The following is a 57,671-nucleotide window of genomic DNA, read 5'->3' as shown; positions in this document are numbered from 1 at the left end:
TCAGGCCACCAGGTCGAGGCGATGCTCCGTGCCGCGGAAGGTGAAGCTTTCGCCTTCGCGGAGGCCCTGGACCGCTTGGAAAACGGGAGAGCCGGGAGCGATGCCTTCGTAGCTGACGCCGTCGCAGTCGAAGGAGCCGGAGGCCACACCCACCACGAAATGATCCCCGCCGTAGGCGATGATCGCGCCGGGCCGCACGGTGTCCGTCGCGCTCACGTCGAGAGCGTCGATGGCGGCGAGGAGCCTCTTCTGGTGCGCTTCCACGCCTTCGAACAGTTCGACGAACTCGCCTTCCTCGTCGGAGTGGGAGAGGTCGTCAGGTTCAAGGGGCGAGCTCGTGTCGAGCTGAGCCGCTGAGCGCTCCGCCGCCGCGTCGTCACCGACCGCCCGGTTCTCCGAAAGTGCCTGCGCCTTGAGAGCTTCCTTGACGCGTTCCTTGGCCGCCGTGTCCATGAGTGAGCCTGCTTTCCTGTCTGGGGTCATATGTCAGCGACACTACTCTCCGCGGAAGGGCCGTTCCTGACAAGAGGCGGCTCCTCCGACGTGTTGTGCGGCTCGGCCGCACAAGGCCCTCCACCACGGCCGATAGGCTGAAGCCCATGCACCACGGAGACCTCCCCGCCCACCGCGCGAACGCTGTCCGTCCGTCGGGCGACGGGTGCGTCGTGAGGAGGCGGTCATGAGAATCTGGTCCGTGCACCCGAGTCAGCTGGATCGTGCAGGCTTGGTGGCGTGCTAACGGGAGACCCTCCTGGCCCAGGCCGTGCTGGCCGGCAGGACCAAGGGCTACCAGAACCACCCTCAGCTGGTGCGGTTCCGCGCGACGGCGGAGCCACTGGCCGCTGTCGGCGCCTATCTGAGTGCCGTCCAGGCCGAGGCGACCGCGCGCGGCTACCGCTTCGATGCCGGGCGGATCCTCCTGCCCGGCGAGCCCGACGGCGGCCTCCCCGTCACCAGCGGACAGCTCGCCTACGAATGGGCCCACCTCGGCGCCAAGCTGGCCCGGCGCAGCCCCGCGGATGCCGAACGATGGGCGCTGACCGATCCTCTGCCGCATCCCCTGTTCTCCATGGTCGAGGGGCCGATCGAATCCTGGGAACGCGTGGATGGGCCGGCCTCCTCGGACGCCTTCCGGACCTCAGGTGCGTGATAGCCTCATCCGCATGGAGATCGAGGTCGACAGAAGCTAGCCGCCGGGGTTCCGGTGGCCATCGCCCCAGCTGAGAACACGTTCCCGGACCGCCGTCCGGTCTGAGCCGTTCTCGTCGTGGTCTGCGCCGCTCCCGCGGACACCAGCGCACCTTCCGGGTGCCGGTCGTCCGATCCGTGGAACTCCGTCCTCGCCGCCGACGCCGCCCTTCGCGGCGCACGCGGCCTGTCCCCTCCCCTGACGGCACCATCCGCCTGCGCCGCTCGCCGGCGTCGCGCGTTTCCGTGTGCCCCGGACGAAAAGAGTCCTCCACATGAAATCAGCCATCACCTTGCATGACCTGTCCTTCGCCTGGCCGGACGGCACCCCGGTCCTCAGCCGCGTCAACGGCTCCTTCCCCACCGGAAGGACGGGCCTGGTGGGACGCAACGGCACCGGCAAATCCACCCTGCTGAAGCTGATCGCGGGCGTGCTGACGCCCACCGACGGGCGGATCGAACGCCCCTCCGAGGTCGCGTACCTCCCGCAGCACCTCACCCTGGACCGCGACAGGACGGTGGCGCAGTTGCTGGGGATCGCGCCGATCCTCGACGCCTTGCGAGCCATCGAGGCCGGCGACGTCGACCAGGCCCATTTCGACGCCGTCGGCGACGCGTGGGACATCGAGGCCCGGGCGGCCGAGGCTCTCCACGGCATCGGCTTCGCCGGCGACGTGCTGGAACGCCGCGTCCCGCAGCTCTCCGGAGGTGAAGCGATGCTCATCGCCGTCACCGGACTCCGACTCCGCGGCGCCGGGGTGACCCTCCTGGACGAGCCCACGAACAATTTGGACCGGCCGACCCGCGCCCGCCTGCGGGACATGGTGCTGGACTGGCCCGGCGCCCTGGTGGTCGTGAGTCATGACCTGGAGCTCCTCGAGGTCATGGAGCACACCATGGAACTGCACGCCGGAACGGTGGAGACCTTCGGCGGGCCGTACAGCGCGTGGCAGGCGCACCGGGAGCAGGAACAGGCTGCCGCAACGCAGGCGGCCCAAGCGGCTCAGCAGACCTTGAAGGCGGAGAAGCGGCAGCGCCAGGAGGCCGAGAGCAAACTCGCGCGGCGGGAACGCACCGCGAAGAAGACGCAGCGCGACGGCGGAATCCCGAAGATCCTGGCGGGGAACCGGGCGAGCAAGGCGCAGGTCTCGGCGGGCAACCTGCGCGGCACCCTGGATCAGAAGGTGGCATCCGCACAGGCGGCGGTGGACGCCGCCGATGCGCGGGTGCGGGAAGAGCAGCACGTGAGTCTGGTCCTCCCGGATCCGGAGGTTCCGCGAGGACTGCGCCTCGCCGAGCTGACGGACGGTCGAAGCGAGTTCGTCATCCAGGGTCCGGAGCGGATCGCCCTGATCGGTCCGAACGGCGCCGGGAAATCCACCCTGCTGCAGCGGCTGCTCGCGGGCTCACCCGTCGAACCGGGCAGGCCCGGGGGCAGGCTGCTCACCGATCGGGTCGGCTACCTGCCCCAGCGGCTGGACGGGCTCGACGACGAGGCAAGCGCCCTCGAGAACGTCCAGCGGGTGGCGCCTGAGACGCCGTCGGGCGCCATCCGCAATCAGCTCGCTCGCCTCTTGCTGCGCGGCTCCGCAGCGGACCACCCGGTGCGCACCCTGTCCGGCGGCGAGCGCTTCCGGGTGAGTCTGGCCATGCTGCTGCTCGCGGACCCGCCCTCACAGCTCCTGATCCTGGACGAACCGAGCAACAATCTCGACCTCTCCACCCTCGGGCACCTGGCCGAGGCACTGAAAGCGTACCGGGGCGCGGTCCTGATCGTCAGCCACGACCACGTCTTCCTGGAACGGCTGGGTCTGGACGCCGTGCTGGAGCTGGACGGGAACGGAAGCCTGAGGCGGCGTGCGAGCCTCGCGTCGTGACCTGACCCGGTTCATCCTGTGAGGCGGCTGACGAGGTGGCCGGCTCAGGCGAGCAGCTCGTCGTAGCCGGCCACCGGGACGATCCCTTCGGCGGCGGCGATCAGGCGTTCATCGGCGGTCACGAGGACATCGGCCTGCAGGGACGCCACGGCGAGATACTCTGCGGGCCCGACGTCGTCCCATCCGAGTGCGAGCGCGATCCTCCACGCGGTGGCACGGCTGACGCGATCGCCCAGTAGGCGGATCTTCAGGACGGCCAGACCGGTGAGCTGCGCACGGGCGGCCTTCTCATCCAGCACCCCTTCGCGTGCTTCCCGATAGAGTATCGACAGCACCTCGCTGCGCAGTACCGCCGGGCCCACCAGGGCCCGGCGTGCGCCGAGCGTCGGATCCTCGGCGACGATGCGGCGTGCTGTGGTCGCGTCGATCGCGAAACGGGTGTGTTCCAGGCCGGCCATGAGTTCAGTACACCCCAGCCCGCCGCGGGGGTCCAGGGCTGGGCGGCCGAAGGGTCCGCTGTCACCCGGCCGCAGTGGCTCTCCGCAGCCCCGCCGCATTCAGGACCACCACGATGAGCAGCGCCACGGCGATGCCACAGCTCATCCCGAGCCAGCCCGCGCCGTCGAACGCCACTCCCAGCAGCCAGCCGAGCAGGGACGAGCCCACGTAGTAGGCGATGTTGTACAGCGCACTGGCCTGGCCTCGGAATGAGGCCTCCGCGCGGGCGCCGACCGTGGCGACCGCCGCCGCATGGGACATGAAGTTCCCGGCGGTGAAGAGCAGCAGGCCCACGATGATCGCCGGCAGGAAGTCGAGCAGCATGAGCACCAGCCCCGCACCCATCGCGAGAATCCCGCACAGGCTGGTCAGCGCGAACCCGCGGCGCGTCAGCCACCGCCCGGCCAGCCGCGAGGAGGCGGTGCCGGCGAAATAGGCGAGGAACACCAGCGACGCGAGCGCGGCCGGCAGGGCGAAGGGCGCAGCTTCGAGCCGGAAGGCCAGGAAGTTGAAGACCGCCACGAAACTGCCGGTCACCAGGAACGCCTGCACGTACAGGACGAAGAGCGGCACGGGCCGCAGCGCCTGACGGATGCGACCCGGATCCCGAGCGTCCGCCAGGGCGCCTCCGGAAGGTGCTGGTGCTGCCCGCGGCCGGCGATCCCGGGGAGCCAGCCAGAGGAACAGCGCCGCGGCCAGAAGGCTCAGGAGGCCGACGACGAGCAGTGCCGTGCGCCAGCCGAACCACGCACCGAGCGGCCCCGCCACGAGCCGTCCCAGCGCTCCTCCGACCGTCGTGCCCGAGATGTAGACCGTGGCCGCCACTGCGGCCCGCGAGCCCGCCAGTTGCTCATACACATAGGTGACCGCGAGCACCGGGACAGCGCCGACCGCGAGCCCGGTCAGGAACCGCAGCCCGAGCAGTGCTTCCACGCCCGGAGCGGCGACCGTGGCCAGCCCGAGCACCACCGTTCCGGCCACGGCGATCCGCATGCACTGGAGCCCTCCGATCCTGTCGGCGATCGCGGCCCAGAGCAGCACGCCCACGGCGAGACCGATGGTCCCGGCCGACACGCTGAGACCGGCCGTGGATGCACTGAGTGACAGCTCGCGGGCGATCCCGGGCAGCACGCCCTGGATCGCGTACAGCTGGCCGAAGCTTGCGACGCCGACGGCCAGCAGGGCTGCCATCATCCGGCGGTACCGGCGCTGCTCCGCGAGCTCGTCCCGGGAATCCGCACCACCGGGGCCCGTGACGAGCGGTCGGGCTGAGGATGCCCCCACGACTGAGGGTTCGGAAAGAGGACGACTCACCCTGTCGACGGTACTCACGCTGTGAGGTTATGACTAATGGCATCAGGTTCTAGACTCATTCATCATGGACATGAATCCGCACCTCGTGCGCCAGCTGCTGCCTCATCTGCCGCTCCTGGTGGGGCTGGCACGCACCGGCTCGGTGACGGCCGCGGCGGAGGAGCTCGGCGTCCCTCAGCCCTCCGCCAGCCGTTCCCTGGCACGCCTGTCGGACGTCCTCGGAGTGCCGCTGCTGCATCGCGTCGGGCGCGGCGTCCGGCTCACGGAAGCCGGCGAAGTCCTGGCCGAGGCTGCCGCGACGGCGCTCGCCCGGGTGGAAGACGGCGTCGCCGGGGCCCGCGCGCAGGGCAGCCAGGAGGACGCCGTGATCTCCGTGGCGTACCAGAACGTCCTCGGTGAGACGTACGTGCCGCGGGCCATCGCACGCCTGAGAACACGCCACCCGACGGTCCGCTTCGAACTCAGCCACGGCGCCCGCGCCGCCTGCATCCGCCAGGTGCGCGGCGGGGAGGTGGATCTCGCCGTCGTCGCGGATCCGCCGCATGTGGAGGATCTGCGGACGGTCGAGTTCTTCACCGAACCCTTGGTGGCCGCCATGAGCCCCCAGCACCCGCTCGCCCATCGCGGGAGACCGGTGACGGTGGAGGATCTGAAGACCCAGGACCTCATCATCCTGCGCCGTGGCTACGGGCTGCACGACTCCGTCCACCGGATTCTCGGGACCCGCGGTGAGCTGCCGAACGCAGTCTTCGAGGTGGATGACACGCGCGACGCGCGGGGCCTCGCCGCGGCGGGGCTCGGCGTCTCCGTTCTGCCGCCCGGTCTGGGGTCCGGGCTCGAGGTCGCCGAGGTCCCCATCGATCACCCGGCAGCGCGACGGGTGATCGGCGTCGTGACGCCGCCACGGACCACGGCGCTGGTCGACGAGTTCGTCAGCGTCTTCCGCGGCTGACCCTGCCGTGCCCGGAGATTCATGGCGACTCGCCCCTGACGTGGGGCGCAGAACCGATGGACCCTGCGCCGCGTGATCGGCGGCACCGACCCATGAACCCCCGTCCTTGGCGTGAGGGCTGGTTGCGGCTGCCGTCGTGATGCCGACAGCACTCCGCCGTAACTCCTGGTTTTCTGCCGCCGAACCCGTGACCCCCGGGGTTTCAGGCACTAGTCTGACCGCACGGAGCGGAGACGACCGCTCGGATCAGGGAGGATCATGATGAAGATCAAAAAGAGTCTCGCAGCGGGCGTGGCAGCGCTCGCTCTCACCGGGCTGATGTCGGCCAGCCCCGTGGGCGCGGCCAACGCCTACAGCGGCACCACGGGCAAGGGGTGCACCGCCTACCAGTACTCTCGCGGCGGGTACGCCACCTGTGTCGGCCACATCCAGCGGATGCTCAACGGGATCAGGGCCGCGTACGGCTCCCAGTACGGGGGATACAGTCTGACGGTGGACAACAGCTTCGGCGCCAACACGGAGACCAATGTCCGCCGCTTCCAGCAGTGGACCTACCTCACCTCGGACGGCATCGTCGGCGCCAAGACCTGGAACCAGCTGTGCAGCTACGCCGGACAGGTCAATTTCTCCTACTCCGACGTCGGAGCGGCGAAGAATGCCGCCTGGCAGGCCGCCTACGATGCCGGCTGCTACGTGGAGAAGAAGTCGTCCACTCCCCCGTACTACACCACGATCTCCAAGTACTGAGCTCTCCAAGTACTGAGGCCCTTCCGTTGCGTGCTCAGTTGTTGCGGGTATTCGGTGTCCCGACCCGCAACTACTGAGCACGCAACGCGCCCCCGGCACGGCTAGAGGTCCGCCAGGACCGTGCCCGGGCTTTCGATCGCGTCCGCGACGTACCGCAGGAAACCGCCGGCCGTCCCGCCGTCGCACACCCGGTGATCGAAGACGAGCGAGAGCTCCACGACCCTTCGCACCGCGAGCGCCCCGTCGACCACCCACGGCCGGTCGATGATCCGCCCGACGCCGAGGATCGCCGCCTCGGGATGGTTGATGATCGCCGCGCTGCCGTCCACGCCGAACACCCCGTAGTTGTTGAGGGTGAAGGTGCTGCCCGAGAGGTCGGCGGGACTCGCCTTCCCTTCGCGCGCGACGCCGGTCAGCCGCTTCAGCTCCCCGTCCAGTTCGCGGGCGCTGAGCCGGTGGGCGCCCCGGATGTCCGGGACCACCAGTCCGCGCTCGGTCTGTGCCGCGAACCCCAGGTTCACGCCGTCGAAGGCGACGATCTCCTGGCCGCCGTCCTCCGCTGTCTCGATTCGGGTGTTCAACTCGGGATACTTCGCCAGCCCGGCCAGCACGAACCGCGCGATGAACGCCAGCAGGCTCGGCGCGTTCTCCGGGTCGCGCCGCTTGAGCCCGGCGCGGAGCTCGACGAGGTCGGTCGCGTCGACGTCCACCCAGACCGTCGCCTCGGGGATCTCGGTGCGGCTGCGGACCATCGCCTGGGCGATCGTGCGCCGCAACCCCCGCAGCGGGGTGCGGGTCGCGATCGGCAGGCCGGTCGAGGGGTCGGTCGACGCATCGGTGCCGGCGACGCCGGTGCCCTCGGCGGCGCCCTGGCCCACCGAGGTGACGGCCGCGGCTGCCGCGGCCGCCGCGGCACTGGCCGCCGGCGAACCGATTGACGCCTGCTCGACGTCCCGTCGCAGGATCAGCCCGTCGGGACCGGAACCGGCGAGGGTGTGCAATGCGACGCCGAGGTCCCGGGCCAGCTTGCGGACCAGTGGGGAGACGACGCGGACGGCGTCCACGGACTCGCGCTCCGCGGGAGCCGGCGACACCCGGGGAGTCTCCCCGGCTGCGGCGAGCCCTGCGGGAGCCGCGGTCTTGCGCCTGCGGGACCGGCCGCCGTCGGTCGATCCCGAGGTGCCGTAGCCGATGAGGACGTTGCCAGAGCCGGCGCGCTCCTCGGTCCGATAATCCACCGCCGTCTCGATGACCGGCTCGGCCGAAGCGCCGCCCTCGTCGATGCTGATGAGGGGCTTGCCGACGTCGAGCGTCTCGCCCTCCGCGCCGTGCAGCACGGCGACCGTCCCCGCGAACGGCGACGGCACCTCGACCACGGCCTTCGCGGTCTCCACCTCGGCGACGGGCTGGTCGATCGTGACGGTGTCCCCGACGGAGACCAGCCAGCGGACCAGCTCCGCCTCGGTCAGGCCCTCCCCCAGGTCAGGCAGCAGAAACTCGCGGCTCATCAGTCCTCCCACTGCAGTTCGTCGAGGGCGTCGAGGATGCGATCGACGCCGGGCAGGTACCAGTGCTCGAATTTGGGCGCCGGGTACGGGATGTCGAAGCCGGTGACACGACGGACGGGCGCGGCCAGCGAGTGGAAGCAGCGTTCCTGCACGCGGGCGACGATCTCGGAGGCCACGGAGGCGAAGCCCTGGGCCTCTGCCACCACCACTGCCCGGCCGGTCTTGCGGACCGAGGCGCAGATGGTCTCGTCGTCGAACGGGACGATGGTCCGCACGTCCACGACCTCCACGCTCCGCCCCTCGGTGGCCGCGGCCTCTGCCGCGGCGAGCGCGGGCGGGACGGCGGGGCCGTAGGCGATGATCGTCGCGTCGGTTCCGGGGCGCACGACGGCGGCCCGGCCCTCCTCGCGGACGCCCGTGGCACTGTCTGAGCTTGCCCCCTCGAACGCCTCGCGCAGCGCGTCCAGGTCCACGGATTCCTTGGACCAGTACAGCTTCTTGGGTTCCAGGAACACCACGGGGTCTTCGCTCGCGATGGCCTCGCGCAAGAGGAGGTACGCGTCCGCGACGGTCGACGGCGTGAAGACCTTGAGGCCCGGAGTGTGCGCGTAATACGCCTCGGACGAGTCGCAATGGTGCTCGACGCCGCCGATCCCGCCCGCGTACGGCACCCGGATGACGAGCGGCAGGGTGATGCGTCCGCGGGTGCGGTTGTGCATCTTGGCGACATGGCTCGCGATCTGCTCGAACGCCGGGTACGCGAAGGCGTCGAACTGCATCTCGATCACCGGGCGGAGGCCGTTCATGGCCATGCCGAGCGCCATGCCGACGATCCCGGATTCCGCCAGCGGCGTGTCGAAGCAGCGCTGCTCGCCGAACTCCTTCTGGAGCCCGTCGGTGATGCGGAAGACGCCGCCCAGCGTGGCCACGTCCTCTCCGAACACGACGACGCCGGGATCGGCGCGCATCGCGTCCGCCATGGCGGTGGTGAGGGCCTTGGCGAAGGTCACGGGGCTGTGTCCTTCAACAGACGGCCCGGCGGTCGCGGCCGCGCGGGCAGCTGCCGCTTCTGCGACGGTGCTCATCTCAGCGCTCCTTTCGGGTGTCGGCGGTGGCGGCGGCGTCTGTGCCGGCTGCGGCGCCCTCGGCGTCGCGTGCGAGCTCGTCCGCCAGGAAGGCGGCCTGCTCGCGCAGCTGCGGAGTGGGCTCGGTGAAGACGTAGCGGAACAGGTCCTGCGGGTCGATGTCGGGCTCCACGCTCAGCCCCTCGCGGAGCCGCTGGGCCACCTGCTCGGCGTCGTCCGCGAAGGCGGCTTCGACGTCGTCGGTGAGCTGGCCGGCTGCGCGGAGGTAGTGGCGCATGCGGTTGAGCGGGTCCTTGGCCGCCCACGCCTCGACCTCGGTCTGGTTGCGGTAGCGGGTGGCGTCGTCCGCGTTGGTGTGGGCCTGCATACGGTAGGTGTTCGCCTCGACCAGGAGCGGGCCGGAGCCGGAGCGCGCCAGGGTGACGGCGCGGTCGAGGACGGCGAGGAGCGCGACGAGGTCGTTGCCGTCGACCCGCTCCCCCGCCATGCCGTAGCCGACGGCCTTGTGGGCGAGCGACGGCGCCGCGGTCTGGTGCGCGAGCGGCACCGAGATGGCGTACTGGTTGTTCTGCACGAAGAAGACGACCGGCAGGCGGAAGACGGCGGCGAAGTTGAGGGCCTCGTGGAAGTCGCCCTCACTCGTGGCGCCGTCGCCGCACATCGCGAGGACCACGGTGTCCTCGCCGCGGAGCTTCGCCGCATGCGCGACGCCGACCGCGTGCAGCAGCTGCGTGGTGAGTGGGGTGCTCTGGATGCCGACGTGGTGGGCGTGCGGGTCGTAGCCGCCATGCCAGTCGCCACGGAAGATGGTCATGGCCTCCACCGGGTCGACGCCGCGCGTCATGACCGCGACGGCGTCACGGTAGGTGGGGAACATCCAGTCACTGTTTTGGAGGCACAACGCCGCCGCGACCTGGCATGCTTCCTGCCCGTGGCTCGACGGGTAGACGGCGAGGCGCCCCTGGCGGACGAGCGCCGAGTTCTGGTCGTTGACCCTGCGCCCGACGACGAGCCGGCGGTACGCCTCGAGGAGTTCCTCGTCCGGCGGAACGGGGTACTGGTGGCCGGGACTGGAACCGCGGCGGTCTTCGGGGAGCATCGTCCCGTCCTCGGCGAGGATCTGGATCTGGCCGTGGACCGGGAGCAGGTAGTCCTCGATGCTGATGCCGAAGTTCTGGACAGCTTCCTGGAGGCTCGTGCGGGTGGGTTGTGGCTCGTCGGTTCCCGGCGCGACGACGCCGGCCGCGGCCTGAGTGGACCGGCCGCCTCCGGGCGGGCTGACGGAAATGGTCATGATGCCTCCTTGCAGCATGGTCCTGACAGCGAAGTGTTGGGATCAGTATGGTCCGGAGGATCGTTTCGTATCCACGAATCGGCGGAATCCTGGAAATGTGGATTCGAAAGTGAGTATCTTGTAGACGGAACATCAAATATGAGCTGGATCACAGGAGGTCCCGTGGACGAAGTGGACCGCGCCATTCTCGCGCTGCTCACCGAGGATGCCCGCCAATCGGTGACGACGATCGCGGAAAAGGTGCACGTCTCCCGGGCGCACGCCTACAACCGCATCGCGAAGCTGCAGGACCAGGGCATCATCACGGGCTTCACCACCAAGATCGACCCGCTCAAGGCAGGCCTCCGCTCGAGCGCCTACGTGACGCTCAAGGTCCGCCAGCATTCGTGGCGCGAGCTACGGGCCAAGCTCAGCGACATCCCCGAAGTCCACCATGTGGCACTGGTCGGTGGGGACTTCGACGTGATCCTGCTGGTTCGGGCGGTGGACAACGCGGACCTGAGGCGGGTGGTGTTCGACCAACTGCAGAACATGCCGGAGGTGCTGGATACGCAGACGTTTTTGGTGTTTGAGGATGTTGAGGTGCGGTGAGGGTGCTGGAGCTTCGGTCCACCGCCGCTCATTTGGATTGACCCTCTCAGGTCAGCATCCATACCCGCTTCAACGGCAAGCGCGTCTGGATGTCTTCCGGCAGGCGATCGTAGACACGCAGGACAGCCTCAACGATGTCTTCCGCCGTCCATGCACGGAGCCTGAATTGCTGCCCGTAGACCGTCGCCTTCGCTGCGCTGGAGAGCCCACCCCATGCGACGATGAGGCCCTGATCAGCCCCCTGGGAGTGGAGAACGCCAAGGAGGTCCCGAATCACCGGGTCTCCGATCTGCCCTCCGGACTTGACTTGCACAATGATCCTCGGCGAATCCATCCCGAGCGGCCCCTTGCCCGCCACGATATCGATGCCTCGATCGGGCCCAGGAGGCGCCATCTGGCAGGTGAAGCCATCCACCTCCAGGACTGCCTTGATGAGTCCGGTGAGATCATGCCCGACGAACGTTTCTTCAATCCGTGCGCTGATGCGGTCCCGCGCCACTTCGAGAATGTCGACCTCGTCGCCTTCGGACTGCTCCAGCACTTCTTCAGGGTTCACATGGGCCAGCACGATGGCGCTGCGATTGCCGCTTGACCCGCCCGAGACGAATGCAACCAGACCCGGATCGTCCTGGCCGCTAAGCAGACGAGAGAGCCTCTCTACTGCGTGGCCGCGGGTCGGTGAGAAGACGGATAAGGCGCTTCCGAGGGTATAAAGCAGGTCCTGTTTTACCTTGGAGCGTGAGACATCGGTGTGGATCCAGTCCACGCCCACAACGTGGCGCTTCTCCGGGTCAGTCTCATGCGTCAGATACCGATATCCGCTCGTCACCCGGCCAATTGCGAGCTTCTGTGTGGTTTTAAGTGGCATCACCATGATGTCGCCCGGCTTGATCCGGTCACGGATGGCCCAGACTTGCCCCACCGAGTTCGCCACGGCGCCGGGCGTCCTGTCTGAGTAGATCTCAGCCAAGAGCTCACCCAGCTGTTCGCGTGATGTCACCGAAGTGAGGTCCGGAACCTCGCCCCATCCTCCGCCCGAACACTGATTCGCGATGGCCCAATCGTCGCGCTCGCCATATCGACCGGATCGAATCACCCAAGCGTTTGTCACTGTTACTCCTGTTTCATCGCACAGTTACTCAATGCGGCACCTCGCGGTTGCAGGAGTAGCCGGGGTTCGGGCTGTGGTCTCTGGATAAGCGTCCAGGTCTCCTGAGGATGGAAATTCCTACACTGTCGATCCGAAAGGCCTCGACGCGCTCAACGCTACCTTCGCAGGACCCCGATTACACCCTCGCTCGGTCATGTGCCCGATCTGTCACTTTCCCACCAGTTCCATCAGTGTGTCGAAACTGTCGACCTGCTTGTAGACGACCTCTCCCTTGCGTTGCGCGGTGAGCGCCTCGAAGAAGCGGGTCGCGCACCTGATCTTCGCGTCCTCGATGCCCTTGAGTTCCAGGCTAGACATCGTGCCCTTGGTCTCCGCCACGAAGTAGACGTGCTTGACCGAGCCTTCTTCGAAGGCGATCGCCCAGTCGGGGTTGTAATCCCCTACTGGCGTCGGAATGAAAAATCCTCTCGGTAGCTTCGCGTAGACCGAGACCTCTTTGCTCGTGTCGAGTTTCTCGACGAACTCGCGTTCGACTTTGGAATCCGTCACCACGTAGTCGTAGACGTGCTTGGTGAGCTTCTCGCCGGCCTTTCGGAAGTCCTGTGATGACTGATTCTCAGTGAAGATCGCCGTGTCGAAACGGTCCTCCAGAGCATCGTAGGTGAGGTGCTCGACGATCACGGTCGCCTTCTCCTCATTGATCAATCGTGCGGTCTCGGTGATGAACTGCTCCGGGTTGAGCCGGAACTTCCCAAAGGTGTCCGGACGGATGCCCCGCAGAATCGCGGACACTGTCCGCCGAGTGAGCTGGGTCTTCTCCGTGATTTCGCCCAGCAGGTCGTACTTCACCGAGGAGGTGGCCGTGATCTGTTCGGTTTCCCGTGCGTGGCTAGCGACCTTGAACGCCTTACCGGTCTTCAGCTGTTCCGCGTCGAGCCCGGCGAGCTGATTGCCGTGTTCCACGACGTACTGGAGGCCGGTCACGTTGAGCTTCGAGTCCAGGGCCGCGATGGCCTTGGCGATCAATTCGTTCGAATCGAATTCCACCTGGTAGACGGCCCGGTGGTTGATCCGGCCCCAGAGCTCCTTGAACTCGCGCTTGGCGAAGTTCGCCTCATTGAGCGGGATCTTCTTCATGGCACGATCGTCGCCGCCGATCATGGACACGTCGAGATAGAGTGCGTCGACCAGGGGCCACACAAAGTCGATGACGGACGCCAGGATCGGCGAACTGGGAACTGCGAGTATGCCGTTCTCCTTAGCTTCTTTGTAGGCCTCCGAGATGGTGTCGTCGTCGTTGATGTAGTCGTTCTTCACGAGGTACTTGTACAGGGCGGTAGCGACTTCCTTCTCCAGCTGCGACTCGCCGTCGGGCGTCTTGATCGTCTTGCCGGTGAAGAACTCGATCGACGCCTTGCGCGGACGCGAGGCCAGGGACTTGGAGATCTCCTCCTGGAGGCCTTTCACGAAGTCGGTGTAGGACTCGTCGGTGACGACGGTCAGCTCGTTGATCTCGTGGACGGTGATCGGGTTATCCCTCCGCTCACCGTGTTGATCAACCGCGAGACGTAGACCTCGGCCGATCTCCTGACGGCGGGAGACGGTGTTGTCGGACTTCTTGAGCATGCCCATGACGAACACGTTCGGGTTGTCCCAGCCCTCGCGCAGTGCAGAGTGAGAGAAGATGAACCGGACGGGCTCGGCGAAGGAGAGTAGCCGTTCCTTGTTCTTGAGGATCAGGTCGTAGGCATCGATGTCCGTGGACTGACCCTTGTCATCCCCTCGGCCCGAGACGTTGCCGTCGATCTGCCGCTTGGACTTCTTGTCGATCGAGAAGTACCCCTTGTGGACGGCGTCCACCTCGTCGCGCTGGAGGTACTTCATGTACTCGGCAGTGGCTTCATCGAGTTCGAGTTCGCCGAGGATCTCGGCGCGAATGGCTTCGTACTCTTCCTCGAAGGTCCGCGCGTAATCACCGAGGGTGTCGCCATGGGTGTCCTCTCGGCTGTAGTCGCGGTACTTCACGACCTCGTCGATGAAGAAGAGCGAGAGCACCTTGATGCCCTGTGAGAAGAGTTCACGTTCCTTGGCGATGTGTGCCCGGATGACCTCCCGGATTTGGATGCGACGCTTCGAGTCCTCGGTAACGTCCCGGTCAGCGAGCTGGCCGGCGGTGACAATGTCGCCGTTGGAAAGTTCCAGGATGTCGCGGGTGGCATCGATGTTCGTGATGAACAATGCCTGGCCCTCAGGCTTGTAGGCCTCGACTCCGCCGGAGAGATCGTGCAGATTAGTGCCCTTCTCTACGATCCTGGTCATCCGCTTGATTGGTCCGCTCTTGGTCTGGACTTCCAGCTCCACACGTGCGGTCGGGGCGGCGCCCTTCTTCAAGATGATGCTGTCGAGGTACAGGTAGGTCGAGGACCCAGCCAGTCCCTTTACGGTGATCCCGCGGACGGCGATCTTCTTCACGAGCTTCGCGTTGTAGGCGTCCAGAGCATCGAGGCGGTGAACTTTGGTGTGTTCGACTTTGTGGGTCGCTGAGTAGCGCAGTACTGCGAGTGCGTTGAACTCGGCGAGAGCCTTGAGCGACTTGTCTGCACTGATCTTCTGCGGTTCATCGATCACGACAATCGGACGGTTGGCCTTGATAACGTCGATCGGGCGCCGTGACTGGAAGTCGTCCAGCACATCGTAGATGCGCCGCTGGTCCTTGCCCGTGGCATTGAAAGCCTGGATGTTGATGATCATCACTTGGACTCCGGCATCGGAGCTAAAACGTTCCAGCTCATGCAGTTGCTTGGAGTCATAGATGAACGAGCGCGGTTTGGTCCCGTAGAGCGACTGGAAATGGTCCGCGGTGACGTCGAAGGTCTTCTTCACGCCTTCACGGATCGCTACAGAGGGCACGACGATGATGAACTTCGACCACCCGTACCGCTTGTTCAGCTCCATGAGTGTCTTGATGTAGACATAGGTCTTTCCGGTACCGGTTTCCATCTCCACGTCAAGATTCGGAGCACCGGGAGCAGCCTTCGAGTCCTTCAATTCCGAGGACAACGGAAGGTTCCGTGAGCTCTGGACCCGGTGCACGTTCTCCAGCAACTGGGCGCGCGACAGCTCGATCGGTGCATTTGCCAGGCCGGAATCGTCGAAGATCCGGTGCTGACCCGCACTCAGTACGCCGGGGTCGATCCGGTAAGAGGTACCGTCCCGGCGTGGCTGGCCGGCGAAGACGTCGACCACGGAGTCGACGGCGTCGGTCTGGTACTCCTGAACCTTGAACTGGAGTTTCAAATCAGATGGTCCTTACCTCTGTGCTGGGAGAGATCTCCTTGAAGATCTGTTCCGCGTTGATCCGCGCCGCGTCCGACTCGAACGCATCGTCACGGAAGACAGCACGCAGCGGCTCACGCTCGGCCAGAGCCCTGACTACGGACGAGGTCACAGTCTCTGCGAAGCAGGCGAGCAGTGCGTCGTCATCTACGGCGAAGACTTCGCGCCCCTCGATCTCCTCACGCACGATCGGAACCGTGAGCTCAAGGCCCCAGTCGAGCAGAACCTCGAAGAGGAGGTCCTCACCGTTTCGGTCTGGCTTGATACTCGATTCGAGCGAGTCGAGGGTCCTCTGATTGGTGACTTCCGGCGCGCGGAGGACATCCGAGAAGTTCGTGGCATCGATCGCAGTCATTCGATACCCGAGATCGGACGGACTGCCCGCAGGAAGCTGTTCAGAAATTTCAGCAGCGACGTTGCGGAGACGCATTGTGCTCATGCCCACGATCGAATCGAAATCGGGCTCCGGCGTCCGCAGAGGTTCATGAACCTGAACGGCTATGAACTGACGGTTTCCTCCATCAGCCGCGTTCTGAGCGATAACGGCATGGGCTGTGGTTCCGCTTCCCGAGAAGAAATCCAGAATGATGTCGCCATCAGACGAGTTCGTAGCGAGCTGAAGGATCCGCTGGATAAGCTGAACCGGCTTGACCGAGTTCAAGACGTTTTCAGTATGTTCAAAGGGCACATACTTCAGCAGAGTCTTCTTCGCGTCTTGGGTATGGCCCACCTCAGAATACGGCCAGAAGGTCTGCGGTGTACGACCTTCAGTCATCTCGGCCAAGAACCTCTTTAGTCGAGGCATATTGCCGCCATCCTGACCCCACCAAATGCGACCTTCTGCGTCTAGAGACCTAAACTTGTCTTCTGAAATTCCCCAGTAGCGTCCCTTCGGAGGACCTTCAATAATACGGCCAGAAGGTGTGGCAACAGGGTAGATTCCAGCACTATAATAGTTTCGCGCCGTCAAGTTATCCGACTGCCAAGGACCTCGAGGGTCATTGTCAGGATTCTTGTACCGCGCATCCATTTCAGTAGTTCGAGGAAGCTTATTTGGATTCCACCTATTTTTGTCCCGCGCATAACAAATGATGTAGTCATGGTCCTCGGAGAACCACTGAGCCGAGTTCTTTGGAGAATAGACCTTCTGCCAGATGATCTGCGCCACGAAGTTCTCCGCACCAAACACCTCGTCGCAGATCTTCCGCAGATTATCGATTTCGTGATCATCAATCGAGATGAAGATTGCGCCATCGTCCTTGAGCAGGTTCCGGGCAAGCTTCAGTCGCGGATACATCATCGACAACCAGTCGGAATGGAACCGGCCGTTCGTATCTGAGTTCGTGACCAGGCGAACTCCGGCGTCATCCTTCAATCCGGAACGCGTCAGGAAGCCTTCCACCGTCTCCGCAAAATCATCGTCATAGATGAAGTCTCCACCAGTGTTGTAGGGCGGGTCGATGTAGATCAGCTTGACCTCGCCCAGATACGACTCCTGAAGCAACTTCAGTGCATCGAGGTTATCGCCCTCGATGAAGAGATTCTTCGTCGTGTCGAAATCAACTGATTTCGCACGCACCGGGCGCAGAGTCTTCGCGATCGGAGCGTTCGCCGCGAAGGCGGCCGCACGTTTGCCGGGCCAGTCGATCTGGTAGCGCTCCTGTGGCCCCTCAACAATGTGATCGCTCAGTTCCTGACGCAGAAGATCGAAGTCGATCAATGGGACCACGTTCCCGTCGGCGTCATATGCTTCAGTAACGACGTTCGGGAACAGTGCCGCAACCCGCTCGACGTTGCGGGCGGTAAGGTCGGGTGAGTGCAGTGTGTGCTTCTCCATCACGCACCGGCCCCGGTAAAGGATGCAGAACACGCCAAAACACGCCCACGCGATTTCGCGTGGGCGTTCTCGGACCGGTGTTGCGACCAATCAGATCGCCCTGACCTCGGTGAGCGGTGAAAGCTCGCGGAAAATCTGTTCTGCGTTGATCCGTGCCGCATCATGCTCGAACTCCTCGTCGAGGAAGACCATGCGTAGCGGCTCGAGAAAGCCCCCCCCCCCCCCCGAGTTTTGAGTTTTCTATTGCCAATACACATCACTAGGGCTCCCTGCTCAACGTCATAGATTTCGAATCCGTCGCGTTCTTCGCGAGTGATCGACAAGCTCAGTTCCAGGCCTGCATCGAGCATGGACTGGAAGAGCAGGTCTTCGCCCGTGCGGTCAGGTTTGATGGTGGACTCCAGTTGAATGAGGTCCAGCTGACCCAGCTCCTCGGCCGCGCGAAGGACACTTTCCTTCGACGCACTGCTTACCTTCATAGCCCTGAAGCCAATATCAGAGCTACTCCGAACCTCCCTCCCAGCACGACGAATTCTGTCTCGTGAGATTTCTGCAATTGACTCATACCCGCCTTTTGCAGCATCGGTCTGAGCGCCAGGCCTTTCATCCAACTGCACCACGATGTACCTGCGATTTCCGTGGTCGAGGGAATTCTGAGCCATAACGGCATGTGCAGTAGTTCCAGAACCAGCAAAGAAGTCCATCACGATGTCATGCCTGTCGAATTGTGTAGCCAACTGCACAATGCGTTGGATCAATCGGACTGGCTTTGGAAAGTCAAAGTATGTTGGTCCGTTCTTGTCGAACAATGCTCGAACTTCGCGAGTTCCTTCCTGCGTATGGCCAACTTCAGAATTCGGCCACCATGTCCAAGCTGATTTTCCTTCCCGCTCACTCAGGTAAGTCTTGCGCCTAGGTATTCCTTGCCCCTCCGGTCCAAACCAGAATCGCCCGGCAGCAACCTGGGCTCTATATTCCGACTCAACGTTCATCCAACAACGACCTGGAGGCGGCGAAACCATCAGCCCGGCGGGTGTTCGGATCTCATACATTTGATTTGGTCGATATCCAGGAGCTGTGAAATCAGAGGATACCCAAGGTCCACGCGGGTCATTATCCGGGTTATTAAAGGCACTCCGATCTTTTTCGCTCAGCGGCAGAGGTCGCAGAGCCTCGTCAATGTTTTGCGCGTCACGCGCATACACGACTACATATTCATGACCAGCCCCAAGCCGCTTCCGCGCTTCTGGAGAAGTACGCTTTTGCCAAACGATCTGAGCAACAAAATTTGAATCGCCGAAAACTTCATCAGCAAGGCGCCGCAGATTAGCAACCTCGTTATCATCAATAGACATGAAGATGACGCCGTCATCGGTCAGTAGGTTTCGTGCGAGCTTCAGGCGCGAGTACATCATGCTGAGCCAATCCGAGTGGAACCGGCCGTTCGACTCCGAGTTCGCCACCAGACGCTCCCCGGACTCCGACACCTGCTCGGACCTGGTAAGGTAGTCCGCCGTGGACTCCGCGAAATCGTCTGCGTAGACGAAGTCGTTGCCCGTGTTGTACGGCGGATCGATGTAGATCAGTTTGACCTTGCCCAGGTACGACTCCTGAAGCAACTTCAGCGCGTCGAGGTTATCGCCCTCGATGAAGAGGTTCTTGGTCGTGTCGAAGTCGACCGACTCCTCACGCACCGGCCGCAAAGTCTTGGCAATCGGAGCGTTCGCAGCAAAAGCAGCCGCACGCTTACCAGGCCAGTCCAGCTGGTAGCGCTCCTGCGGCCCCTCAACGATGTGATCGCTCAGTTCCTGACGCAGAAGATCGAAGTCGACCGAACGCTGGATGCCACCTTCAGCATCAGTGGTTTCAGTGACTATGTTCGGGAACAGTTCCGCGAGTGCGTCGATATTGGCCGCGGTCAAGTCGCGTGATGTCATGCGGATCTTCTCCACGGTTACCTCTGCTGTTCTCGTTGGGCTTGTTTAGTCTTGAGTTGACGACGGACCTCGACCTTGCGGTTGAGCTGTACCTCGGTGCGAAGCTTACGCTCCAAGGTCGCGATCTCGCGGTCCAGCCGGCGGATCGCTTCGAGTCTCTCAGCAACCTCTGATGGAGTTTCTCCGGCCCGTGTCTCCACTGGTGTGAGCGGCTCCAGCAACGAGGCATAGAGCATCTGGAGGTTGATCGCAGTAGGAAGCGCAATGCGCTCCTGAGCGAGCGGCATCCAGCCGGTTGAGTAGTAACTGCTCAGCTTCGGAACACCGGCACCCAGTTGCTTGTGTGCCGCGGCCATGCGGATGACACCATTGCCGCTGCCCAGCTCGGCAGTGGGCCTGGTGACCTCGAAGACGAGCGGGCGTGGAATGGCCTTGTCGATGGCGGTCAGGACACTGTCGGAGAGTTCGCCGTCCTTCGTATCGATCCGAAAGACGCCAATCTCCACGAGGTCGTCCACGCCGGGGACGTTGACGGTGTCCACGCTGAGTTTGTGGGTCCAGGTGATCTTGGCGACCTCGGAGACGAACTTCTCCTTGGTCCCGGTGGGAACGGTGCCCTGGGCGTAGAAGCGTTCCTTGGGGATCCGGGTTCCGACGGCGGCGTTCGCCGGCCATGCGAAGAGCACATCAGTCATGGGCTACAGCCTGGGCGGGGTCGAGGACTGCGATGAAGGCGATGAGTTCGAAATCGTAGAGCCCGGCGATGGTGTTCTTCAGCGCGGTGGTCATGCCGGGAGTGAAGAGGCTGTCGATGTCGCGTTCGTCGTTGAGCTCGATCATGGAGCTGATCGCGTCGGTGAGCAGCTGTGAGTAGACGCCCATCTCGGCGCCTTCGGCGGTGGCGGCKTTGAACGCCGCCACCGCCTCGGGAACTGGTTCGTCGAAAGGTCGGCATCCGGCACGGAGCAGGTCGAGCAGGTGCTTGGCCTCCGTGTGGTCGGCCACGACCTCTCCGTGCTGATCGACGTAGATCAGGTAGTAGGGGTGCAAGCGGTTGCCCCGGGCATCGTCCTTGCCCCTAAGCTGGTCGGCGTCGGCCTGGATGTTGCGCAGCGCGAAGATGACACCAGGTTCCAGTCCCAGATCCGGGTTCGCGGGTACGACGGCGTGCAATCCCTTGGGTGTACCGGCAAGGTCTCCTACCTGACGGGTGTAGCCGAGCAGGTCCATACGGAAGTCGTTGAGCCCGAGGTCGGTGATGGAAACTCCGGAGCGCACGTCTTCGAGTTCGATGACGTCGTCTTGGAGCTTGCGCAACTGCTCGCGGCGATAAGTGGCCTCGGCGCTATTCGGGTCCAGGACATTGTCGTCACCGGTTCCTGCGAGGTCGGCGATTCGCATGCGGTTCTCGACGCGGTCCTTGAGATTGATGTACTCGTCGAGGCTAATGTCTGGCCAGAAGTTGATGAGCTGGATAAGGTCGTTCTTCGAACCGATGCGATCCACGCGCCCGAAGCGTTGGATGATACGCACGGGATTCCAATGGATGTCGTAGTTGATAACAGTGTCGCAGTCCTGGAGGTTCTGACCTTCGGAGATCACATCGGTACCGATGAGAACTTCGATGTCACCGGACTGTCCTCGCATAATCTGGTCACGGTGCTTCGAGACCGGAGAGAACATAGCCATGATCTGTCCGAAGTCGTAGCCCTTGCCCAGAGTGGTCTTCGCCCCGCTCGGTCCACCGGTGATGACACCGGTGTGCAAGCCGGCAGCAGCCAGCGAGGGTCCAAGTTCGCGGTAGAGGTAGGCGGCGGTGTCCGCGAACGCGGAGAAGATGAGGATCTTCTGGTTTCCCGGGTTGATGGGGTACACGGCCTTATTGGCGACGAGTTCCTTGAGCTTACGCAACTTTGAGTCGTGATCCGGCGTGATCGCGGACATGGCGCCGATGAGTTCGCGGAGTGTTTCGCGGTCGTGCCACAGGTCGGCCTGATAGCGATCGACGTCGAGGTCTTCGAGCTCGATCTGGAGCTCACCGATCATGAGGGCCTCGAACCCACCGGACTCAGAGTCGTCCAGGTCCAGATCAAGGTCAGTGTCTGTTGACCCGGCGTTGCTGACCGTACCAGTTCCGGAGAGTTGACGGAGGCGGGTGTCTATAGTCTGTTCGATCTTAGCCAAGGTAATGCGGAAGGCGTCGACACTGGATTCCAGGCGTTTGAGCAGGTTGACCGTCATCAGCTGCTTGATTCCCTGTTCGCGGCCGGCCTGGTCGAGGTTGCCCCGGGCGTTGCCTTCAGTGGAGCGTGAGGCGTCCTCGTATTTGGCGCGGCGGGAGGGGAAGACATAGCTCAGTGGTCCGTAGACGCCAAGGTTGAGCATCTGGATCTGTTCGAAGATCTCGCTGAAGTTCGGCGCGGTCGCCAGATCGGTCAGAGGTTCCCGGATGGCCTGGGGCGACAGGCGTTTGGGAAACGCGCCAATAGTAGAGGTGTCGTAGAACGCCTCGATGTGCTTGCGGGACCTGGCGATCGTCACAGCATCGAGGAGCTCGAAGAAATCGAAATCGAGCATCGAGAGGATGCGGTCGGTCGTCCGTTCTTCGGGGTCGAGCTTGGACCAGGTGTTGAAGACGGTCTGTGCCTCCTTGAACACGCTCTCCACGCTGGATGACAGCTTCAGATCGGTGCTGAGCTGTTCCGAGTCGCCTTCGTAAGCGAGCTGAAGCTGGTTCCTCAGATCGTTGAAGCGGTTATTCACCGGAGTGGCCGAGAGCATGAGTACCTTGGTCTTCACACCGTCCTTGATGACCTGCCGCATGAGGCGCTGGTAGCGCGACTCCTTGCCCTCGGAGTAGTCCGCGTTACGGAAGTTGTGGGATTCGTCGATAACAACGAGGTCGTAGTTACCCCAGTTGATCCGGTCGAGCTGCAAGCCGCCGATGGACTGGCCCTTATTCCGGGACAGGTCCGTGTGCGCCAGGACGTCGTAGTTGAAGCGGTCCTCGTGGAATAGATTGGTGGTGTAGTTGGAGTTGTATGTCGTCCAGTTCTCGGCGAGCTTCTTAGGACACAGCACAAGCACGGACTTGTTGCGCAGCTCGTAGTACTTGATCACCGCGAGGGCGGTGAAGGTCTTACCCAGGCCGACCGAGTCGGCCAGGATGCAGCCGTTGAAGGTTTCGAGCTTGTTGATGATGCCAGTGGCGGCATCACGCTGGAAGTTGTAGAGGCTCTGCCACACCTTGGTGTTCTCGTAACCGGTACGATCGTTGGGCAGCGTGTCCTCGGAGATGTCATCGAGAAACTCAGCGAAGAGGTTGTAAAGGATCAGGAAGTAGATCCGTGCCGGGGAGTTCTCCGCGTAGACGGCGGCGATGTGGTCATGAACGGCTTGGGTGACATCGGTCACGTGCCCGGGGGTATTCCAGATCTGGTCGAAGGTGTCGACGAACTGCTTCGTCTGGCTAACTTCGTCGATTTTCATCACGAAGTTCGACATCCGGTTACCCCGGTCATAGCCGAGATCCGCAGTTGTAAAGCCTTCCGGCGAAAGATAGACCGTCTGGTCGTCAATGAGAGTCATCGGCTGAATTTGTCGGCCTGTGGCGTTGGACCGGAACCGCACCTTACGGCGTACCCATTCTGCGCATTCCTTCGCGATCGCGCGCTGGGTTAGCTTGTTACGCAGGCGAACTTCGAACTCCGTGCCGTGGAGCTCGGATTCAGCATGTCCCGCGGGTATGAAGAACTCTCGACGTTCTTTGCGAATCTTGCCGCCCGCATCGGACGGCAAGAACGACGGTGACGTGAAGATGAATTCCAACTCACTGATCTGCTCGAGCTCGGCTCTGAGCGCTTCAAACGCGAAAATCGAGAAGGCGGATGCTGCGATACGGATCTTCGAGCCCGGTACGATCTCAGCCCTGAGGTCCTCACCGAGAAGGTCATTGACGTTGTCAATGGTCCGCATGCATCCCCCACGAAGTTAATCAGCCGGCTCGATTCCCGTGTTTCACGGTCCGTCACCATCTGACACTACAAGGCGCTTCCCCATTGGGCCGGAAACGACAAGACCCTGGTAGATCGTGTCTACCAGGGTGCTAAGTCGGGCTGACAGGATTTGAACCTGCGACCCCTTGACCCCCAGTCAAGTGCGCTACCAAGCTGCGCTACAGCCCGCCTTGCCTGACCGTTATCGCTGTTCGCGGCCGTTCAAGCAACGGGTTCTACCCTATACGAAAACCGGCCCAGATGCGAAATCCTCGCCGCCCTAGAGACCCCTTGTGTCGCGGCGACGGGCAGCGATCCTGTGACCCGTCGCCACACCTCAAACCACGCCCGCCACGGCGTCCGAATCCACCGGCGCAACCCTGCCGTCACCGCCCATTCATCCTGCCGCGCCAGACTCCCTGTGCGCCCACTCCCCAGGGCACGCGCCACACCACACAGCAAGGACTCCCCCTTGGATCGCCGTCGTTTCTTCACCGCTGCCGCTGCCACCACCGCGGTCGCCTCCCTCCCCCTTCTGGCCGCGGAGCCCGCCTTCGCCGACTCTACCGACGCGCAGACCAAGAAGCTGACGCGCCTCATGCTGGACGCGCTGAGCCGCGAACTGGACGACCATGCGACGGCGAGGGTCGTCCAGCCTCACCTTCAGGACGTCGGGTTCAACTGGCACCCGCCGGTGACGGCTGTAGCGAACATCGACTACATCGTGGCCTACGCATTCGGCAACCGTGCGCCGGCCGGCGGCGGTGACCCCGCCAAGGTCCTTTACGAGCCCGGGCCCGTCAACGAGGCTCTTGCGGACACCATCGCCGCCGTCCGCAAGCAGAAGACCGTCCCCGTCTTCGCCCAGTGGGAGATCGCCCGCTTCCTGGCTTCGAAGTACAACATGACCCAGGTGATCTCCATCGAGCCGGTCATCGCCAAGGACGGCACTACTACTTACCTCAGTACTGATGGCGTCGCCGCCCAGGTGATCACCCAGCGCGGCACCGGCGGCACTGGCGGCGTCGTCGGCTTCCGCGACCACATCAAGCGCTGCGTCCAGACCACGCGCGACCGCGGCATGACCGCCTTCGCCCCCGCCGGATTCGAGATGCCCGGCACCTACGACCTCCAGTCGGGCCAGCCGTGGACCCGGCGCCGCGACCTCTACCTCCTGCACGACATATACGCCCAGATGGCCGTTCTCCGCGGCAAGATGATCGCCGAGGCGTACCCGAACGGGTGATGGCGCCACAACCAACCGGCGCAGATGATCAAGTTCGCTTCGGCGCTTCCTGTGACATGAAAGGTGTCAGTCGGCGTGGCTAGACTGCGCGGCATGGGGAAATCACATGTCGTCACCGCGTTAATCTCAGCACTGACCCTCAGCCTTACGGCCTGTGGTGGAGGTCCTGCCACCAAGCCCGCCGAGGAGACCGTCGCAGCTTCGCAGACAAGCGCCTCAGCATCCAAGGCGCCGGAGGATGCCGCTCCGACTGCCACCTCGCCGGCCCCGGCCGAAAAGACAACTCCGCCTCCACCGGCCTCCAAAGTTTTCAGCACACCGGACGGCTCCATGACCTTCAAGTATCCGTCCACGTGGTCGGTACAGCCGGTGCAGGGACAGCCGAACAACTTTTCGGTGCTCGATGCCCATGACAAGGTACGCGCCACCTTCCGTGACAAACTTCCGATCCTCCCCTACATGAGCATTCCCACCGACGTCGACACGGGCTTGTCATGGCCTGTTGCCGGCATCAAAGGCCCGGGTGGACAAGAGGTGCGGCTCCTGCTTCAGGCAACGTACGGCCAGGCACCGGGAAGCCAAGCGGCGTACTTCGACCTCAAGTTCACCGGTAGCAAGGAACCCCTGGGGCGAGCCGCCGTCGAGATTCCTGCGGGAGGTTACTACGTTTCATTCGGCGGAATCTCGGCTCTGAAGACCGGCCCCGGGGTCCCGACTCGAAGCGCCCTGGTCGACGCCGCCCGTGCCTTTGCGAAGACCCCTGAATTCCAGGAGACCTCGTCCGTAATCACGTCACTTGAGATCCACCCTGAACGCATCAAACGGATCGGCTGCTTCGGAACCAAATACCGCTACGAGAAGATCACAGGCCTGAGCTGTGACGACGCCAAGGGAGTCATGGAGAGAGTCCTGCGAACCGGGACAGGCGCTGGTGCCCACAGTGTTGAAACTGCAGACTACTTGTGTTTCTACGCCAGCTACGTCGAACATCAAGAAGGACAAGCCGACGTCATCTGTCAGAACAAGAAAAACTACAACGGGATCAAATTCGAGGCCTGGCTCAAATAGCCGGGGCTCCGCCCCTCATAACCCACCAACCACCACCGCCACGGCCTCGCGATACCGCGCCCGCGCGCCGTCGTCGAGGAAGCCGCTCTGCACCATGTAGCCCTGCACCATGCCGAGCACGGCGGGCGCCACGCGACGGCCCTCGGCCTGCGCTTCGCGCTCCCCCAGCCCACGTGACTGGCGGAACCAGGCGGCGAAGTAGTCAGCGAAGTGACCGCCGATCTCACCGATGAGCTTCTCCGCCGTCTCGGCCAGCGCCGGCGAGTGGATCGCCTCGCCCCAGACCTGCACAGCGACACCGGGGAAGAAGCCATTTTCAGGCATCTGCTCGAGGAACGCCGGAATGACCTCCGCCGGCGCCGGCACCTGGTCGCGCCCCAGGTACTCCTCCAGCATGGCGACCCGCTCGCCGAGCACCTTCCGCCCGACGTCGATCGTCAGCTGCTCCTTGCTGCGGTAGTACACGTACACGGCGCCGGCGGACAGCCCCGCCTCCGCGATGATGTCCGACATCGACGTCGACGCGAACCCCTTCCGCGCCACGCACGTCAGCGCGGCCTCCAGAATCCGCTGCCGCTGCTTCTCGCGGTGCTCGTCGCTGACCTTCGGCATGCCCACTCCTCCATCGATCCACCGAAAACGAATGATCGTTCTTGACAGTCTAGCCTCCGCGAGGACAATAGAGAACGAATATTCTTTTTGTTGAAGGAAGTCACCATGAACACTCCCCAGTCCACGCCCGCCCACCGGGACACGAGCCCCGCCACCCACGCACCGCACACCCCCTGGCCGCACGCCCTCCGCGCGGCGGCTCTCGCCGCCGTCGCGGTCTGCGTCATCCTCCTCGCCTTCGCCTGGCCCAGCGTCACGGCGAAGGCGCAGCACCTGCCGATCGCGATCGTCGGGAGCGCCGAGCAGATCCAGCAACTGACCGAGAAGGCGCCGGACGGCATGCTCGACATCCGCACCGTCGCCAGCCGCGACGACGCCCTGACGCAGATCAAGAAGCGCGACGTCTACGGCGCCGTCGTCCTGCCCGCCACCGCCGGGGCGGGCGCGCCCGAGATCCTGGTCGCGAGTGCAGCGAGCCCCGTCGCGAGCTCCGCGCTGACCCAGCTCGGCGCGGGAATCCAGCGCCAGATCGACCAGCAGGCCATCACCGGACTCACGTCCGCGGTCCAGCAGATGCAGGCCGGGCTCGCTGCCGCCGCCCAGGGCAAGGCCACACCGCCCGCCGCCGGATCGACGACGCCGGCCGCCCAGAAGCCGGCCAGCGTCCCCACCGTGGTGGTCACCGACGTCGTGCCACTTTCCGCCGACGATTCCCGCGGCGCCGGCCTGGCCGTCGCGGGCCTGCCGCTCGCCATGGGCGGCATGGTCGGCGGCATCCTGATCTCGCTCCTGGTGTCGGGCGCGTGGCGTCGCCTCGCAGCGGTTGTGGCCTACGGGGTGCTCGGCGGGCTCGGCCTCGCGGGCATTCTGCAGGGCTGGTTCCACACCCTCCAGGGCGACTACGGGCTCAACGCCGCGGCGATCGGACTCAGCGTGGCGGCGACGGCGGCGATCATCACCAGCGCGTCGGCGCTGATCGGGCGCGCGGGCATCGCGGTGGGCGCCGTGCTCACGATGTTCATCGGCAATCCCCTCTCCTCCCTGACGCAGCCCAAGGAATTCCTTCCGGCGCCGTGGGGCGACGTCGGCCAGTGGTTCGTGCCCGGTTCCTCCGGCACGCTCCTGCGTGACCTCTCCTACTTCCCCGACGCATCGACAGCCTTCCCCTGGCTGGTCCTGGCCGGCTGGGCGGCGCTGGGCGTCGTCCTGATCGTGACGGGCCACTTCCGGGATCAGTCAGCCGTAGCAGAGGTGTAAACGGCACGGTCGGGGTGGGCGGCGCATCACCCACCCCGACCTGTGGATAACTTCTGTCATCTGTCGGTCATTTGACGTAGAGTGATGCTTGTCTCTGCCACCGACCGTTGGGGGTCATCCATGAAGCGTGTTGTGTCCTGGTGCGTGCTCGTTGCGCTGTCGTGCGTGGGCCTGGTTGCCTGCGGCACCGGTCCTGCTGGACCGAGCCTTTCTCCCCCACCGACGACGACGGCGACCGCGGTTCGCGAGTCCTCCTCCCCTTCACCTGTGGTGACGTCCGTCTACAAGCCGGCGACCGCGACCAGCAAGGCACAGAACGTCCCCGTGCCGGTCATGCCGGAGGCCGCGAAGAAGGAGACTCCCGAGGGAGCGAAGGCGTTCGTGGGGTACTGGGTCGCGATGCTGTCGTATGCGTATGAGACGGGGGACGTGAAGACGCTCGATACTCTGGGCGCGCCGGGGTGCCGACTTTGCCATTCGCAGCCGACGAACATCGCTTCGGAGTGGAGCAATGGGGCTTGGACTGAAGGCGGGAAACTGAGGATTCCGCATTTCGAGATCAAGGCCACGCCCTATCCCAGCCGAGTGACGTTGGTGGCACAGATCGATCAAGATGCCATTAAGGTGCACGACAGGAACGGCAAGATCACGGCAAGTCGTCCCAAAGCTACAACAGCGGTCGCCTTCGTGGTCGACTATTCGACCAAGGGATGGGGAATCACCGACTCGAAAAGGTGGGTCGGAGAATGAGCCGTCACCGTCTGCTCGCTCTACTTCTCACTGCTTGCTTTTCACTTGCCAGTATCGCCCCGACGCACGCTCAGGACGGTGGGGCGCCGTCTGTGGGTCTAGACCAGGACTCTGCTCAAGTCGGAGATGTGAGGTCCGCCGACTCGAAAACGGGTGACCTTGCCTCCGTCCACACCTCGCCCGACGCGCCCAAGTATCAGTGGCTCCTCACGCTCCCCTGCCAGATCGACAAAGCCGGCAGCCAGGACACCAAGTGCCTCGGATCGAACCGGAATGCCCAGAAGTGCCCGGCCGGCGCGGACCACAAGGAAGCCGGCTACTTGGCGCAGTACCGCTACGCACCGGTCGGGCTGTCGGACCCTGAATGGTCGCAGTGGACCAACGATGGCTCACCGACCTGCGTCTACAACCCTCGGGAAGCCCAAGCGCTGCTCAACATCCCCGGACTCGTCGCCCGGGAATTCCAGTCACGCAAGATCACCGCGGCCGAGTTCGGGGTTCAGCCGCAGCCGCACACGTTGATCGGATTCAACACCAACTTCTATTCGCACCCTGCGAAGCAGACCTTCCCGCTGACGCTCCTCGACCAGCGGATCACGCTCACGGTCTACCCCGTCACGTCCACCTACGACTACGGCGACGGAACCACGCTCGGGCCCACCGAACTCGAAGGATCAGCCCTGCCCAACTCCCAATGGGGCACCGAGACCAGAACCTCTCACGCCTACCAACGCACAGGTGACTTCACCGCCAGCGTCACCACCCGGTTCCACGGGAGCTACAGCATCAACGGCGGCCCCACCATGCCGATCCCGGGCGAAGCCACGGTCACGTCCCCAGGGGTGCGTCTGTCCGTCTGGCGTTCCAAGGTCGATTGGTACGCCGACGACTGCAACCAGAACCCCAACGGTGCCGGTTGCTGAGCCACCGACGAGTCGGAACGGGCTGGAGCAGCCAGCGCGATCCGGACCCACAGAACCGCGCCCTTCCTGGCATTCCGCTCCCCCATTGGGGCGCAATACACCAGGAAGAGCGCGGCACACCAAGAAGAGCGCAGAACCCACGGCCGGAACTGGAAATCGGTGCCCGAATGTCGTTTCGGTGCGGCAATAACCACACCGCGAAGAAATTCGGGCACCGATGTGACCCGGCCCGCCCCACCAAACGCCGACGGCGGGCCTCCCCCTCAGGGAGATCCGCCGCCGTCGTCGTACGTCAAGCGCCGTCACTCAGCCGCCGGTTCAGCGGCCAACCACAAGAACCTAACGGTTCCGGCCGCGCTTCTCGCGCACGCGCATCGAGACCTCGATCGGGGTGCCCCGGAAGTCGAAGGTCTCGCGCAGACGACGCGTGATGAAGCGGCGGTATCCGGGATCCAGGAACCCGGTGGTGAACAGCACGAACTTCGGCGGGCGGCTGCTGGCCTGCGTCGCGAAGAGGATGCGGGGCTGCTTGCCACCACGCACGGGGTGCGGGTGGGCGGCCACGAGCTCGCCGAGGAACGCGTTCAGCTTGCCGGTCGGGATACGGCGGTCCCAGTTGTCCAGCGCCAGCTCGAGAGCAGGCACCAGCTTGTCCTTGTGCCAGCCGGTCTTCGCGGAGATGTTGACGCGAGGCGCCCACTCCACGTGCGCCAGATCCTGATCGATCTCGCGCTCCAGGTAGCGGCGGCGGTCCTCATCCAGCAGGTCCCACTTGTTGAAGGCCAGTACCATGGCACGGCCGGACTCGATCGCCAGCTGCAGAATGCGCACATCCTGCTCGCTCAGCACCTCGTCCACGGCCAGCAGCACCACGGCCACCTCGGCCTTCTCCAGCGCGGCCTGGGTACGCAGCGAGGCGTAGTAATCAGAACCGTGCGCCATGTGCTGACGACGGCGGATACCGGCCGTGTCCACGAACTTCCAGGTCTCGCCGCCCAGCTCGATGTACTCATCGACCGGGTCACGCGTGGTGCCGGCCAGATTGTCGACCACCACGCGCTCGGTGCCCGCCAGCTTGTTCAGCAGCGAGGACTTGCCGACGTTCGGACGGCCGATCAGCGCGACGCGCCGCGGGCCACCCGTGCGCTCGATCGCGTCCACGGCGGAGAACTCCGGCAGGATCTTCATGGCGTGATCCAGCAGATCCGCCACGCCACGGCCGTGCAGACCGGACACCGGGTACGGCTCACCGAAACCGAGGCCCCACAGTGCGGCGGCCTCGGCCTCCTGCACGAAGTCGTCCACCTTGTTGGCCACCAGGATGACCGGCTTCTTGGCCTTGCGCAGCATCTTCATGACCAGCTCATCCGTGGCCGTGGCGCCCACGGTGGAGTCCACCACGAACAAGACAGCGTCGGAGAACTCCACGGCGATCTCGGCCTGCGCGGCCACCGAGGCGTGAATGCCCTTGGCGTCGTGCTCCCAGCCACCCGTGTCGACCACGGTGAACCGCTTGCCGTTCCACTCCGCCGGGTACATGACGCGGTCACGGGTCACGCCCGGAACGTCCTCCACCACGGCTTCGCGGCGACCCAGGATGCGGTTGACCAGCGTCGACTTGCCGACGTTCGGCCGGCCGATGATCGCCAGAACCGGAGCGGGCTTGCGCTCCACCTGCTCGAAGTCCTCGCCGAGGTGCTCCGCCAGGAGGGCGGCGTCGTCCTCGTCCAGCTCATAATCCTCCAGGCCGGCCCGCAGGCTCGCGGCCCGGGCCTCCTGCTCGGTCTCGTCCATGGCGGCGAACGTCTCATCGACGTTGTCCGGACCAGCGGGGACGTACTCCTCTTCCTGGCCGTTCAGCTTCTCGCTCATGATCTCCCTTTACGAATTCTCCAGCCGGGTCCCGGCCGGTACCACGCTGCCTTCCGGCAGCTCAAGTCCACTTCTCCGCACGACGCGTGACACTTCGTTCGCCAGCGCCTGCCTGATCTCCTCGGCCGCTCTGTCCATTGAAGCACGGCCGCTTTCCCCCGCCCCACGGCTCAGCCGCAGCGGTTCCCCGAAGCCCACGGCGAATCGCCGACCGGGCCCGGGCACATGGTCCAGATGTTCACCTTCACGCCGGGTTCCGGTGATCCCCACCGGCACGACGACGGCGTCCGAGTGCAGTGCCAGCCACGCCACCCCATTGCTGAGGCTCGCCGCCGTCCCGCTCCCCCGGGTGCCTTCCGGCAGGATGCCCACGTTCCGGCCCGCATCGAGCAGAGCCTTCGCGGTGTGCAGCGCCTGGCGCCCATGGGACCGGTCCACCGGGATCTGCCCGGCGGCCCGGAGGACACCGCCCAGGAACCCCGTGAACATCTCCTGTTTCACCAGGATGTGCATGGGCACCGGGCTGGCGCCGAACATCACCGGCCCGTCCAGATAGCTCAGATGGTTCCCAGCGAACAGCACCGGGACGTCCCTGGGGACGTTCTCCGTGCCATACACCGTGGTCCGGTACGCCACATGATCCAGGAACCAGCCCACCGGCCGCGCCCACCACATCGTGGCGGGGTGCGGAAGCCGGGGACCCGCAGGACCGGACGATGCGGCGCCCGGGAGCGCCGCGCCGTCGTCAGTCACGCTGTTCGGCGGGCACCGAGCCCAGCATGCCGTGTTCCAGCACCCGGTGCACGATGTCCAGCACCGCGTCGACCGTCTGCTTGAAGTCCAGATCGCTCGAGTCCAGCGTCACCACGCCGTCCGCGGCCCGGGTGAAGTTCACGACGGTCGAGTCTTTCGCGTCACGGGCCAGGACCTGCTGGGCCAGCTGCTCCTTGGTCTGCGACCCGCCCAGCTGCACACCACGACGGCGCAGACGCGCCTCCTCGCTGGCGGTCAGCAGGAGCCGAACCTCGGCGCGGGGAGCCACCACGGTGGTGATGTCCCGCCCCTCGACGACCATGCGGTTGCGGTGCTGCTCCATGAGTTCCCGCTGACGACGGATCAGCTCGGTCCGGGCGCCCAATGTGGTCGCGACGGCGCTCACGTGCTCCGAGATCCTCGGCTCACGGATCGCCTGCGTGACGTCCACGCCACCGACCCGCACGAACTCCTCGTCCGGGCTGGTGCTGATCTGCAGTGCCAGCGCCTCCGCCGCGTTCTCCACGGCCGCCGCGCTGCCGAGGTCGATCCCGGCGTCCAGGCAATGCCAGGTCAGCGCGCGGTACATCGCCCCCGTGTCCAGATAAGCGAGACGCAGCGCACGGGCCGCCGCCTTGCTCACGCTGGACTTGCCGGAGCCGCTGGGGCCGTCGATGGCCACCAGCAGGGACCTGCCCGGACGGACCACCACGTACTCCTCGCCGGAGCGCAACGCCGCAGCACTGGACGCGGCAGCCGCAGCCACCGTGCCCGGGTTCGGGGTTCCCTCGGTCATTGCAACACCTTCCAGCCGCGCTTGCTCAGTTCTTCCACCAGGGCATCGTGCTTGCTCGGCAGCACCGAAATCTCCACCATGCCCACATTCTGCCCGGACGAATGGTCAAGGCGCATGTCTTCCAGGTTCACGCCGATCTCACCGATTTCGGTGAGCAGACGTGCGATCTGACCCGGCCGGTCATCCACCAGCACCGTCAGCCAGGCATAGCTGCGAGCCTGCCCGCCGTGCTTGCCAGGGATCCGCGCCTGCCCGGCATTGCCCTCGCTCATCAGCTGAGCGAGATCCAGCCGTGCGCCCGGCGCCTCGGGAGCCTCCAGGGTGTTGATCAGCCGGTTCAGGTCATCGCGCACGCCGTGCAGGATCTCGACCATCGGGCCGGCGTTCGCGCCCAGGATCTGCACCCAGAGCTTGGGGTCGCTCGCCGCGATGCGGGTGGTGTCCCGCAGACCGTTGCCCGCCAGGGAGAGGGAATGCTCCCCCACCTCCTGGAGGCGGCTCGCCAGCAGAGACGACATCACCTGCGGCAGGTGCGACACCAGGGCCACGGCCTCGTCATGCTCCACCGGGGTGAATTCGTAGACGATCGCGCCCAGGTCCAGGGCCAGGGTCCGCGCCATCTCCAGAGCCTCGGACGAGGTCTCCGGCCCGGGGCAGAGCACCCACGGCATGGACGTGAACAACTCGCCACGCGCCGCGACCGGCCCGGACTTCTCCCGGCCGGCCATCGGATGCGTCCCCACGTACCGGCCGAGGTCCAGCCCGGACGTGGCTGCAGACGCCTTGAGCGCGGCCAGGATCCCGGCCTTCACGCTCGCGATGTCCACCACCACGGCGTTCGGGTAGGCGCCCAGCGCGGCCTCCACGACGGCGGCGGTCACGTCCGGCGGCGACGCGACGACGACGAGGCGCACCGCGCCGTCGTCGTGCCCCTGCGCGGCCAGCTCAGCGAGAGGAAGCCCCGCGCCGATGTCGACGGCCACGGCCTGGTTGGTGGGCGACGGGTCCGAGAGGTACACCTCCACGCCCCGCCCCCGCAGGCCCAGTCCGATGCTCGCGCCGAGCAGGCCGGTGCCCAGGATGACGACGGGGCCGGTCAGCTGACCGGGCCCGTGCATGCCGAAGGCGGACATGCCTTACAGCCCCACCGCGGCCATCAGGTGGCCGAGTTCCTGCTTGCCCAGGCGGCGGATGCTGCCCTGCTTCTGGTCGCCCAGGCCGATGGGACCGACCTTCAGGCGCACCAGGCGCAGCACGGGGAAGCCGACGGCGTCGAACAGGCGGCGCACGATGCGGTTCTTGCCCGAGTGCAGCACGACCTCGATCAGCACCTTGCCCGGGGTCGAGTCCACGAGACGGAACGAGTCCACGCGGGTCACGCCGTCCTCCAGCTCGATGCCTTCCAGCATCTGCTTGCCGATGCCGTGCGGGAACGGGCCCCGCACCTGGACCAGGTAGGTCTTCGGCACTTCGTAGGACGGGTGGGTCAGGCGGTTGGCCAGCTCACCGTCGTTGGTCAGGAGCAGCAGACCCTCGGTCTCGGCGTCCAGACGGCCGACGTGGAAGAGGCGCTCGCCACGGACCAGGCTCGGCTTGATGTAGTCGCTGATGCAGCGACGGCCTTCGGGGTCGGTCATCGTGGAGACGACGCCCTTGGGCTTGTTGAACGCGTAGTAGACCATGGAGTCGTTCAGCTGCAGACGGATGCCGTCCACGTGGATGACCACGGTCTCCGGGTCGACGCGCAGGCCCAGCTCGGTGACGATCTGCTCGTCCACCTCGACGCGGCCTTCCAGGATCATCTCCTCGCAGACGCGACGGCTGGCCACGCCGGCCTGGGCCATCAGCTTCTGCAGGCGCACGCCTTCTTCGCTGTGCAGCTGGTGGTCCGGGACATCGCGACGGGGTGCGCGGCGCGGGGACTTGACCGGGCCCTTGTACTCGCCGAAACGCTCGGAACCGAACGCGGCGCTCGACGCCGGGCGAGCGGGTGCCGCTCCCGGCTTGCGGCCTGCACCCTTCCGGGTGCCGCCGACGGTACCGGCGCCACCGCGGCCGGTGCCGGCCTTGGGCTTGCCGTTCTTGGTGAAGCCCGGCTTGTTGGAATTGGGGCGGTTCGGCTTACGCGCGCCGTCCTTGGTGAAGGCGTCGCGATCCTGGCCGGGGCGGTCGCCGCGGAAGTCCCGGCTGTCGCGGGAGTCCCGGGAATCGCGGCTGGGGCGGAAATCGCCGGAGCGGGAGTCCCGGCTGTCGCGGCTGGGGCGCGCGTCCCGGCCCTGCCACTCGCCACGGCCGGAACCCTGGCCGCGGCGGTCATCGCGGCCGAAGCCGCCGGAGGAGGAGGGGCGTCCCGCGCCCTGACCACGGCTGCCGCTGGAGCTGCCGCCCTGGCCGTAACCGCCCGAGCGGCGTCCGCCGTCGTCGCTGCGGCCGCCCTGCTGGGCGTCCCGTCCGTACTTGCTGAAGCCCGAAGAGGCTTGGCGGCGGCTGCCGCCCTGGTTACGGGCGTCGCCGCCCCGGTGTGAACCCTGTCGTCCCGACTGTGTCATTACCTGGCCTTAAGTTGTGGTGTTTCATGGTGCTGCACTCGACCCGTCGTGCCGGTGGACCGGTTCCGGGGAGCGCCTGGCAGCCTCATGGCATGCCGAAAAGAGGGCCGTCGAAACAGTGATCTGAACACACTGTTTCGACGGAAAACCACTGTTTCAGCGGATTCAGCGGACCGGGCCCGCATCCACGGGTCATGCGGCACGAGCCCGAGCCGTCGCCCACGCAGAGTGAATCCGTCGCTTCACCTCGACCGGGTCGTCCAGATCCTTCCAGTCCAGGCGGACGAAGATCCAGCCCTGTTCCATCAGCCGTCGTTCACGGATGCGTTCGTCGAGGATCGCTTCGTCCGTCGGCACGTTCCCGAAGTACTTCACCCGGCCGTCGAATTCCAGCGCGACCTTCAGATCCGGCCAGGCGAAATCCAGGCGGCGAAGCCCGCGGTCCGTCATGACCGCGAACTGCGACACCGGCATCGAGACGTTCTCCGACCACAGGAGGAACCTCGTCCGGGTCTCCCCCATCGACTCGCTCAGCGGGTCACCCAGTTCCAGTGCCCTGCGCAGGTTGACTACCCCGCGGTGACCGGTCATGTTGCGCTCGTAGTCCTCCAGGACGGCCCGGTCCGCTCCCAGACGCAGCACCTGATCCATGACGACCAGCGAACCTTCGAGGTCCAGGATGCGGCAGCAATCGACGGCGGTGCGTTCCAGCGTGGTCCCCTCAGTCGCCCCGAAGTCATGGACTTCGCCCGGAAGCACCGGAAGATGATGGATCACGGTCGACGGACCGAGGCGCAGGGGCGATGTCCTCGTTCTGCAGGTGACGTGGACGTACTCGTCGGCGTGCCACAGCTGACAACAGTGCAGGCGCGCCGCCGAAGTGTGGCTGTACACGAAGGCCCGGCCCCGGCGTCGCGCATGGACTTTCTGATGAGCCCGCAACCGCAGCTCGGCGCGCCCTGATCGTGGAAGGCCGACGGCATGATCCCGCCGGGCGTAAGCGCCCCTCTGGATGCGAAGGAGAAAGCCCGATTCTACGAGCCGACGGCGTTGGGCATGCCGGATACCCAGTAGATCGAGTTCGGCCGACGTCCAGAGGACTTCATCGGGATCCAAGCGAAGATGAGGTGACTTCATACCTGTCACGGTGCACCCGACGCCCCGACCCAGCGGTCCACCGGTACCCGTATGTGGACCATCTGCCTCAGGGAGGGTGTGGGTGAGCGAGGCTTCGCCGAAACAGTGAGTTTGCGCCGAAACAGTGGTCAAAACACGCTGTTTCAGCGCAAACTCACTGTTTCAGTGGGCAAGGGGCGGGCCAACTTGTCCGTGCTGCCAGGCTGGGAGGGCGAATACCGACAGCCCCGCCCCACTACCTCCCCGGGTAGAACGCCGTCGACTCGTCCAGGCCCGGGAGGTAGGGCGAGATGGCGGGCAGCTCGGACAGGTCCTTCACACCGAGCCGTTCGAGGAAGTACGCCGTGGTCCGGTACTGGATGGCGCCGGACTCGGGATCGGTCCCGCAGTCCTCCACCAGGCCACGCTGGACCAGTGTCTTCATCACCGAATCCACGTTGACCCCACGGATCGCCGAGACCCGTGCCCGGGATACGGGCTGGCGGTACGCCACGACGGCCAGGGTCTCGAGCGCCGCCTGGGTCAGCCGGGCGGTCTGCCCGTCCATCACGAAGCGCTGCACGGCCTCGGCATGCACGGGCCGGGAGTAGATCCGCCAGCCGCCGGCCAGGTTCCGCAACTCGAAGCCGCGCACGCGGGAACCGAAGGCCGCGCCGTCGTAGTCCGCACGGAGCGCGTGAAGACCGGCTTCGACCTCGTCCTCGGGCACCTCCAGGGCGGAGGCGAGCTGGACCGCGCTCACCGGCTCGTCCACCACCATGAGGACCGCCTCCAGCGCGGACAGCAGTCCGTCGTCAACGCTCATCAGAAACACCTTCCTCCGCCTGCGGCGCCTCCGCCGGTTCATCGAAATCCGAGCCGGCGGAGAGCAGCACCGTGCCGTCGTCCTCCCGCTCGTGCGCCGTCCACCGGACGGTCAGCTCCCCCAGGGCTTCCAGCTGCTCGAACGCCACGGCCCGGTCGCGGAACAGCTCCAGCAAGGCCAGGAACCGGGCGATCACCACCTGGGCGTTCAGCGCGTCCGCCACGAGGGACCGGAAACTGAGCTGATGCTCCGCCTGCAAACGGAGAGCGAGGAGCTCGGCCTGCTCCCGGACGCTCACGGGCGCGCTGTGCAGATGCTCGACGCCCACCTGCGGCACCGTCTCGTCCTTGGGCGCGAGCACCTTGGCGGCGAGCTGGGCGAAGTCGTCCGGCCCGTGCTTCCACACGAGCTCCGGCAGCAGCGCGGCGAAGTGCGGCTCGAGACTGACCAGCCGCGGGAAGCGCAGCGCCTCCTGGGTGAGTTCCTCCCCCAGCTGCGTCGCGACCTCCTTGAAGGCCTTGTACTGCAGCAACCGGGCGAAGAGCAGGTCCCTGGCCTCCAGCGCGGCGAGGTCCTCCTCGGGATCGAGCTCACCGGCGGGCAGGAGCCGGGCGGCCTTGATGTCCAGGAGGGTCGCGGCGATGACCAGGAACTCGCTCGCCTCGTCCAGGGCCCAGTCCTCGCCCTGCTCCTGGAGCGCGCGGATGTACGCGATGAACTCGTCCGTGACGGTGGCCAGCGCCACCTCGGTCACGTCCATCTCCCGCTTGGAGATCAGGCTGAGCAGCAGATCGAACGGGCCGGAGAAGTTCTCCAGGCGGACCTGGAACCCCTGGGGCGCGGCGGGATCCGCGTGCCCCGCCGGCTGCTCAGTGAGGTCTTCCGCCCCGGGATCCACGACGACGGCGGCCCCGCCGGCGCCGTCCGCGGTCACCGGAAGGCCCGGCCCGGCGTCGTCGTGCATGGGTCCGCTCGCCTGGTCAGCGGGCATGACGCTGCTTACGGAGCACCGCCGCGCTCGATGAGTTCCTTGGCCAGCTGGCGGTACGCCTCGGCGCCCGGATGGTTGCTGGCGTACTGCGTGATCGGTTCCGCGGCCACCGTGGCGTCCGCGAACTTGATGGTGCGCTTGATGACTGTTTCGAAGACCTTGTCCCCGAACGCCTCGACCAGACGGGTGATGACCTCGCGGCTGTGGAGGGTGCGGGCGTCGTACATGGTGGCGAGCACGCCGTCCACCTGCAGACGCGGGTTGAGGCGGTCCTGGACCTTCTCGATGGTCTCCACGAGGAGGGCCACGGCGCGGAGCGCGAAGAACTCGCAGATCAAGGGGATGATGACGCCGTGTGCCGCGGTCAGCGCGTTGACCGTGAGGAGCCCGAGGGACGGCTGGCAGTCGATGAGGACCACGTCGTAGTCGTCCTCGACCTTGCGCAGGGCGCTGGCCAGGACCTGCTCGCGGGCGACCTCGTTGACGAGCTGCACCTCGGCGGCGGAGAGGTCGATGTTGGCGGGCAGCAGGTCCACGCCCTCCACGCCGGTGGAGTGGATCGCGTCCCGGATGTCCACCTTGCGGTCCATCAGCACGTTGTAGACCGTGAGGTCCAGCTCGTGCGGGTTGGCGCCGAAGCCGGCGGAGAGGGCGCCCTGTGGATCGAAGTCCACCAACAGGACGCGGCGCCCGTATTCGGCGAGCGCCGCGGCCAGGTTGATGGTGGAGGTGGTCTTCCCGACCCCGCCCTTCTGGTTCACCATGGCGATGACGCGGGCGGGACCGTGCGATTGCAGGGGCGCGGGGGTGGGGAACTCCCGCCAGGGGCGGCCGGTGGGGCCGAGCCTGACGTCTTCCTCGGTGGTACCCAGCGCGGTCGTACCCTGTTCGCTGCTCACGTGATGATCCACTCTTCCTGCATCGCGATGACTCTTGCCTGACCTCCACCCTAGCGGCTACGACACGCTGGCTGGGGATCTTGACAAAGTCACCCCCGTGAGCCTTGACCCTCAAGTAGAGGGTCAAGGTTAGACCGTGGCAGGGACCGTTCCCGCACCTCCGGAAGGAGCGGCGGCCACGGCGGCGCCGTGCCCGTCGGCGAGCATGGAGGACTCGTCGAACGGCCGTTCCCCGGAGAGCACGGAACGCACCTGCACCGTGTCGATCTCCTTCACCCAGGTACCGATCAGGACGGTGGCCACGGCGTTGCCCGTGAAGTTCGTCAGGGCCCGCGCCTCCGACATGAAGCGGTCGATGCCCACGATCACGCCCACACCGCCCAGCAGCTCCGGCCGGTGCGCCTGAAGGCCCGCGGCCAGCGTGGCCAGGCCCGCGCCGGTGACACCGGCGGCGCCCTTGGACGCGATGATCATGAAGACCAGCAGCGACACCTGCTCCCCCAGGTTCAGCGGCATGTTCATGGCGTTCGCCACGAAGAGCGAGGCCATGGTCAGGTAGATCGCCGTGCCGTCCAGATTGAAGGAGTAGCCCGTGGGAACGGTCACGCCCACCACCGGCTTGGAAACGCCCAGGTGCTCCATCTTGGCGATGAGCCGCGGCAGGGCGGCCTCGGAGGAGGACGTGGAGAAGATCAGGAGGTACTCACGGGCGAGGTACCGCATGAGGCTGAAGATGTTGACGCCGGACACCACGCGCAGCAAGCTGCCGAGGATCACGACGATGAACAGGGCGCACGTGATGTAGAAGGCCACCATGAGCGTCAGCATGCTGACGATCGCTTTGACACCGGTGGCTCCCACCACGGCGGCGATGGCGCCGAACGCCCCCACCGGGGCCAGCCACATGATCATGACCAGGATGCGGAACACGAGCTTCTGAGCGTGACCGATCGCGTTGAGGATCGGCGTCCCCTGGGCGCCCATCTTCTGGACGGCGAAACCGACCAGGATGGCGACGAGCAGGGTGGGAAGCACGGGGATGTCCCCCGGGATGATCCCGAGCAGGAAGTCCACGGTGCTGTCCGTGGCCGCCTTCTTGCTGGGGTCGTACGGGGTGAGCTTGAGCCCCTCGCCCGGGTGGATCAGATTGCCCACCACCAGGCCGATGGCCAGGGCGAACGTGGACATGATCACGAAGTAGAGGAGGGCCAGACCGCCCACCTTGCCCACCGTGGCCGCCTTGGCGATGGAGCCGATGCCGAGCACGATGGTGCAGAAGATGACCGGGGCGATCATCATCTTGATGAGCTTGATGAAACCGTCGCCCAGAGGCTTCAGGGACTTCCCCACCTCGGGGAAGAAGATGCCCACCAGCGCTCCGAGCACCACCGCGACGATGACGGCGATGTAGAGGTAGTGGGATGATTCAAGACGTTTGCCGCGCGCGGGCGCCGCCATTGGCGCCTGATGCTGCAAGGACATTCGTTGCTCCTTGGGAGTCGTTCGCGCGGCCTGACTGACCGCACCTCGTGGGACCATGGTGGACGGGGGCGTGACTCAGGTCACTCTTGCGGTCATATTGGTCGCGGGGACCAGGCAGGAGAACAGGCAACGGCGCCGACCGGCGCGAACCGACCTCTGAGGAGACAGGAACCGTGAAGGACCTGATGGGCCGCTGGAGCATCGCCCGCCGCCTCTTCGTGGCGAACCTGCTGCTCGTGCTCACCGCGTCGATCGGCGCGAGCGCCTTCGCCGCCGTCGACATCCGCACGCGCAGCTACGACGACGCCGGCCAGCGCACACAGAGCGTCGCCGCCACCGTGGCGGCCAGCCCGCTCGTGGCACGCGCCGCCGCCTCCCCCGACCCCTCAAGCACCCTCCAGCCGTATGCGGAGGAGGTGATGCGGCACGGCCACGTGGACTTCCTGACGATCATGGGCCCGGACCGCACGCGCTGGACTCACGCGAATCCGGCGGAGATCGGCAAGAAGTACCTGGGCACGGTGGAACCGGCGCTCCGGGGCCAGGACTTCACCGAGACGTACACCGGCACCCTGGGCGCCTCGGTCCGGACGATCGTGCCGGTGAAGGACACCTCCGGCAAGGTGGTCGCACTCGTGGCGGCGGGCGTCACCGTGCAGAACGTGGACGCCGGCATCACGTGGCGGCTGCTGGCGATCCTCGGACTCTCGGCCGCGCTCGTCACGGGAGGTGCCCTGGTGGCCTGGCTGCTGGGCCGGTATCTCCGCAGGGTCACACACGGCTGGGGTCCGGAGCAGCTCGCTCAGCTCTTCGCCTACTACGAATCCGTGCTGCACTCGGTCCGTGAGGGCGTGGTGCTCGTGGACACCCGGGGCCGGGTGGTGATGTACAACGACCAGGCCGCCGAGCTTCTGGGCCTCGACTCCCCCGGAGCCACGAACACGGCCGCATCCGCGGGCGCCCGCACGTCGACCGCGCCCACCGTGGCCGAGCTGCCCCTGGAACCGAGCCTGCGGGACCTCTTCACCTCCGGCCGCGAAGCGCGGGACGAGGTCCACCTGGCGGGGCCCCGCCTCCTGGTGGTCAATCAGCAGGCCGCCGTGGAGCAGGACTCCGGCGCACGGTCCAGACCTCGGCGCCTGGGCACCGTGGCCACCCTGCGGGACCGGACCGAGATCGAATCCCTCGGCTCGGAGCTGGCCACCACCCGCACGCTCTCCGACGCGCTCCGCGCCCAGACTCACGAACACGCCAACCGCCTCCACCTCATGGTCTCCCTCATGGAACTCGGCCGGACACCCGAGGCGCTCGAACTGGCCACTCGCGATCTCGAACTCGGCCAGCGCCTGGCGGATGACCTGCTGGGGTCCGTGGATGAGCCGGTCCTGGCCGCCCTGGTGATGGGCAAGTCCGCCGAAGCCCACGAACGGGGAGTGCTCTTGGAACTGCTGGGCGGCTCCTCGCCGGCGGTCCTGGACATCCCGGTGCAGGATCTGGTCACCATCCTCGGCAATCTGCTGGACAACGCCATCGACGCCGCGGCCGCCGCGGAACCGCCCCGCCTGGTCCGGCTGGAGGTCACCGCGGGAGACGGCTCCGTGACGTTCGCGGTGCAGGATTCCGGCGCCGGGCTCGGCGAAGGCCAGCTCGAGCGCGCCTTCGAATTCGGGTACTCCACCAAGGCGAGCCGGCACGGCCGCGGGGTGGGTCTGGCGCTCGTTCGGCAGACCGTCCGCAGGCTGGATGGGACACTGGACGTGGTGGCCGGCCGCGCGCCGTCGTCCGTTTCCGCGCCACCGGACGTGGCCGACCTGCCTGGCGCCCGCTTCGTCGTGACCCTGCCGCTGCAGGGCGGACCGGCCGCATCCACAGAAGAAGGAGAGTCATGAAACCCATCCGGGTCCTCGTCGTGGAGGACGAGGCGATCGCCCGGGAGGCGCACGCCGCCTATCTGGACCGTCTGGAGGGCTTCGAACACGCCGGAAGCGCCGCCGGAGGCCAGGAGGCTCTCAAGGCACTCATCCAGGCCCACGAAAGGGACGAGGCGGTGGATCTGGTGCTCCTGGACATGAATCTGCCGGATCTGCACGGATTGGACGTCGCCCGCCGGATGCGCAGCGCGGGCCTGCTGACGGACATCATCGCGATCACCGCCGTCCGGGAACTCGCCGTGGTCCGCGGCGCCATCGCGACGGGCGTGGTTCAGTACCTGATCAAGCCCTTCACCTACGCCACCTTCGCGGAGAAACTCGAGAATTACCGGGCCTTCCGTCAGACCCTGGGGGCCTCCGACGCCGGACCGGAGAACTCTCCTCCCTCACCGGTCGACCAGAGCGCGGTGGATCAGGCCTTCGCCACCCTGCGCACCCCGGTGGAACTCCCCCTGCCCAAGGGAATCTCGACGACGACGCTCGCGGCCGTCCGCGAACTGGTCACCACGGCGCCGCACCCGCTGTCCGCCGCCGAGCTGGCCGAACAGGCCCGGCTCTCGCGCGTGACGGCGCGCCGCTACCTCGAATACCTGGTGGGGACCGGGGTGCTGCGCAGCGCACCGAGGTACGGCACCCCCGGCAGGCCGGAGAACGAGTACCGCAGCGTGTGAGACGGCCGAACCCCACCGGCGGCACGGCACAGAAGGCACAGCGCAGACACAGGAATGACGGAGAGCATGATGAACGTGCGGAACTCACGGGAGCAGCGAGACGGCGGCAGCCGGAGGGCCTTCCTTCTGCTCGCGGTCGGAGGACCCGTCGCGGCTCTTCTGGGCGCCTGCGGCACGAGCGCCCAGGCGGCGTCCCGCGCCACTCCGGCGCCTCCCGGACAGTCCAATCTGGTCATCATCGGGGACTCGCTCAGCACCGGGTTCGGCACCTCGCCCGAGCAGGCCTGGCCCACCCTCCTGACCCAGCGGCTCGCCGCGGCGAAGCACGGCATGGTCCTGGTCAACGGCGCCCAGAACGGCAGTGGCTACATCACCACCGGATCCGACGGGGACACCTTCGGGACCGAGGTGCAACGCTACGTCAACGCCTGGACCCGGACGGTGCTGTTCTTCGGATCGGACAACGATCTGGGCCAGGACCCCGGGCAGCTCAAGCAGGCGGCCCTGGCCGCCCTCCAGGACGTGAGGCTCCGGGCCCCGCACGCCCGGCGGATCGTGGTCGGGCCTCCGGCGTACTCCGCGGATCCCGACCAGGACCTCCTCGCCATCCGCGACGCCCTCAAGGCGGCCGCCGCGGCATCATCGGCCGAGTTCGTGGATCCGATCGCCCTGGACTGGATGGCCACGCAGGCGGACGCCCTCCTGGGACCCGACGGCGAACACCCCAGCCCCGCGGGTCATGTGCACCTGGCGGATCTGATGGGCACCGTCCTGGGCCTGCCCGCCGCGGGAGCGTCGACGACGCCTGCGGCCCCCTCGCCGACCGCGACCTGAGCACTCTTGTATACATAACTGCGAATTTCGCCCGAAACCTCTCTCCTCAAAGGCCATTGTGTATACACTGAGCCCATGCGAGCACGTGACCGGGCCTACGAAGCCCTCCGGGAGGACATCGTCTCCTGGCGTCTCGCCCCCGGCACGGTCCTCGCCGAAGTGGAACAGGCGGAACGCCTCGGCGTGAGCCGCACTCCCGTGAGGGAAGCCCTCTCCCGCCTCACCGCCGAGGGGCTCGCCGTCGCCGAGCGGCGGCGCGGCGTCGTCGTGGCCGAACTCTCCGTGGCCGACCTGGACCAGTTGTTCGAACTCCGGGAAACCCTGGAAAGCCGCGCCGCGGCACTCGCCGCGAGCCGCGGCGACCGCGAGCGCTTCGCCCGCCTCCACGAACTGTTCCGCGCAGCGACGGATCAGCTGGGCAGCCCCACCGAGGTGGAGGGCTACTACCGGCTGGTCGGAGAGCTCGACGGCGCCCTGGACGCGGAATGCGGCAACGCTTACCTGGCGCTGTCCCTCCGGCAGCTCCGCCCCCACCTTCAGCGCCTGCGCCGCCTGGCCCATGACAACCCCGCCCGGCTGCGGGATTCCGCTCGGGAACACGCCGAGATCGCCGGTGCCATCGCCGCCGGGAACCCGGGCCTGGCCGCCGCAGCCACCACCATGCACCTGCATGCCAGCCTGGACCACCTTCATCACAGCCAACGCGGCCGCGGCATCCTGTCGCCCGCCGGCACCCCTCAGGACCCCAACCCACAGGAAAGCGAGTCACGGTGAAAACCCACAACGTCCGCGTCCACCGCAGCGAAGAGAACCTGGCCCGTCCGGACCAGCTGGCGCACAAGATCGCTCGGGTGGCCACCGATCCCGTCGCCGTCGACCCCGAGGTCACGGACATGATCATCAACCGGATCATCGACAACGCGTCCGTGGCCGTCGCCTCGCTCAACCGCGCCCCCATCGTGGCGGCGCGGGCGCAGGCACTCACCCATGCCCCCTCCACGGGCGGCTCCGGTTCCACGGTCTTCGGCATCCAGGACCGGGTCTCCCCCGAGTGGGCGGCCTGGGCGAATGGCGTGGCGGTGCGCGAGCTCGACTATCACGACACCTTCCTCGCCGCCGACTACTCCCACCCCGGTGACAACATCCCGCCCCTGCTGGCCGTCGCCCAGCACGTCGGCTCCTCCGGCGCGGACCTGATCCGCGGCATCGCCACCGGCTACGAGATCCAGGTGGACCTCGTCAAGGCCATCTGCCTCCACGCGCACAAGATCGACCACGTGGCACATCTGGGTCCGTCCGCGGCCGCGGGCCTCGGCACCCTGCTCGGGCTCGACACCGAGACCGTCTTCCAGGCCGTCGGCCAGGCGCTGCACACCACCACCGCCACCCGGCAGTCCCGCAAGGGCGAGATCTCCACTTGGAAGGCCCACGCCCCGGCGTTCGCCGGCAAGATGGCCGTGGAGTCCGTGGACCGCGCCATGCGCGGGCAGACCTCTCCCGTCCCGATCTATGAGGGCGAGGACGGCGTGATCGCGTGGATGCTGGATGGCCCGGACGCCTCCTACGACGTGCCCCTCCCCGAGCCGGGCGAGGCCAAGCGCGCGATCCTGGACACCTACACCAAGGAGCACTCCGCGGAGTACCAGGCGCAGGCCTGGATCGACCTGGCCCGCAAGCTGCACAGTGAGCACCCGGAGCTCACGGACCCGGCGAACGTCGCGAGCATCGTCATTCACACGAGCCACCACACGCACTACGTGATCGGCTCGGGTGCCAATGACCCACAGAAGTACAGCCCGACGGCGAGCCGCGAGACCCTGGACCACTCGATCCCGTACATCTTCACCGTCGCGTTGCAGGATGGCCGCTGGCACCATGTGGACTCCTACGCGCCCGAGCGTGCCACCCGCCCGGACACCGTGGAGCTGTGGCACAAGGTGACCACCGAGGAGGACCCCGAGTGGACGCGCCGCTACCACTCGCTCGACATCGCAGAGAAGGCCTTCGGCGGCCGCGTGGTCATCACCCTGACGGACGGCCGGGTGATCGAGGACGAGATCGCCGTCGCGGACGCACACCCGCTGGGCGCCCGGCCGTTCGCCCGGGAGCAGTACATCGCCAAGTTCCGCACCCTCGCCGAGGGTCTCGTGGAGCCTGCGGAGATCGAACGGTTCCTGGACACGGTGCAGCGCCTTCCGGAACTGGGCGCCGGGGAACTGGACCAGCTGAACATCCAGGCTGCCCCCGGCGTGATCGACCTGGCCGCCGCGCCGAAGGGCCTCTTCTGATGCTGTACTCCACCCGCACCCCGGAGCAGAAGCGCCGCGAGCTGAGGGAACTGCTGGCCTCCGGGCGCACCGTGCAGTTCCCGGGAGCGTTCAACCCTCTGTCCGCCCGCCTGATCGAGGAGAAGGGCTTCGACGGCGTCTACATCTCCGGAGCGGTCCTGGCCAACGACCTGGGGCTGCCGGACATCGGGCTCACCACGCTGACGGAAGTCGCGACGCGTGCCGGGCAGATCGCCCGCATGACGGATCTGCCCGCGCTCGTCGATGCGGACACCGGCTTCGGCGAGCCCATGAATGTGGCCCGCACCGTGCAGGAACTGGAGAACGCCGGGCTGGCGGGCTGCCACATCGAGGACCAGGTCAACCCCAAACGCTGCGGTCATCTGGACGGCAAGGCGGTGGTGGACGTGGAGACGGCGACGCGCCGGATCCAGGCGGCCGCCCAGGCCCGCCGCGACCCAGGATTCCTCCTCATGGCCCGCACCGACATCCGGGCCGCGGACGGCCTGGAAGCGGCACAGGAGCGGGCCCGCGCGCTCGTGGCTGCGGGAGCGGACGCGGTCTTCCCCGAGGCGATGAAAACCCTGGAGGAGTTCGCCGCCATCCGGGAGGCCGTGGACGTGCCGATCCTGGCCAATATGACCGAGTTCGGGCAGAGTGAGCTGTTCACACTGGAGGAACTCTCCTCCGTGGGAGTGAACATGGTCATCTATCCCGTGACCCTGCTGCGCAGCGCCCTGGGCGCGGCCGAGCGGGTCCTGGAGACCATCAAGGCGGACGGCAGCCAGCAGGCGGCCGTGCCGGACATGCTGACCCGCGCTCGCCTGTATGAGCTGGTGGACTATCCGGCCTACAACAGCTTCGACACCGGAGTCTTCAACTTCCAGGTCCCCGGCACCCCGCGTTGACTCACCGGGCTGTCACGGCGCTCGAAGCGAATTCACAGGAAACAGTCCCAGAATCACACCGAAGGCTTCATTGGACGAAGGAGTCACCATGAGCACCACACCCCAAGAGACCGACATCAAAAAGGGCCTGGCCGGCGTGGTGGTGGATTACACCGCCATCTCCAAGGTCAACCCGGACAGCAACTCCCTGCTGTACCGGGGGTATCCCGTGCATGAGCTGGCCGCGGCCAAGAGCTTCGAGGAGGTCGCCTACCTGCTCTGGAACGGCGAGCTCCCCACTCCGGAGGAGCTGGAGGCGTTCCAGGCGCGCGAGCGTGCCGGACGGGCGCTGGACCCCGTCCTGAAGACGGTGATCGACGCGCTTCCGCTGAGCGCACACCCCATGGACGTCTGCCGCACGGCGGCCTCCGTCCTGGGCGCGCGTCACCCGCAGGCCGAGGATTCCAGTCCGGAGGCCAACCAGTCCAAGGCGATCGATCTGTGGGCCGCCATGCCCGCCGTGGTGGCCTACGACCAGCGACGCCGGCACGGCCAGGACGCCGTGGAACCCCGGGATGATCTCGGGTACTCGGCGAACTTCCTCTGGATGGCCTTTGGCGAGGAGGCCGCCCCGGCCGTCGTGGACGCGTTCAACGTCTCGATGATCCTGTACGCGGAGCACTCCTTCAACGCCTCCACGTTCACGGCCCGGGTCATCACCTCCACGCTCGCGGATCTGCACTCCGCGGTCACGGGCGCCATCGGAGCACTCAAAGGTCCGCTGCACGGCGGCGCCAATGAGGCGGTCATGCACACCTTCGAAGAGCTGGGCATCGATCCTTCCGAGTCCGCCGAGGACGCCGCCTCCCGGGCGAAGGCCTGGATGGAGGACGCGCTCGCCGCGAAGAAGAAGGTCATGGGCTTCGGTCACCGCGTCTACAAGCACGGCGACTCCCGCGTCCCGACCATGAAGGCCGCCCTCGACGCCATGATCGAACACTACGGACGCCCGGAACTCCTGGGGCTGTACAACGGGCTCGAACAGGCGATGGACGAGGCGAAGGGCATCAAGCCGAACCTCGACTACCCGGCCGGCCCCACCTATCACCTGATGGGCTTCGACACTCCGACGTTCACGCCGCTCTTCGTCGCCAGCCGGATCGTCGGCTGGACGGCACACGTCATGGAGCAGGCCGGGGCGAACTCCCTGATCCGCCCCCTGAGCGCCTACAACGGTGTGGACGAGCGTCACCTGAGCTGACACTCCGGATGCGACGACGACGGCGCGCGGCCACGTTCCCGGTGGCCGCGCGCCGTCGTCGTTCAGGCGGTCGTCTTTCAGGCCGTCGGTGACTTCGGGCGGCGCGGCGTCTCAGGCGCTGTGGAAGTCCTCGTCGGCCTCCACACGACTCTCGGGCCCGCCCTGTGGTCCACCAAGGGTCCACTCGACCCCGGCGACCGCGTGGTTGTCCTCGGCCAGGGTGACCGTGACGTCAAAGGCCTGCGGCGATCCCACGGACACGGCATGGGCGGCGCGGCTCAGAGCCTCCTCGAGCCAGTGCCCGGCGTCAGGCCACATACGCCCGAACGGAAGCGCGTCGAGGCCGTGCCATTCAGGGGCGATCTCCTCGCTGCCCGACACCTCGCCCTCCCAGCGGTCCGCCGCGTAGACCACGGAATTCATGTCCCACCGGGGCTGCGCGGGGAAGACGAACCGGACCCTGCCGAGCTTGTGAAGGGCCTCCTGCGGGACCACGACGTCCACTTCCTCCCAGACCTCCCGTTGCAACGCCTCCTCGGGGGTCTCCCCCGCTTCGACGTGGCCACCGATGGCCACCACTTTGCCCTGGCCGAAGCCCCTTCGCTTGAGACCGAGCAGGACGTCCCAGAGCGCGGGATCCCCTTCGAGCCCGGAGGCGCCTGATGGGCGCAGCAGGAAACACAGGACGACGGAGGCGGCACTCATAGTGCTCATGCTATCGGGGCCCGAGCACGCACCGGACCGGCGTGGGGGCCCGGTGGGAGCGGCTCGACACTCCGACCAGTGCGGCATGTTGGACATTTGACCTTCGAGTGGTGATACTGATCCGGACGCATCCATCACTCGAACGCACCGCCTCACCTCCCCGGCCCTTCCCGCCGGGTCGAAGAATGTTCCCGCATCGGCCGGCGACAGGCCTTTCTTTTTGCGTGCCGATTTCCCGGAAAAATCCCTTGAAAACAGGCTCAGAACTTTCTTCGAAAGAATATTTATATGCCCTTGACGAGCGACATGAGCCACTTCTAGGCTCAATTCTGCACCTTCCAATATCAGGTGTTATTCAATCGATATTCGCTTCGTCCAAAGGAGAGCAAGTGAGCATTCTACTGACGTCCGCACCCATGGTTGAGACCGAGCCCGGCCTCGTGATGCCGGCGGTGCTGAAGGAACTCGAGTTCGAGACCGGCGGGGCGCTGGTCACCCCGGCGAAGATGAACGGTGACACCGTGACTCTCTCGTCGTCCTGCTCGTCCGGCCGCCCCACGTCCCCGAAGCAGTCCTAGTCCGGAAGAAGAATCACCGTGAGCACCACCTACGTCGTGGCCGAAGGCGTCCGGCAAGCCGATTTCGAGGATTCCTTCGTCCTGGTCTGCGGAAGTTCGATCGTCCGCTTCCGCAGGAATCAGGAATCGGCCCGGGACCTGTTCCGGTTTCTCAGCACGCCGCGCACCCTCGACGAGGTGGCAGCAGGCGTTCCAGGCCTCGGAGGCCTGGAACGCCTGCTGGGCTCACTTCGTTCAGCCGGGGTCGTGACCGCTTTCCGCGGCCCGCAAGAACGCCTGGCCGGGCTGCCGGACTTCAACCCCCTGACCGATCGGCCGGCGCTCCGGCTCGACATCCCCGAGGCCTGGGAGGACCAGGCGCGGCGAGTGCTGGGCACCTTCACCGCCGTCGACGTCGAAAGCCGCGATTCAGACCGTCGCGATCTCCCCGTCCTGATCGTCCGACCCTCCGTCCAGGAGGCGATCGACCTCTGCCGTGAGGCCTGGGCCCGCGGAGAGTGCCATGTCCCGGTGGTGCCGTTCGACGGCGGAAAGCTGATCGTCGGCCCCGCCGTCCTGCCCGGGACGAGCGCTTGCTTCGAATGCCTGGTCATCCGGCGGGCCGCCACCACCGACTGGCCGGACGAGTACCTGCGGTTCCAGCAGACCGTTCCCGCCGGAGCCTTCGAGCCCCACGATCTGGCGCTCGGCGTCCACCTCGCCGCGAGGCTCGCCGTCGCCGCCTTCTACCGGGACGCGCACGACCTCATCGGATCGTGCAGCGTCGTCAATCCTGCGTCCTTGACCAGCTACAACTCAAGAGTTTGGAGTGTGCCACGGTGCCCCTCGTGTTCAAAGACCGGGAGATCGTCAACCAGCTATCCCTGGCTCGACCCAGCCTCCTCCGCGACGGACTCGCCGGCCCTGACGTAGGGCTCATCCCGGGAATCAGGACGCTCAGGGTAGGGCCGGGATCGGTGAGCCTTCCGGCGCTCATCGACCGCTCCCCCGCACTGCCCGGCCTTCTCGAAGCGTGTCTGCCCGAGCAGGCCTCCTGTGGCTTCGGCATCGGGGCGGATCAGCTGTACGGCTCGGCCGGTGGTGAGTTCATCGAGCGCTACTCCGCGGGATACCTGCCGGATCATTTCGGCGAACCGAGCGGCTCACTGATCCCAGCCACGGCCTTCATGCCCTTCACCGAGGAGCAGTACGCCCGCCCCGGGTTCACCTACACCCACCCGGACAGCGTGGAGCACCTCCCGTACGTCACGGTTCACCGGGCCCTCGACCATTCGGCCGCCGCCGTGCCGGCCGATCTGGTCTATCTGAATCCGGGAGAACGGACCAGATGGTGTTCGATCACCTCCAACGGACTCGGCGCCGGGCGCAGTTTCGCCATGGCGGCCCGGGCCGCGGTGTTCGAGCTGGTCGAACGCGACAGCTTCATGCGCGCCTGGTACAGCAAGACATCCGGGGCCACACTGCGGATCCCCGAGACGATCCCCCGGCATTTCCCGCCCGAACTCAGAGGCACCTGCCGGCAGCTGGCGCTCCACGGCGTGACCGTCACGCTGGTCAGACTCGACGGCCCCGGCGGCATCCCGGTGATCCTCTCCTGTGCCCGCTCGGATCGTGTGGGTCTGGCCGTGGGCTGCTCGGCGAAGGCCGACGTCCGGGCGGCGATGACCGCGGCATTCATCGAGTCCCTGCACACCTACAACTGGGGGCTCGCCGAGGGGGCCACGGCACCTCCCTCCGAGGAGGTCGAGTCCCTCAAGGACCACATCGCCTTCCACGCCGCCCCCGGGCACCGCGCTTTGAACCTCTTCCTGGACTCCGGACCCGAGGTGGAGGAAACGGAGTTCGTCCACGGCGGGACCCACACCTTACCCGGCACGCTGCTCGCGCTGGAGGATGCCGGCTGGCAGGTCTACCTCAAGGATGTCCGCTCACCCGACGTCGCCTCCCACGGCTGGCACGTGATCCGCGCGCTGAGTCCTCAGGCCGCGACCCTCGACGTCGACGAACCGCACCTCCGCCAGCACCCCGGCGCGGTTCACACCACTCCACACCCGTTCCCCTGACCCCGGGAGATTCCTTCATGCCTCAGCAATGGGCCTTCAGCACCCCGGCGTACGACGATCCAGCGGAAACCTTCCATGTCGCCTCCAAGCTCAGTCTCTGGACGAGCGACTCCGCCACCGGGATGTACGCCACCGAACTCAGCACCGACCCTGAGGCGCTGAGCGCGCTGGGCCGTCCGCATCCGCCGTACCTGTCCTCCGAGCGTCTGGAACTCGACGCCGCCGCGCAGGTGACGCCCCTGACCTCAGCGCTCCGGAGCAGACGGTCCCGGGCACGGTTCGATCCACTCCCCGTGGGATTCGCAGCCTTCAGCCGGATCCTCCGCGAATCGGCCTGCATCACGGCGGAGCACGGGCGCGGGGCGCCGTCAGCCGGGGCGCTGTATCCCGTCGATGTCTACGTGGCCGTCACCGCAGTGGACGGTGTCACCCCCGGGGTCTACGCGCTGGATCCCCACGGTGCGGTGCTGCACCGCCTGCCAGTCCAGCAGAACCCGCGGGACATTCTGCGGGAGTGCCTGGTCTTCCAGAACCTCGCCGAGGATTCAGCCTTCCACGTGTTCTTCGTCGGCAGCTTCATGCGCCAGCGGATCAAGTATGGACAGCGGGCCTACCGTTTCGCGCTGATCGAAGCCGGCCACCTGGCCCAGGCCATGATGCTGTGTGCCGAGGAGTGCGACATCGGTTCCTGCGCCGTCGGAGGGTTCATCGACCAGATCGTCGACGAACTGCTCTGTCTCGACGGCGTCGAGCAGTCCGTGATCTACTCCGTGGCCTTCGGAAACGTCGCTGAGGAACCGGGAGTCCCGGCATGACGGCGATCGTGTCCTGGGAGGACGTGTCCAAGAACTACCCGGGGAAGGCGGCACTGTCGGGCTTCAGCCTGAGCCTGGGGCCGGGCGTCCATTGCCTTCTGGGTTCCAACGGCGCCGGTAAGTCGACCGCGCTGAACATCCTGACCGGGGTCAGACAACCCACCTCCGGCACGGCGACCGTCCTCGGACGGCCCGTCGTCCGCGGAGGTCCACAGGCGAGCCTGCTGAGTTGCGTGCCCCAGGCGGTGACCTTCCCGCCCACCCTCAAGGTCCGTGAGGTGCTGAGGTTCATCTCCGTGCACTACCCGGATCCCTTGGACTTCGCCGCGGTGCAGGACGCGCTGTCGCTCCAGGGAATCCTGGACAAACAATGCGGCGGCCTGTCCGGCGGCCAACTCAGGCGGCTCGGCATCGCCGGAGCCATCATCTGCAACGCCCCGGTCCTCATCATGGACGAACCGCTCGCAGGCCTGGACATCGAAGGCCGCGCCCAGGTCCGAAGCATCATCCTCGAACAGAGGAGCCTCGGCCGCTGCATCATCATGGCCTCCCACGACTACGCCGAGATCGAAGCCACCGCGGACACCGTCACGCTCGTCAAAGACGGCCGGAACATCCTGAGCGAGGACATCGAGTCCGTCAGGCAGAGGCTGGGACTGTACCAGCTGAGCTTCTCCGCCGACGCCCCGCTGCCGCAAGCGGTCCGTGCCCTCGGCGTCGTCGAACCGATGGGAGCAGGCCGGTACCGCCTGGTGACCGAGGACCCCGACACGGCCAGCAGGCTCCTCCTGGACATTCTGGACGACCCGAAACTGAACGTGCTCCAGTCCTCACTCGAGGACGCCGTGAGCGTCATCCTGAGCGAGGAGAAGGCATGAGATTCGTCGCCGAGTACGTCCGCATCCAAGTCCTGGAACTCCTCCGTCTTCCCTCGTTCTTCCTGCCCCTCATCGCGCTGCCCGCGGCGTTCTACCTCATGATCGGGGTGCGAGCGGATCTCCCCGCGGCACAGATCCTGTTCAGCTATCTGGCCTTCGCGATGCTCGGCACCATGATGTTCCAATTCGGCGTCGGCGTCGCGGCCACCCGCAACGACCCGTGGAACCTGTACCTGCTGAGCCTCCCGGTGTCCTCGAGGGTGCGCGTGGCCTCCCAGCTGATCGCCGGGTTGTTCTTCGCCGTGCTCTTCTCCCTGCCACTCCTGCTGATCGGCGTGATCAACGGCGCGGTCTTCACCGTGGCGCCCGGACGGTTCCTGTTCGGGATCGGCGCCCTGATCATCGGAGGCCTGGTCCATGGCGCACTCGGACTCGCCCTCGGCTACTGGCTCCCCGCCCGCGGAGCCGTCCCGATCACGAACCTGATCTACTTCCCCCTGGCCTTCATCGGCGGCCTCTTCGGCACCTGGGATCTGGGAGCCCTGCAGCCCCTGCACACCTTCAGCCCCACGGGCGCCTGGGCGGACCTGATCAACTCCGCACTGCTCGGCGAATCCAACAGGCAGGCGCTGGCGATCCTTGGAGGTTACTTGCTGATCTGCGGGTTCGTGGCGGTCTGGGGATACCGGCGGGTGGAACAGACTCAGTACCGGTGAGCGACGCCGGGGAGAAGGAGACCCAGAGTCCATCCGGTTTCGCACTGGGTCTCCTTCCCCGGTCGATGACGAACGTGCCGGGCCTCAGAGACACGCGATCCACCAGGACGCCATACCGGGAAAGGCCGGCGCCCCGGACAAGGTTCACCATGGGTCCGCCATAGGTCCGCCATGGAATCGTGCCCCCACGAGCGCCTTCGCGAGGGCTCGCGATTCCGGCCTACGGCCTCGGCGCACCTCGTGCTTAGGCGGGGAACCTCAGTCGGGGAACGACCGAGAGAGCTTTCCTTATGAGGCAATACGAAACATGACTATTGACATGACTCATGTTGTCACTAAATCTTGGAGGGCTCGGTCGGAACAGGCGCCGCCACGGAAAACGGCGCCGCCGACAATCCCCCCAGGAAAGGTCTCCCCCATGGCTCCTCGCAAGAAATCCACCCTCGCTGCCGGGATCATGGCGTGCGCGCTCGGGTTCGGCATCCTCCAATTGGCTGCGGCGCCGTCACAGGCCGTCTCCTCACCCGGCGCGGGGCCGGAATACAGCCAGGCCGACGAGGCGCTGGGCCGCCATCTCGGCGTCTCCACCGCGCGTGCACATCAGATTTTCGACCACGAGCGCAGCCTCAGCGCCACCGCGCGGGAACTGCAGAAGAGCCTCTCCCCGGCGCAGACCGCAGGCGCCTGGATCGACGGGGACGCGCTCGTCGTCGGCGTCACCAGCGATGCCGCTGCGCAGCGTGTCCGCGACGCAGGCGCCCGGCCGCGCAAAGTCACCAGGAGCCAGGCCGCTCTGGATTCCCTGAAGACGAAGATCACGGGCCTGTCCAGGACTGCTCCCGGTTTCGTGAGCTGGGGAGACGATGTCAAGAACAACACGGTGAGCGTCTCCGTGGCCGCTGGAAGCTCCGATCCCGGCACCAGGGCGGCCGTCGCCCAGGCCAGGAAGCTCGGCGCTGCGGTCTCCGAAACCGGTGGCGTCCCGAAGGCCACGGCCTCGATGGCGGGCGGGGAGGAATACTCGTTCCTCGAAAACGGTGAAGCCTACGTCTGTTCCGTCGGCTTCACCGCACGGGACGGTTCGGGCCGCAATGCCATGGTCTCCGCCGGCCACTGCGTGGTCAACAACAGCGACTTCACCTTCAAGGGCTCGGCCCTGGGAACCGTGATCGGCGCCACGTTCCCCGGTAACGACTACTCGGCGTTCCGGCTGGATTCCTCGGTGACTCCGTCGGCGTCGGTCAGCACCTGGAACGGGTCAACGGTCGCCGTGAGCGGATCTCAGGAGAGCGCCGTAGGCGCCCAGGTGTGCAAGAGCGGGCGGACCACCGGCTGGACCTGCGGCAGCATCAGCGCCAAGAATCAGACCGTGCGGTACGACGACGGCAGCGTCATCAATGGCCTGGTCCAGCACAGTGCCTGCGTCGAAGGCGGGGACTCCGGTGGCTCCAACGTCTCCGGAAGCCAGGCTCAGGGCGTGACCAGTGGCGCCTCGACCTACTCGAACGGCAGCTGTGGCTCCAAGGTGGGCCAGCCCACGGTCTCCTGGTACCAGCCGGTGAACCCGATCCTGTCGGCCTACGGCCTGTCTCTCCTGACCCGCTGATTCCGTGATCCGCCGACGCGGCGCCCGGAGCCACTCCTCCGGGCGCCGCACGCGACGGCGTACGCCCGGCCTGGCGTACGCCGTCGCGTTGTGCCTGGGCCGACCGACCAATTCGGCGCCATTCGGTGAATCCGACGGCCTCGCTCGGACGATCGTCGGAGGACGCTTCCTGCACTGCGGACTCGTGGCGGCCTGGGCCACCGGAAGGTGGACCGGACGCGGTGCACCGGTGGGGGCACCAATGCACCAGGTGTTCTGGCTGGTCAGGGGCACTGTTCGACTGTGGATGTGACATGGCTCGTCCCTACTCTTCAGGGGCAGGGTTCGACCATACGAATCATGGTGACCGTGCAGCAGGACGACCAGCCTCTCGCTGGTGGCCGCCGCACCACGGTGATCCCCAGTCCAAGGTCTCCTCATAGGGGACCGGCTACCGCGCACTCTCAGGAGCATCCATGTTTGGACGTCGCCACCGCGATAAGACCACAGCACCGCCCGTTCGCCCTGTCGGTGATCCCGATCGGCCGAACGGGGCTACGGTCGCGACCGCCCCGGACGCGCCACGAAGTCCCGGACACGAGCGGCTGGCGCACCTGTGGTCTGATGGTCTGGGCACTGCAGGATCCAGGGCACTGCAAGTTCTTCTTGTCATCGCCCTCGCGGGATGCGTCATCTATGCGCTCATGACGTTGTCGCTGATCGTGCTGCCGCTACTGCTAGGCCTGATTCTCACCTGTGCCTTGTGGCCTCTGGTGGCCTGGCTGCGCCGGGCTGTCAATCCGATGGTGGCTGCGTGGGTCGTGCTGCTGGGCGCTTTCGTCGTCTTCGGCGGCCTCCTGTCCGGCATCATCGCCTCGGTTGCCGCGCAGTGGCCCACCCTTTCGAACAAGGCCCGCGAAGGCGTCACGCAAGTGCAGAGTTGGGTTCAGCACCTGCCCTTCTCCATCAATCAGGACCAGGCCAACTCCTGGATATCCCAGGCTGAAAAATTCGCCACGAGCGCCCAAGCCGGTGAAGGCGCCATTTCCGGAATCTCCGCGGCAGGCGAGTTCTTCGCCGGCGTCGGAATCCTGCTGGTCGTCCTGTTCTTCTTCCTCAAGGACGGAGACCGGATCTGGGCCTTCTTCCTGTCCTGGGTTCCCGAACGTCACCGTCCCACCTGGGAGCGTGCCGGCATCCGTGCCCAGCAGACCTTCGGCGGATACGCACGCGGCACCACCATCATCGCCGCCGTCGACGCCGTCGCCGTCGGCCTGGTCATGCTCATCGCCGGAGTCCCTCTGGCCTTCCCCCTGGCCATCCTCGTGTTCATCGGCGCGTACATTCCAATGGTCGGCGCGACCATCGCTGGAGTCCTCTCCGTGCTGGTGACCCTGGTCAGCGCAGGCATCTGGCAGGCCGTCGCCGTCGCGATCGCCACGGTCCTCGTCCAAGAACTCGAAGGGCACCTCCTGCAGCCCGTCGTGATGGGCAACGCCCTCCAGCTCCACGGCCTGGTCATCCTGCTCTCCCTGACCGGCGGTTCCGTCCTGGGCGGCATCGTCGGCGCCCTCATCGCCGTCCCTCTGGTCGCGGCGACCTGGGCCACTATCAAAGTCGCCACCGGACGAGAATCACCGATGGACGACGCCAGGATCCGCAAACGCCACAACAAAGCCCGCCGCAAGGCCAGAAGACGCCTCAAGGCGGTCCGTTCCTCTGCGGCACACTGACAGCGGCGGTGGCGCGGGAACCGGTGCCTCTTCCCACGCCCCCACGCCAAGCACAACGATGACAAGCCACCGCCTGTTGAGGCGGTATGAACGTGGGGCACCAGCGAAGGCCCCACGAAGCTGTGGAGGTTCAGTCTCCGCAGTCATTGAGATGGGGGGATCCGTGAAGGAGCGGGTCCATCACGGTTCCCCTCATCTCCCTGAACACGACCAGATGGGATGCCATGCTTCTGACTCAACTCCAGTACTTCGTCGCTCTCGCGCGCGAAGAGCACTTCGGCCGGGCGGCCGCGGCGTGTTTCGTCTCGCCGTCCAC

Annotated in this window: 49 protein-coding genes, 1 tRNA gene and 1 pseudogene; 26 read left to right on the top strand and 25 right to left on the bottom strand. The window is 66.2% G+C overall.

Annotated elements, in window-relative coordinates; translation table 11 throughout:
* Positions 1–483 (bottom strand): hypothetical protein, encoded by a 483-nt coding sequence (locus AB4Y75_RS15840; protein ID WP_441436839.1) that lies wholly within the window; start codon positions 481–483, stop codon positions 1–3.
* Positions 484–679: 196 nt separating this feature from the next.
* Here AB4Y75_RS15840 and AB4Y75_RS15835 point away from each other — a divergent pair.
* Positions 680–1,150 (top strand): annotated as a pseudogene (locus tag AB4Y75_RS15835) (pyrimidine dimer DNA glycosylase/endonuclease V).
* A gap of 313 nt (positions 1,151–1,463) precedes the next feature.
* Positions 1,464–3,065, top strand: coding sequence for an ABC-F family ATP-binding cassette domain-containing protein (locus AB4Y75_RS15830; RefSeq protein ID WP_441436838.1), 1,602 nt, complete (start codon positions 1,464–1,466; stop codon positions 3,063–3,065).
* 44 nt (positions 3,066–3,109) lie between these two features.
* Here the strand turns inward: AB4Y75_RS15830 and AB4Y75_RS15825 are convergent, their stop codons facing one another.
* Both AB4Y75_RS15825 and AB4Y75_RS15820 read right to left on the bottom strand, forming a co-directional pair.
* Positions 3,110–3,523, bottom strand: a complete 414-nt coding sequence (locus tag AB4Y75_RS15825) for a type II toxin-antitoxin system VapC family toxin (RefSeq protein ID WP_441436837.1) — start codon at positions 3,521–3,523, stop codon at positions 3,110–3,112.
* Positions 3,524–3,584: 61 nt separating this feature from the next.
* A complete protein-coding gene (locus AB4Y75_RS15820) occupies positions 3,585–4,895 on the bottom strand; it encodes an MFS transporter (protein WP_441436836.1) in 1,311 nt (436 codons plus the stop codon).
* A 46-nt stretch (positions 4,896–4,941) separates the two neighbouring features.
* On the opposite strand from AB4Y75_RS15820, the gene AB4Y75_RS15815 reads away from it, so the two are divergent.
* Both AB4Y75_RS15815 and AB4Y75_RS15810 read left to right on the top strand, forming a co-directional pair.
* Positions 4,942–5,829 (top strand): LysR family transcriptional regulator, encoded by an 888-nt coding sequence (locus AB4Y75_RS15815; protein WP_441436835.1) that lies wholly within the window; start codon positions 4,942–4,944, stop codon positions 5,827–5,829.
* Positions 5,830–6,087: 258 nt separating this feature from the next.
* A complete protein-coding gene (locus AB4Y75_RS15810) occupies positions 6,088–6,576 on the top strand; it encodes a peptidoglycan-binding domain-containing protein (protein ID WP_441436834.1) in 489 nt (162 codons plus the stop codon).
* A gap of 101 nt (positions 6,577–6,677) precedes the next feature.
* On the opposite strand, the gene AB4Y75_RS15805 is transcribed toward AB4Y75_RS15810, so the two are convergent.
* From AB4Y75_RS15805 to pdhA, 3 genes are read right to left on the bottom strand one after another with little or no spacing between them, the layout of a single operon-like run.
* Positions 6,678–8,084: a dihydrolipoamide acetyltransferase family protein gene (locus tag AB4Y75_RS15805; RefSeq protein WP_441436833.1), complete on the bottom strand. Its 1,407-nt coding sequence runs from the start codon at positions 8,082–8,084 to the stop codon at positions 6,678–6,680.
* The gene (locus tag AB4Y75_RS15800; protein WP_441436832.1) at positions 8,084–9,169 is read right to left on the bottom strand and encodes an alpha-ketoacid dehydrogenase subunit beta; all 1,086 of its coding nucleotides are present in this window, start codon (positions 9,167–9,169) and stop codon (positions 8,084–8,086) included. The genes AB4Y75_RS15805 and AB4Y75_RS15800 overlap by 1 nt, the downstream gene beginning before the upstream one ends.
* 1 nt (position 9,170) lies before the next feature.
* Positions 9,171–10,463: a pyruvate dehydrogenase (acetyl-transferring) E1 component subunit alpha gene (pdhA, locus tag AB4Y75_RS15795; RefSeq protein ID WP_441436831.1), complete on the bottom strand. Its 1,293-nt coding sequence runs from the start codon at positions 10,461–10,463 to the stop codon at positions 9,171–9,173.
* Positions 10,464–10,601: 138 nt separating this feature from the next.
* Between pdhA and AB4Y75_RS15790 the strand changes: the two genes are divergently transcribed.
* Entirely contained in the window at positions 10,602–11,054 is a 453-nt protein-coding gene (locus tag AB4Y75_RS15790) for an Lrp/AsnC family transcriptional regulator (RefSeq protein ID WP_144628799.1), read from the top strand.
* 46 nt (positions 11,055–11,100) lie between these two features.
* On the opposite strand, the gene AB4Y75_RS15785 is transcribed toward AB4Y75_RS15790, so the two are convergent.
* The 7 genes from AB4Y75_RS15785 to AB4Y75_RS15755 all read right to left on the bottom strand — a co-directional run bounded on the left by AB4Y75_RS15785 (position 11,101) and on the right by AB4Y75_RS15755 (position 23,459).
* Positions 11,101–12,165 carry a restriction endonuclease gene (locus AB4Y75_RS15785; RefSeq protein WP_441436830.1) on the bottom strand — a complete coding sequence of 355 codons (1,065 nt, stop codon included), beginning with the start codon at positions 12,163–12,165 and terminating at the stop codon, positions 11,101–11,103.
* A gap of 207 nt (positions 12,166–12,372) precedes the next feature.
* Entirely contained in the window at positions 12,373–15,462 is a 3,090-nt protein-coding gene (locus AB4Y75_RS15780) for a type III restriction-modification system endonuclease (RefSeq protein WP_441436829.1), read from the bottom strand.
* 1 nt (position 15,463) lies between these two features.
* The gene (locus AB4Y75_RS15775) at positions 15,464–17,338 is read right to left on the bottom strand and encodes a site-specific DNA-methyltransferase (protein ID WP_441436828.1); all 1,875 of its coding nucleotides are present in this window, start codon (positions 17,336–17,338) and stop codon (positions 15,464–15,466) included.
* The gene (locus AB4Y75_RS15770; RefSeq protein WP_441436827.1) at positions 17,338–19,290 is read right to left on the bottom strand and encodes a site-specific DNA-methyltransferase; all 1,953 of its coding nucleotides are present in this window, start codon (positions 19,288–19,290) and stop codon (positions 17,338–17,340) included. Before AB4Y75_RS15770 ends, AB4Y75_RS15775 begins: the two co-directional genes overlap by 1 nt.
* A 2-nt stretch (positions 19,291–19,292) precedes the next feature.
* Entirely contained in the window at positions 19,293–19,970 is a 678-nt protein-coding gene (locus tag AB4Y75_RS15765) for a DUF4391 domain-containing protein (protein WP_441436826.1), read from the bottom strand.
* A complete protein-coding gene (locus AB4Y75_RS15760; RefSeq protein ID WP_441436825.1) occupies positions 19,963–23,250 on the bottom strand; it encodes a helicase-related protein in 3,288 nt (1,095 codons plus the stop codon). The genes AB4Y75_RS15765 and AB4Y75_RS15760 overlap by 8 nt, the downstream gene beginning before the upstream one ends.
* 135 nt (positions 23,251–23,385) lie before the next feature.
* Positions 23,386–23,459, bottom strand: a tRNA-Pro gene (locus tag AB4Y75_RS15755).
* 283 nt (positions 23,460–23,742) lie between these two features.
* Here AB4Y75_RS15755 and AB4Y75_RS15750 point away from each other — a divergent pair.
* Together AB4Y75_RS15750 and AB4Y75_RS15745 are read left to right on the top strand one after the other, a co-directional pair.
* On the top strand, positions 23,743–24,516 hold the full coding sequence (locus AB4Y75_RS15750; protein ID WP_441436824.1) for a hypothetical protein: 774 nt from the start codon (positions 23,743–23,745) through the stop codon (positions 24,514–24,516).
* A gap of 93 nt (positions 24,517–24,609) precedes the next feature.
* Positions 24,610–25,584 (top strand): hypothetical protein, encoded by a 975-nt coding sequence (locus AB4Y75_RS15745; protein ID WP_441436823.1) that lies wholly within the window; start codon positions 24,610–24,612, stop codon positions 25,582–25,584.
* A 15-nt stretch (positions 25,585–25,599) separates the two neighbouring features.
* Here the strand turns inward: AB4Y75_RS15745 and AB4Y75_RS15740 are convergent, their stop codons facing one another.
* Positions 25,600–26,196, bottom strand: coding sequence for a TetR/AcrR family transcriptional regulator (locus AB4Y75_RS15740; protein ID WP_441436822.1), 597 nt, complete (start codon positions 26,194–26,196; stop codon positions 25,600–25,602).
* 105 nt (positions 26,197–26,301) lie between these two features.
* Between AB4Y75_RS15740 and AB4Y75_RS15735 the strand changes: the two genes are divergently transcribed.
* The 3 genes from AB4Y75_RS15735 to AB4Y75_RS15725 all read left to right on the top strand — a co-directional run bounded on the left by AB4Y75_RS15735 (position 26,302) and on the right by AB4Y75_RS15725 (position 29,126).
* Positions 26,302–27,453: an ABC transporter permease gene (locus AB4Y75_RS15735; RefSeq protein WP_441436821.1), complete on the top strand. Its 1,152-nt coding sequence runs from the start codon at positions 26,302–26,304 to the stop codon at positions 27,451–27,453.
* Positions 27,454–27,573: 120 nt separating this feature from the next.
* Complete coding sequence (locus AB4Y75_RS15730; RefSeq protein WP_441436820.1) at positions 27,574–28,203, top strand: DUF6318 family protein; 630 nt, start codon at positions 27,574–27,576, stop codon at positions 28,201–28,203.
* Positions 28,204–28,331: 128 nt separating this feature from the next.
* Positions 28,332–29,126, top strand: coding sequence for a hypothetical protein (locus tag AB4Y75_RS15725; RefSeq protein ID WP_441436819.1), 795 nt, complete (start codon positions 28,332–28,334; stop codon positions 29,124–29,126).
* A 339-nt stretch (positions 29,127–29,465) separates the two neighbouring features.
* Here the strand turns inward: AB4Y75_RS15725 and der are convergent, their stop codons facing one another.
* The 10 genes from der to AB4Y75_RS15675 all read right to left on the bottom strand — a co-directional run bounded on the left by der (position 29,466) and on the right by AB4Y75_RS15675 (position 40,410).
* On the bottom strand, positions 29,466–30,998 hold the full coding sequence (gene der, locus AB4Y75_RS15720; protein WP_441436818.1) for a ribosome biogenesis GTPase Der: 1,533 nt from the start codon (positions 30,996–30,998) through the stop codon (positions 29,466–29,468).
* 9 nt (positions 30,999–31,007) lie between these two features.
* On the bottom strand, positions 31,008–31,673 hold the full coding sequence (locus AB4Y75_RS15715) for a lysophospholipid acyltransferase family protein (RefSeq protein WP_441436931.1): 666 nt from the start codon (positions 31,671–31,673) through the stop codon (positions 31,008–31,010).
* Between the two features lie 70 nt (positions 31,674–31,743).
* Entirely contained in the window at positions 31,744–32,547 is an 804-nt protein-coding gene (cmk, locus tag AB4Y75_RS15710) for a (d)CMP kinase (protein WP_441436817.1), read from the bottom strand.
* Positions 32,544–33,680 carry a prephenate dehydrogenase gene (locus AB4Y75_RS15705; protein ID WP_441436816.1) on the bottom strand — a complete coding sequence of 379 codons (1,137 nt, stop codon included), beginning with the start codon at positions 33,678–33,680 and terminating at the stop codon, positions 32,544–32,546. The genes cmk and AB4Y75_RS15705 overlap by 4 nt, the downstream gene beginning before the upstream one ends.
* Before the next feature lie 3 nt (positions 33,681–33,683).
* Positions 33,684–35,096: a pseudouridine synthase gene (locus AB4Y75_RS15700; RefSeq protein WP_441436815.1), complete on the bottom strand. Its 1,413-nt coding sequence runs from the start codon at positions 35,094–35,096 to the stop codon at positions 33,684–33,686.
* Positions 35,097–35,288: 192 nt separating this feature from the next.
* Complete coding sequence (locus AB4Y75_RS15695; protein ID WP_441436814.1) at positions 35,289–35,855, bottom strand: hypothetical protein; 567 nt, start codon at positions 35,853–35,855, stop codon at positions 35,289–35,291.
* A gap of 613 nt (positions 35,856–36,468) precedes the next feature.
* Complete coding sequence (gene scpB / locus AB4Y75_RS15690) at positions 36,469–37,038, bottom strand: SMC-Scp complex subunit ScpB (protein ID WP_441436813.1); 570 nt, start codon at positions 37,036–37,038, stop codon at positions 36,469–36,471.
* A complete protein-coding gene (locus tag AB4Y75_RS15685; protein ID WP_441436812.1) occupies positions 37,028–38,029 on the bottom strand; it encodes a segregation and condensation protein A in 1,002 nt (333 codons plus the stop codon). Before AB4Y75_RS15685 ends, scpB begins: the two co-directional genes overlap by 11 nt.
* 8 nt (positions 38,030–38,037) lie before the next feature.
* Positions 38,038–38,928 carry a ParA family protein gene (locus tag AB4Y75_RS15680; protein WP_066215773.1) on the bottom strand — a complete coding sequence of 297 codons (891 nt, stop codon included), beginning with the start codon at positions 38,926–38,928 and terminating at the stop codon, positions 38,038–38,040.
* 129 nt (positions 38,929–39,057) lie between these two features.
* The gene (locus AB4Y75_RS15675; protein ID WP_441436811.1) at positions 39,058–40,410 is read right to left on the bottom strand and encodes a cation:dicarboxylate symporter family transporter; all 1,353 of its coding nucleotides are present in this window, start codon (positions 40,408–40,410) and stop codon (positions 39,058–39,060) included.
* 182 nt (positions 40,411–40,592) lie between these two features.
* Between AB4Y75_RS15675 and AB4Y75_RS15670 the strand changes: the two genes are divergently transcribed.
* The 7 genes from AB4Y75_RS15670 (at position 40,593) to AB4Y75_RS15640 (ending at position 48,282) form a co-directional block, all read left to right on the top strand.
* Complete coding sequence (locus AB4Y75_RS15670) at positions 40,593–42,299, top strand: sensor histidine kinase (protein WP_441436930.1); 1,707 nt, start codon at positions 40,593–40,595, stop codon at positions 42,297–42,299.
* A complete protein-coding gene (locus AB4Y75_RS15665; RefSeq protein WP_441436810.1) occupies positions 42,296–43,012 on the top strand; it encodes a response regulator in 717 nt (238 codons plus the stop codon). The genes AB4Y75_RS15670 and AB4Y75_RS15665 overlap by 4 nt, the downstream gene beginning before the upstream one ends.
* 66 nt (positions 43,013–43,078) lie before the next feature.
* Positions 43,079–43,846, top strand: a complete 768-nt coding sequence (locus tag AB4Y75_RS15660) for an SGNH/GDSL hydrolase family protein (protein ID WP_441436809.1) — start codon at positions 43,079–43,081, stop codon at positions 43,844–43,846.
* Positions 43,847–43,921: 75 nt separating this feature from the next.
* The gene (locus tag AB4Y75_RS15655) at positions 43,922–44,620 is read left to right on the top strand and encodes a GntR family transcriptional regulator (protein ID WP_441436808.1); all 699 of its coding nucleotides are present in this window, start codon (positions 43,922–43,924) and stop codon (positions 44,618–44,620) included.
* The gene (locus tag AB4Y75_RS15650) at positions 44,617–46,134 is read left to right on the top strand and encodes an MmgE/PrpD family protein (RefSeq protein ID WP_441436807.1); all 1,518 of its coding nucleotides are present in this window, start codon (positions 44,617–44,619) and stop codon (positions 46,132–46,134) included. Before AB4Y75_RS15655 ends, AB4Y75_RS15650 begins: the two co-directional genes overlap by 4 nt.
* Positions 46,134–47,042, top strand: a complete 909-nt coding sequence (prpB, locus tag AB4Y75_RS15645; protein ID WP_441436806.1) for a methylisocitrate lyase — start codon at positions 46,134–46,136, stop codon at positions 47,040–47,042. Before AB4Y75_RS15650 ends, prpB begins: the two co-directional genes overlap by 1 nt.
* A gap of 88 nt (positions 47,043–47,130) precedes the next feature.
* On the top strand, positions 47,131–48,282 hold the full coding sequence (locus tag AB4Y75_RS15640; RefSeq protein ID WP_441436805.1) for a bifunctional 2-methylcitrate synthase/citrate synthase: 1,152 nt from the start codon (positions 47,131–47,133) through the stop codon (positions 48,280–48,282).
* 111 nt (positions 48,283–48,393) lie between these two features.
* On the opposite strand, the gene AB4Y75_RS15635 is transcribed toward AB4Y75_RS15640, so the two are convergent.
* On the bottom strand, positions 48,394–48,987 hold the full coding sequence (locus AB4Y75_RS15635) for an 8-oxo-dGTP diphosphatase (protein ID WP_441436804.1): 594 nt from the start codon (positions 48,985–48,987) through the stop codon (positions 48,394–48,396).
* 389 nt (positions 48,988–49,376) lie between these two features.
* Here AB4Y75_RS15635 and AB4Y75_RS15630 point away from each other — a divergent pair, with 389 nt between their 5' ends.
* From AB4Y75_RS15630 to AB4Y75_RS15590, 9 genes are all read left to right on the top strand, one after another.
* Positions 49,377–49,565, top strand: coding sequence for a hypothetical protein (locus AB4Y75_RS15630; RefSeq protein WP_441436803.1), 189 nt, complete (start codon positions 49,377–49,379; stop codon positions 49,563–49,565).
* A gap of 18 nt (positions 49,566–49,583) precedes the next feature.
* Positions 49,584–50,477, top strand: coding sequence for a TOMM precursor leader peptide-binding protein (locus AB4Y75_RS15625; protein ID WP_441436802.1), 894 nt, complete (start codon positions 49,584–49,586; stop codon positions 50,475–50,477).
* Positions 50,478–50,521: 44 nt separating this feature from the next.
* Positions 50,522–51,628 (top strand): YcaO-like family protein, encoded by a 1,107-nt coding sequence (locus AB4Y75_RS15620; protein WP_441436801.1) that lies wholly within the window; start codon positions 50,522–50,524, stop codon positions 51,626–51,628.
* Positions 51,629–51,645: 17 nt separating this feature from the next.
* Positions 51,646–52,443, top strand: coding sequence for a SagB/ThcOx family dehydrogenase (locus AB4Y75_RS15615; protein WP_441436800.1), 798 nt, complete (start codon positions 51,646–51,648; stop codon positions 52,441–52,443).
* On the top strand, positions 52,440–53,321 hold the full coding sequence (locus AB4Y75_RS15610) for an ABC transporter ATP-binding protein (RefSeq protein ID WP_441436799.1): 882 nt from the start codon (positions 52,440–52,442) through the stop codon (positions 53,319–53,321). Before AB4Y75_RS15615 ends, AB4Y75_RS15610 begins: the two co-directional genes overlap by 4 nt.
* A complete protein-coding gene (locus AB4Y75_RS15605; protein WP_441436798.1) occupies positions 53,318–54,037 on the top strand; it encodes an ABC-2 transporter permease in 720 nt (239 codons plus the stop codon). Before AB4Y75_RS15610 ends, AB4Y75_RS15605 begins: the two co-directional genes overlap by 4 nt.
* A 418-nt stretch (positions 54,038–54,455) precedes the next feature.
* Positions 54,456–55,643, top strand: a complete 1,188-nt coding sequence (locus AB4Y75_RS15600) for a S1 family peptidase (protein WP_441436797.1) — start codon at positions 54,456–54,458, stop codon at positions 55,641–55,643.
* Between the two features lie 455 nt (positions 55,644–56,098).
* Positions 56,099–57,355 carry an AI-2E family transporter gene (locus AB4Y75_RS15595; RefSeq protein WP_441436796.1) on the top strand — a complete coding sequence of 419 codons (1,257 nt, stop codon included), beginning with the start codon at positions 56,099–56,101 and terminating at the stop codon, positions 57,353–57,355.
* A gap of 224 nt (positions 57,356–57,579) precedes the next feature.
* The coding region (locus tag AB4Y75_RS15590; RefSeq protein ID WP_441436929.1) for a LysR family transcriptional regulator at positions 57,580–57,671 on the top strand (92 nt) is incomplete at its 3' end.

Origin of the sequence: Arthrobacter sp. RAF14 (assembly GCF_052114185.1) — a bacterium.
Taxonomy (GTDB): Bacteria; Actinomycetota; Actinomycetes; order Actinomycetales; family Micrococcaceae; genus Arthrobacter_E.
Note: the sequence above shows the minus strand (reverse complement) of the source record. Positions and strands in the feature narration are given on the sequence as shown.

Excerpts from the sequence above, each read along its gene's own strand:
- AB4Y75_RS15815 (WP_441436835.1), top strand. The coding sequence starts at position 4,942 with ATGGACATGAATCCGCACCTCGTGCGCCAGCTGCTGCCTCATCTGCCG.
- der (WP_441436818.1), bottom strand. The coding sequence starts at position 30,998 with ATGAGCGAGAAGCTGAACGGCCAGGAAGAGGAGTACGTCCCCGCTGGT.
- AB4Y75_RS15605 (WP_441436798.1), top strand. The coding sequence starts at position 53,318 with ATGAGATTCGTCGCCGAGTACGTCCGCATCCAAGTCCTGGAACTCCTC.
- AB4Y75_RS15745 (WP_441436823.1), top strand. The coding sequence starts at position 24,610 with ATGGGGAAATCACATGTCGTCACCGCGTTAATCTCAGCACTGACCCTC.
- AB4Y75_RS15810 (WP_441436834.1), top strand. The coding sequence starts at position 6,088 with ATGATGAAGATCAAAAAGAGTCTCGCAGCGGGCGTGGCAGCGCTCGCT.
- AB4Y75_RS15790 (WP_144628799.1), top strand. The coding sequence starts at position 10,602 with ATGAGCTGGATCACAGGAGGTCCCGTGGACGAAGTGGACCGCGCCATT.
- AB4Y75_RS15635 (WP_441436804.1), bottom strand. The coding sequence starts at position 48,987 with ATGAGTGCCGCCTCCGTCGTCCTGTGTTTCCTGCTGCGCCCATCAGGC.
- AB4Y75_RS15825 (WP_441436837.1), bottom strand. The coding sequence starts at position 3,523 with ATGGCCGGCCTGGAACACACCCGTTTCGCGATCGACGCGACCACAGCA.
- AB4Y75_RS15685 (WP_441436812.1), bottom strand. The coding sequence starts at position 38,029 with ATGCCCGCTGACCAGGCGAGCGGACCCATGCACGACGACGCCGGGCCG.
- AB4Y75_RS15600 (WP_441436797.1), top strand. The coding sequence starts at position 54,456 with ATGGCTCCTCGCAAGAAATCCACCCTCGCTGCCGGGATCATGGCGTGC.
- AB4Y75_RS15675 (WP_441436811.1), bottom strand. The coding sequence starts at position 40,410 with ATGTCCTTGCAGCATCAGGCGCCAATGGCGGCGCCCGCGCGCGGCAAA.
- AB4Y75_RS15805 (WP_441436833.1), bottom strand. The coding sequence starts at position 8,084 with ATGAGCCGCGAGTTTCTGCTGCCTGACCTGGGGGAGGGCCTGACCGAG.
- AB4Y75_RS15655 (WP_441436808.1), top strand. The coding sequence starts at position 43,922 with ATGCGAGCACGTGACCGGGCCTACGAAGCCCTCCGGGAGGACATCGTC.
- AB4Y75_RS15840 (WP_441436839.1), bottom strand. The coding sequence starts at position 483 with ATGACCCCAGACAGGAAAGCAGGCTCACTCATGGACACGGCGGCCAAG.
- AB4Y75_RS15765 (WP_441436826.1), bottom strand. The coding sequence starts at position 19,970 with ATGACTGATGTGCTCTTCGCATGGCCGGCGAACGCCGCCGTCGGAACC.
- AB4Y75_RS15830 (WP_441436838.1), top strand. The coding sequence starts at position 1,464 with ATGAAATCAGCCATCACCTTGCATGACCTGTCCTTCGCCTGGCCGGAC.
- AB4Y75_RS15610 (WP_441436799.1), top strand. The coding sequence starts at position 52,440 with ATGACGGCGATCGTGTCCTGGGAGGACGTGTCCAAGAACTACCCGGGG.
- AB4Y75_RS15775 (WP_441436828.1), bottom strand. The coding sequence starts at position 17,338 with ATGGAGAAGCACACACTGCACTCACCCGACCTTACCGCCCGCAACGTC.
- AB4Y75_RS15730 (WP_441436820.1), top strand. The coding sequence starts at position 27,574 with ATGAAGCGTGTTGTGTCCTGGTGCGTGCTCGTTGCGCTGTCGTGCGTG.
- AB4Y75_RS15800 (WP_441436832.1), bottom strand. The coding sequence starts at position 9,169 with ATGAGCACCGTCGCAGAAGCGGCAGCTGCCCGCGCGGCCGCGACCGCC.
- scpB (WP_441436813.1), bottom strand. The coding sequence starts at position 37,038 with ATGAGCGTTGACGACGGACTGCTGTCCGCGCTGGAGGCGGTCCTCATG.
- AB4Y75_RS15615 (WP_441436800.1), top strand. The coding sequence starts at position 51,646 with ATGCCTCAGCAATGGGCCTTCAGCACCCCGGCGTACGACGATCCAGCG.
- prpB (WP_441436806.1), top strand. The coding sequence starts at position 46,134 with ATGCTGTACTCCACCCGCACCCCGGAGCAGAAGCGCCGCGAGCTGAGG.
- AB4Y75_RS15740 (WP_441436822.1), bottom strand. The coding sequence starts at position 26,196 with ATGCCGAAGGTCAGCGACGAGCACCGCGAGAAGCAGCGGCAGCGGATT.
- AB4Y75_RS15715 (WP_441436931.1), bottom strand. The coding sequence starts at position 31,673 with ATGTGGTGGGCGCGGCCGGTGGGCTGGTTCCTGGATCATGTGGCGTAC.
- AB4Y75_RS15665 (WP_441436810.1), top strand. The coding sequence starts at position 42,296 with ATGAAACCCATCCGGGTCCTCGTCGTGGAGGACGAGGCGATCGCCCGG.
- AB4Y75_RS15640 (WP_441436805.1), top strand. The coding sequence starts at position 47,131 with ATGAGCACCACACCCCAAGAGACCGACATCAAAAAGGGCCTGGCCGGC.
- AB4Y75_RS15660 (WP_441436809.1), top strand. The coding sequence starts at position 43,079 with ATGATGAACGTGCGGAACTCACGGGAGCAGCGAGACGGCGGCAGCCGG.
- AB4Y75_RS15735 (WP_441436821.1), top strand. The coding sequence starts at position 26,302 with ATGAACACTCCCCAGTCCACGCCCGCCCACCGGGACACGAGCCCCGCC.
- AB4Y75_RS15705 (WP_441436816.1), bottom strand. The coding sequence starts at position 33,680 with ATGTCCGCCTTCGGCATGCACGGGCCCGGTCAGCTGACCGGCCCCGTC.
- AB4Y75_RS15595 (WP_441436796.1), top strand. The coding sequence starts at position 56,099 with ATGTTTGGACGTCGCCACCGCGATAAGACCACAGCACCGCCCGTTCGC.
- pdhA (WP_441436831.1), bottom strand. The coding sequence starts at position 10,463 with ATGACCATTTCCGTCAGCCCGCCCGGAGGCGGCCGGTCCACTCAGGCC.
- AB4Y75_RS15700 (WP_441436815.1), bottom strand. The coding sequence starts at position 35,096 with ATGACACAGTCGGGACGACAGGGTTCACACCGGGGCGGCGACGCCCGT.
- cmk (WP_441436817.1), bottom strand. The coding sequence starts at position 32,547 with ATGACCGAGGGAACCCCGAACCCGGGCACGGTGGCTGCGGCTGCCGCG.